Genomic DNA, 57,671 nt, shown 5'->3' with positions numbered 1-57,671 from the left:
ACCCTTTTGAAGGAGCTGTTAAGATTGGCACTTACCGAAGAAATTGTTAGCGTAGCATTGGATGGTTTTTTTGAAGGAACGGCGCAGGGGAACGACGGTCATGCCGAAGTTGATTGGGTGAAGATCGACGGTACAAATATTCAATTCAAAGTAACAGTTGTTCACAAGCAAACAAAACGTATTTTCAGAAGAAAGATAACAGTTTATAGTGTGACAACAGACGTTGAAGGCAACGTTGACGTCTTAAATCCCGACCCGGATAAATTAAGTTACACGGTAAAACTACCTTTCGGCGGCTCAATATCGGTCAGCTTAAAAGATGTCGTTGAAGTATTAGCTGGATTGGCTTAATCCTAAAAAAAAAAATAAGCCCTTCGGTTTTTAACCGTTGGGCTTATTTTTGTTTATCGTTATTTATTTTTTTGGTTTTGGCATTTCGTTATAAATGACGGTGAAGCGCCCCATTACGAAAACGGTTTGCTTTCGTCCGTCAGGCGATACATTTTCGGAAATAAATCGGACGTCCTTATTCGCTTTTAAATTCATTGATCGTCAGCCCCTTAAATAGATTTTTGACGTTACAGTTTTGAAATAGCGACATCCCCCCGTACCCCGTCCTATGGGCTTCGTCTACTAGTCGTTTTGAACTTCAAGTTTCAAAAAGAAAAAGGTTAATGTCTTTCAACGTCAACCCTTCGTCGTTCAATCGCGGTCAATCAATTCGGCAAGCTGTTCGAATGTCGGTTTACTGTAACGGTTCGTTACGGTTATGTCGCTATGTCCTAACAATTCGGCGACGGAAGTAATAGCCGCGCCTTTTTCGTTAACCAAGTCCGCGGCGAACGTATGTCTTAGCATATGCGGGTGAACGCCGTATGACTGTAACCGTTCCTGTACAATACGGACGCTTATACGTTGCTTATAATTTGACAGGAAGAGGGCGGGCGTGTCAGTTTCGATACCTCGTCGTTCTTCTATGTATCGCGCTATCCAGTACCGCGCCTTGGGCGATAGGGGAACACGGCGGGCTATGTTACCTTTGCCGTCGCGAACGTCTATATGTCCGCTTCTAGGCGTTATAACAACGTCGTCAATGTCTAACGCTACCAATTCCGATACACGAAGCCCTGCACGAACGAGAAGGTTCACAATCGCCACGTAACGGCTTGACGTCTTCTTTGTGCTTCCCGGACGTACTGACAGTTCCCCGGCTTCCACGTCGCGAAGAAGGGCGTTACGATCGATGCTGTTCAAAGACTTCGGCGCTATGTCTTTAAGTTTCGGCGTCTTGGGAATTGTTATGTCGTCGCAAATGTCGGAACGATCTATAAATTCAGCGTATGCCCTTAGGCCAGCGAAACGGGCGTTAAGCGTTGCGGCTGACTTCTTGCGACCTGTTCCGTCGGTTCCGTTTTTCATGGCGTCTAGGAAGGCGCTGACGTCGTGACGGGTAGGGGATTCAATATCGCCCCGGTTAGTTTCAAGCCATTCGGTGAAAAGCTTCAAGGTATGTATATAGTTCTTGACCGTCGCGGCGGATTTATTCGAATTAAGGTATTCGTTGAATAATTGTACGCGGCTTTTTCTCATTGTTAAGACCCCCGTAAACTTCATTTCGTAGCCTAATTATATCAAATTCCCGCGTATAATTCAAATTGTACGCGACTTTTATCTAAACAATACAAGGCGTTGAATGTCCGAAATGACAACGAGAAGACCCGCCGCAAAGATAGGGAGAAGCCTTGTCGTTATTGGGTATAAACGGTTTCAACTAGTGAAACAGTTTTCGATGACCCCGGACACGTTCCTTGCTCGGTGCGGATATTTTCGTTACCATGACGTCCGTGTCATTTCGTCCCTAACGATATAACCTGACGAATCCGAACGGCATTCAAACGCCCTGAACGCCTTCCTAACGCTTCCGTTTCGCCTTATCTAACAAAGGGGAAACCGCGGCATAGAACGAGCCTAATTCCGGTAAATGAAGGCCGTCGTATACGATAGGTTTCGCCTTCTTCGGTTTCCGTCGTGTCCAGTTATTCGCGCTGTCGATTATCGCCAAGGCTTGAACGTCTTCTTCGCCAAGGTCAAACGATTCACAATTGGCGTATTCAAGGCGAAGGGTTATCGGATTAGCCGCGTCTTCTTCCGCCCTAATAATTCCGTTAACTGTATACCCGACCTTTTCGGCGAATTGTCGTAATGTAAGACCGAAATGAAATGATTACGTAATGCGGCGACGCTATACCCCCGCATAACGGAACGGCTACCGTCGTAAGGTTTGTTTGCTTTAACGTTTCCCATATCGTATCCCATAATTGAACCCCCTTCGTAATTTTATCGTTTTTGTCGCCGAAGATCGGGAAGGGATAAACGCCCCTTTCGCTTCGCTTCGGTTCGTTGTCGGCGCTGACGCTTCGACCCTGTTGTTCTTTCAATTCATTCATATCGTTTGATTCTTTAACGTTGTGAAATAGTTTTATAGATATGCGATGTCAAGGCGAAGCCGCCGACCCGGTCACGTAAGGCGAAAGCCGTCGGGAACGGTATACCTTGACCTTATCCCCGATACCTTCAACGTTGAATAAAGCGAAAAGTAATTAAAGACTAAGAAGTGAAATCGACCTCGAAAACGCTGAAACCCTTGCGGCTCTAAGGCGGAAGGCACTTTTTTCTTGTTTCCAAAACTACCGATGTTCCGGCGATTTTGTTTCCAAAACTACCGATGTGTCCGAAAATGTCCACTTTGAAGTGGTCGATTTTGTATAGCAAATTACCGATGTTTCCGTTTTTTCACCGTTTCCGGGCTTCGGCTGCCTATACGAATCCAGACGAAAAAGGGCGACGGATTGACCCGCGCCCCTGACCGTTCTTATTCGCTATTTGCCGCGGACACTCGCGCTGCCTTGACTTTGAAAATGGAATGGATAGCGTCGTTGACTTCGCCCCGGCAACAAATCGACGGATTGACCATATAAAAGCGTGTCTTCCCGCGCGTAATGTCCACAAAAACAACTTCGTCGTTGACTTGCATTGTCCGAACCAACGTATAAAACGCCTTTTCCGTTACCCCGAACAATTCGGCAAGTTGCACCTTCGTGAACGCTTCAATCTTCGAGTCGTCTTCTTCGAAGGGGTTCGTGGCGACGATATTATTTTTCATGTGAAGGTATGGCAAGGTCTTCATAACGTAACCCAATTGTTTGACCTTCTTCGCCGACCTGACGACTTCATATGCCTTCCGAACGCCCATATCATAAGCCTTGACGACGCGCTTCCGGTTCCCTTGACGCCCGCGGAAAACGTATTCGTCGTTTATCATGTAACGACCTTCCGCGTCTTGGATAACAACCGAATACAATTCCATTGTCTTCATAAATTCCCCGAAGACCTTGCGCCCGACGTTAAGCGCCTTTTGAATATCCGCTTTCGTCATAGGTTCGTTTTTGCGCCCCTTAACCAATATGTTCGTATCATACGCGATATACGATTGTAGTACGAACAAATACCCAAGCTGTAACGGGTCGACTTCTGCGGTCAATCGTTGTAATGGTTCCATATTTGTAAACGTAAAATTCCCCCCTTCGGCGCGGCGGCGGTCGCGATCTGCCTTCGCTTCTTTCGATTCCCGGCGCGTAACTCTTACGCTATCCCCTACACGTAACTGATAGGTTATTTCCCTGACTACTTCGTTATGATCGTACATTTTACGATTCCCCCTTGACCTTATGTCGTTTCGAATCCGCCGTTGTGACGTCTGGACGGCGCTTCTATTTATCCAGTTGAACCAATCGGGGGATTAACAAGGACGAAAATCAACTTTTTTTACTTCGATACTTGTCATAACGTCCATCAGCCTAATTAACGAATAAGGTCGAAACGAAGAAGAAACGACGCCTACGAAATAAACGGGGGTGGAATATTTTGGACAACATTCGATTAAACGGAAAGACGCTGATCGTTATTCGGTCGATTCTTGGTCTAAGTCAAGAAGACATCGGAAGCCTGATCGGGCTTGCACGAAATTCTATTTCGCGGCTTGAAAACGGCGAAACGAAGAACATGAGCGCAACGAATACGCAAAAGGTTATCGAAGCGCTGAACCTGACGCCGCGCGAATTTGCCGCGGTGCAATCGGCAATAAGAACGGTCGAATCGAAGTTTGACCGAAATGCAACGCAACGGGGGGAATCGAAATGATACCGATACACGGAACGCCTTGGTTTACGCGCCGAACTTCGTTGAAGCGAATCAAAACGAAGATGAAGCTTGTCGGGCTTGGAATCGCCGAAGATACGAAAGGCGACGAAGGGCTTCTTTGGGCGAAGTACCCGGAAGCCACAACGATTATGAAAAGCGCCGAAGACCTGTTCGCGTTGGCGAAGGTCGTCGACGAAGGGCTTGACGGTTTGCTTGATAAATTGGGTCAATTCAAAAATAACGGGGGGAATTAACGATGAAATTTTTCAAGGATTTACTTGCCGCGCGGTTTCAATACGATGTAAGGGCGGTCGAACTGGACGACAAACGTAAGGAACTGGAAGCGCAACTTGACGAACTGAAACGTCAATACGCTGTCGGTATCGAAAAGGACGCGCTTGGAATCGCCGCCTTTACCGATGAAGTGAAAATTGAAAAGCAGATGGATAGCGTCCGGGCGGAAATCGCCAAGGTCGACGAAAAGATTAAGATTGTTCGAAACGGGAAACGTCAAGCCATGACGAGTCAAATCCCGTTCCTTCGTGAAACGCTAGAATTTCAACGCAAGGAAGTCGACGAAGAATGGGACGACGCTGTTAATGAAGTACAACGCGCGAAGGCGGAACTTCTTCTTTCGCTTATGGTGTTGGGGGACGTCGGGAAGAAAGGTCAAAAATTACTTGCCGAATTTACCGCGCTTATGGGCGAAGCTGACCCTGATTCCCGCGAAGCAAAGCACGGCATGACGTACACAAGTTACCGAAGCCGGGGGTCGCTGAAATTCGATTTTGGTCCTTATACCACCGAACTTAAAGACGTTCTTTCCGTACCTGGCGACATCGCAAGTAAGGCTTACGACGGCAACGTTCCGGGTTGGGTTTTACATTACGCCACAACTGGCGAAATCAAATTTTAGGGGGAATTACAATGCCAACGATCGACGAAGAAGTTATGAAAATGTTTGACGAAGCTTACGCCAAAACGGACGCCGTGCAAGCGCAACGGATTGCCCAAAAAAGGGCGCGGGAAGAAAAGATACAAGCACGACAACAAGAATCCGTAAACAATGCGTTGGAAGACGCCGTAAAAAACGGTTCCGCGAATGCGTATCAATTACTCGAATATGGCTTTCGTCAATCCGATAGCGACAAATAAATGATACTTTAACCCAACGCCGGGGGAAGTACCAAGGGCGCAAGAAATGACGACAAGGGTTCAACCGTTCGCCCGATCGGATTCACCTTCCAAGTCGTCGTTCCTTCAACGTTCCGTGGCGTTTCCCGGTCGCGGGTTATCAAATAAAAATCAACCAAACAAAAGGGGGAATTTTCAATGTTTAACAAAGTACCTGACATTTTAGGCGGGGTTTATGACGGTTCCATGCAACAAATTGAAACGGGAATTACGGCAACGAAATCAAGTCCAGTCTTTACGCAAGCGGGCGACGGATGTCAATATACCGTATGGATTCAATCGACGAAGTTCAGCGGGGCTAATACAACTTTACGCGTCAAATTCGAACATTCCGAAGATGGCGTAACCTTCAAAGAATTTATGTCGGTTCCTATCGACGGCGTTGGGATTATGCCCGCGCTTCCGTGGTGTCCGAAGGGCTTTATGCGTATGACGTATGAAGTCGGCGGCGCGGCGCCTGACGTCGATCTGTTTATTCGAATCCGATAATCTTGAAACTTGAAATTCAAAAATGAAGTGAAGGCGTCGGGCTACCCCGGCGTCTTTTTTCTTTTATCAAAGACGCGAAAGGGCGTGATGCAACGGGGGAATCGAAATGACAACCAAGGCGACAAACCACGAAGAACTAAGCGACTTAACCGGAATTATTATCGTCCAGTTATGCCGAACGCATGGGATAGCCAAGGGAAAGCTTGCAAGGTTTATCCGCGTGGATTATACAAGCGTCAACAATGCGTATTTCAACCATAACGAACGAATCCCGGCTTGGATGGAAAAGAAAATTCGCGAAAGGTTTGCACGTATCGGATTCAAATGGTAGGGGGTTCAATGATGGCGCGACAATTAAGCGAAGAAGAATTTCAAGAACGTGAAACCCTGCGCTGCCTGTTCGGATGGGGAAACCCGGAACCGGACTTTGACGGCGATCTTGGGCTTGCGGAATATTCGAAGGACTTGTTCGGGTTCGACGTCTTCGAACGATTCCCGAACGGCAAAGACCGCATGAATTTCGTTGTAAGTGACGAAGCGGCGGAATTGCGGGCGTTGGTGTCCGCGCAATCAGTGAAGGCATACGAAGAACGCCGCGCCAAAATGACCGAAGAAGAACGTCGGATTGACGATCTTGAAACGGAATTGCTTGTTCTTAAACTAATTCAAATTGACCGGGGTTTTAACGGTTAGGGGGTAACGGAATGTTCAACGAAACAGAAGAAAAAGCGATCGCCGAACTATCGAATCAGAACGGACGAAGCTTCGAACAAATCGCGGAAGCTTGCGGGATTACGTCGCGACAATTGTACCGGATTCGCCAAAAGCCCTCGATCAAGGCGGCGGTCAAAAAAGCGTCGGACGAAGCTTCTTCGGAACTTGTCACACTTGCCATGCCTGACATTACGCGGGCGATGGTAAAGAAGGCGTCGAACGGGGACGTCAAGGCAGCGCAATTGCTTTTCCAAATGCAAGGGCTGTTAATCGACCGAAAGGAAATCACGGCGACGACAACGACGACGGTAAGCAATTACGACGATCTGTCGAAGCAAGAAATCGCCGACCGTATGGCGGAAATTCAACAACGTAAGCTTGAAGCCGCCCGACCACGAACGATCATCGAAGTACCATCGTCGCATAGCGACAAGGATTATGGATTCAACTAAACGAATAGGAGTGCGAAGCAATTTTTGAAATCAAATAATCGTAAAGAAGGCGTCGGGGATTCGTTCCCGACGCTTCTTTTCTATCGAATTTTATACTAAAATTATCGATGGGGGAAAAATGATTAGTCATTAATTTACGTTCACTAGATTAACTGGTAGAATTAGAAATCAAAGTCCTTGCATTGGAGTGTACATATGCGAAAAAAACTACAAATTTTCATTTCATCTACTTTCAAAGATTTAATAGAAGAAAGACAAGCAGCGGTAGAAGCAATATTAAATGCAGGTCAAATACCTGCTGGTATGGAGTTGTTTAAGGCTGGAAACGAAACTCAATTGGACACCATAAAAAGATGGATTGATGAATCTGATATTTACCTGCTTATATTGGGTGGTCGATACGGGTCTATTGAACCTACTTCAGGTAAAAGTTATACCCAACTAGAGTATGAATATGCAGTAGAAAAAGGAATACCTCTGTTTTCTGTTATTATTAATGACATTGCATTAAACGATAAAATAGCAAGATTGAAGCAGGATGCACTAGAACGTGATAATCCTTCGTTATATAAAGAATTTATGACCCTTGTGACAAGTAAAATGTGCAGGTTCTTTGATGATACTAAGGATATAAAGTTAGCAATTCACGAAACGCTAGCAGATTTTCAAAGTAGGTTTTCATTTGCTGGTTGGATTTCAGGGAGGGATATACCTCACGTAGAAAGCCTGATTGCTGAGAACGCCGAGTTAAAAGCAAGGATAGCGAACCTACAGGCTAAGAAAGATGTACCAATACTTGATATTCGCCTTGAAGGCCGAAAAGGACTGAATGAGGATAGAGGGCATTTTACGTTTAATACCTTGGTATATAATTCAGGAACCATCGTTGCAAAGTACCTTACTTGTATTTGCACAATTATCGAAGGAAATTACGAAATTCAAAATACAATGTGGAATAAAAGAGAAGATAATAAATCTTGTCAATTTAGAGCCACTTCTGACATAGTTGTATATCCTGACTTGCCTTCGGAAGTAGGTTATATTGAATTTAAACCTATAGCGGATAATCATGACGATAAGATGGTTTTGTTATTTCAAATTCTAGCTGAAAACACGCCACAGAAACATATTAGGATAGAGGTCTTCCCTAAACAACTGGTGGGTTTATCCGACTCCAACGTAAAGCAATGATAATTTCGCATCGCTGACGTATCGCAAAAACGATAACGATTATTGGTTAATCGTCTTGTCAGAATGATGATTACAGGCAGGCAGAGTTGTCGTAGTATTAACAACGGTTGAACGGGTGAACATTCGATGAAGACGGTCGGATTAAAATTGTATTGAACGCTTAAAAGATAAATAGCATTGAACAAGACGGGCGAACGTGCTCGTCTTTTTTTGTATACATATCACGTCCCAAAGCCCGTTCCCCTTGCGACATAAGGCGTATCAAATTGAAGGGGTTGATCGCATTGACGACGCACCAAGAAAACTTCAAATCGGCACTAGAACAAGGCACGTTCTACTTCGGACGGGGCACGATTCTTTTCACATATGAAACGAAATGAATCAATCGACGACGATGCGAAGAAGGAAGCCGCCAGGCATGCCGCCCGTCCTTCGTTGTTCAACTAAAACGAACCCCCGCTTGCTGACCGTTGATCGTGACGGAAAGCTGCGGGGGATTAAAATATAGGTTCCTGATAGTAATGGACCACCTATTTAATCAAAAGGAAGATTTTTATGCAATTCAATAAATCGTGCTTCCCTGATAAGATTCGGTAATGCTGCTCTGCTACTATTATATACATGATTCAGGATATTTTTAACGTGTATATCAACGGTTTTACCCACTAACTCTCCTGCTAGTTCTTTAAAGTTACTTGCACAGGATGTGAATTGTAGACGGGAACGTACATCGCTATCGTACAGCAGATTAACAAAATCGAGCAGTTGGATTAGAGTAAACCTGTCGATCATTTCATTATAGTAATCTAGTGCACCACCAGAGACACCATGACCGTTTCCTATTCGGCACATTGTTACAACTTTTACATGTTTTTCGGAAACCGATTCAGGTACATCACCATTTTCTGGAATATATCTAATCAATGACCTGGCGTGTATAGGCTCATTATGGAAATTGTTCCAACCATTATGTGCTGTCCAAAGTGCGTCCAAGGCTTCGTTCATCTCAACAACAATCTGCTCACCGGGTAAAAAAGTCAGACCCTCAACTAGTGTAAGAAAATCATAGGCTAGCTGTTTTCGTGGCAGGTCGGCATTGGCGGATAGTATAGCATATTTTAATCCAATGTCATGTTTTGACGGCTTATTGCAGTATCTCCATAGAGAAGGAATGATTAAAGTAAGATTACCCCTAACATTTGAATGAAGATCAGGATCTATATACATGCCAAAAACAGTTCTAATGGTTGAAGCAATCAACTCCTCTGGGAGTTGTCTAATATTAGCAGTTATCGGCGGGACGTCAGCTTGTCTCAACTGATTTGTCCTTAAATTCTGAAGCAACCTTCTTACTTCTAATACAGGACCTTCGGGTTCTTTACCGAGCACCTCTCGTATACAGGTCTGAAGCCAGCTGGATAACTGAAGACCATCTAGGTCATTGTGATTGGGATGTGCAGCACTGGCATGATTACGCATGTCACGAATATAATCTAAATGTTTGAAACCAATATCCGTGATAATTCCCGTGTCTTTGCAGCCTTTAATTAATTCCCAATCGTCAAGTTTTGGCAAATCCGCATCTGATCTTATTGTCGCTCTCTTTTTAGGGTCACTAATTACACTCCCTAAAAAGTAATCCAAATCGAACCTTACCACTTTTTGTCGCAAGTTAATAACAGTTTCGTTCCATAAAAAGTTCAAAGCGGCATCAAACAAACCTGCCCCACAAGCAGCAATAAACTTTGAAATGTACAACGACTCGCCCTTAATCTCATGATTTAGGCGAGTTACAATAGCTGGAAGATTGTTTATGACGACCAACCGTTCCTCTGCTTCCACAAGAACGTTTTCAGTTGGCAGTCCTAAATGTTCGAGATATTGAGTGAGTCCTCTAGAGAAATTATCGACCTGACTTGAAATAGATACAATTTCTCCTCCATCAACAGATGGTACTATCCGTCTTTCTCTCATTTTCATTCCCCCTAATTAGCATGATAGGTTTGCTTAATATAAAATGAAGCAGGAATATTATAACATATTTTTGATATAAAAAAGACACCCGAAAGTCGAATGCCTAATCTAAGGTTTGTCTATATTCAATTACTTTCACACGCTGATAATACTTCAACGGAATGTAATTTAAGACGCATGTTAATGAAAGAAAAAATCTTCAAATAAGGCGCGTCACAAATATAATGATCGCCGCGACATAGGGATGCAACCAAAACGCGAAGGGATTGCGATCTTTGACGACGGCAACGAAGACGGCAAAGGAAATCAAGCTTCAATATAAAATCAGGACGGTTGATTGCCTATACACAATCATTCGTTACACCGACGGAACAAGCGTAATATTAGAATCAACAATTGCGGCGCCCCAATAAGCGGGCGTTTTTTATTGGACAAAATTACCGTGACAATGTTATCATCATATCAATGAGAACAAAACCACGCAAAGGGGATTCGATATGTATTCGTTAGATAGCATACAAGAAACGTCAAGCCGACCGTCGAAAGGGAAAATTAAAGCCGCCGCTTATTGCCGTGTATCGACGGGTTCCGAAGAACAGTTAACAAGCTTCACGAATCAAAAGGCTTTCTTTCAACGTGAAATTACGAAGAGTAAGGAATTTACTTTATTCAAAATTTACGCAGACCAAGGCATTTCGGGAACAAGCTTGAACCGCCGCGAAGAATTTACGCGGATGCTCATAGACGCGGGACTTGATGAAACGAAAATTAACAGTAAAAAGTCAATCTTCACCGCCAGTACCCGCAAGCCTTTGTTTAATCGGATTTTCGTTAAAAATACAAGCCGCTTCGCTCGGAACGTCTTGGTTATTGATGTTCTACGGGAACTATTGAAGAAAGGCGTATTTGTCCATTTTTTAGACTTTAATATTTTGTTTGACGGAATTGATAAAGAATTTATGCTTAATTCCTTCCTAAACTTCGCTCAGCAGGAATCTATTGACAAGTCGTCGAAGGTTAGTTTCGGGCATAAGGAAGGGATGCGAAAAGGCGTGGTTTTTACGACTGATAAAATTTATGGGTACAAGTACCATAAGGAAACAAACGAATTAACGATTGTTGAAGAAGAAGCGGCAGTTATTCGCAAGGTTTATGAAATGTACGCCAACGGCATGGGAATCCGCCGTATAATCAATGCGCTTGACGAGCAAGGCATAAAGACGCGTCAGGGCAAAAGGTTTGTTCCGCAAGCGATCAAGCGCATGTTAAGCCAAGAAAAGTATTACGGCGCCTTGGTACGCAACAAATACGATACGGGGACGGTATTCAGTAAGAAGACGCCCGTTGTTAATGACGAATCGGAATGGATAGTACATGAAAACCGCGTTCCCGCGATACTATCCCGCGAACTATACGATAAGGTGAATAAATTGCGCGGTTCAAAGGTTAATCACGTTAACCAAAAAGGCATTTATTACGGGACGTCAGAATTTGCGAGTAAAATCTATTGTTCGAAATGCGGCGGAACCTATACGCGGAACGTTGACCGTGGGCGGGCGTTCTTCAATTGCGGGACTAAGAAGCAAAAAGGAACAAATGCTTGCGACGCGATGAATATTAACGAATCTGCTATATACGAACAAATAGACGATCTAACCACAAACGGATTGATTACGGTATTTGTGCGCCAGAAGGACAAACATATATTGAAGCTTCGTAATCAAATCGACGCACTTAACAAACAAATTGACACGCCCGCCGTCGAACAATTGGAAGCGAAACAAACGGAACTTGCGGAGATCGAAGCAGAAGGCGAAATATTGCTTCGTAATGTAATGAAGGGTAAAGTACCGCAAGCCCTTTACGATAAGCTTACGGACGAGTTAGCGCAACGTAAGGACGTATTGCTTCGTGAAGTCGAAGAATTATCGCTTACTAATGAAGCAATTTTTGAAGAAGTCGAACGTATTGAAGATCGGATTCGTAATATTGAAGAGATGAATGTCAAAGACGACTATTCCCGCGAAGAAATATTGAAGCTGATCACGCGATTCGTCGTAACTTCCAAAGTCGTTGAATTTGTGACGAAGAAAGACAAGCGCAATTCGTCGCGGCGGGAAGCGGTCTTATCGTTTGAATTGGATGTATTCGACGAATTGGCGGGCATGTAATATTTTAGGAAGCACCTTCATTGAAAATGGGGATGTTTTTTTCTATTCGATTATGGAATTATTATTACTTGACAATGTTACACAAGGTGAAAATATTATGTTTGCCGGCGGCAGCGATGAGCATCGCGCGTTTGGCCTGATGCTGACCGATGACGTCTCCGTAATCGCCGGTATTATCCTGACTATCCAAGGCAGCAGTAGAACTGCTCTGATTATAGATGGGATCATTTGCGTGAATGACACGAATATGCTCCCAGCCTTCTTGTTTCTTTTTGTATAAATCCAGCTCATTCAAATGACTTAAAGCAAACAGCTCCATCCCAGATATCCAGCTTGCTTCCTTAACGTTTCCGATTGGCAGCAAGACACGTGTAAGCCCAAGTCGCTTTGCTTGTTCAAGCATCGCCAAAACGCCTGCTACCGGACGAACGCTGCCATTTAGTGAAAGCTCGCCCAATAGGATCGTATTCTCGAAGAGAGCAGCGCTAATTTGGCCGCTTGCCGTCAAAATGCCAGCAGCAATTGCTAAATCAAACGAGGTCCCCTCTTTACGCAGGTCAGCCGGAGCCAAATTAACCGTAATTCGGTCCATCGGAAAGGTGAAGCCGCTGTTTTTGAGCGCTGCCCTTACTCGCTCGACTGACTCGCGGACGGCAGGATCAGGCAGGCCGACGACGCTTATCTGCGGCAATCCGCTTGCAATATCTACCTCAACCGATATCCCTTTGCCGTCAACGCCATATACGCTTGCACTCTGAATTAGACTAAACAAGACAAAAAGCACCCCCAAAATGATGGATGAAGGTGCTTCCTTACGATTCCGTTCACAGATATGAATTTGCCAATATCATAGTGGAGGCCGCTTCTTGTTGTCAATGTTTAAAATGTTTCGGGTAAAGAAAAGGAGTTTGGGTCATACTAGATGGCGTAGTTCAAAGCACCGTCAAATGGCCGCCGCAAAAGGTTTCACTCATTTAATCTCAATTTGAGATGAAACCCATATCAAAAAAGCCGTATTAATTATGTATTAAAATAAGGTAACGGATGGGGAAAGGTGCTACAATAATAGAGGTTTGTGTACATATGACTGATTTCAGTCTGTGAAATGGAGGATTTCAACAATGAATATCCATGAGTATCAAGGGAAAGCGGTCCTTAAACAGTATGGTGTCGTCGTACCAGAAGGTAAAGTAGCCTTCTCCGTAGACGAAGCTGTTGAAGCGGCTAAAGCGCTCGGAACACCGGTAGTTGTCGTGAAAGCACAAATTCACGCAGGTGGCCGTGGTAAAGCGGGCGGAGTTAAAGTAGCAAAAAGTATCGACGAGGTACGCGCATACGCTAGCGAAATTTTAGGCAAAGTGCTCGTAACGCATCAAACTGGCCCAGAGGGCAAAGAAGTAAAACGTCTTCTGATCGAGCAAGGCTGCGACATCAAAAAAGAATATTATATCGGCGCCGTATTAGACCGCGGTACGGGTCGCGTCGTTATAATGGCTTCGGAAGAGGGCGGCACTGAGATTGAAGAAGTTGCTGAGCACTCCCCGGAGAAAATTTTCAAAGAGATCGTTGATCCAGCTGTCGGCTTGCAAGCTTTCCAAGCGCGCAAATTGGCTTATGCAATCAACATCCCAAATGAGCTTGTTAACAAAACGGTTAAGTTCATGATCTCGCTCTACACAGCTTTCGTAGAGAAAGACGCTTCCATTGCAGAAATCAATCCGCTTGTCGTAACTGGCGACGGACAAGTTATTGCGCTTGATGCGAAGCTTAACTTCGATTCCAACGCTCTTTACCGTCACAAAGATATCGTTGAGCTGCGCGACCTGGAAGAAGAAGACGCAAAAGAAATTGAAGCGTCCAAATTCGACCTTAGCTACATTGCACTTGACGGCAACATCGGTTGCTTGGTTAACGGTGCAGGTCTTGCGATGGCGACAATGGATATTATCAAATATTACGGCGGCGACCCTGCCAACTTCCTAGACGTAGGGGGCGGTGCTACAGCTGAGAAGGTAACGGAAGCGTTCAAAATCATTTTGTCCGATGAGAAGGTTAAAGGTATTTTCGTTAACATTTTCGGCGGCATCATGCGTTGCGACGTCATTGCTAATGGTGTTGTCGAAGCAGCGAAGCAAGTCGGTCTTGACCGTCCGCTCGTTGTTCGTCTAGAAGGTACGAACGTAGACCTCGGCAAAAACATTTTGAAAGAATCGGGATTGAACATCGTGGCTGCGGATTCCATGGCGGACGGCGCGCAGAAGATTGTCGCTCTCGTGAAATAAGATAACTTGCTGTGCGGCATTAGGCTGCATACGAATTCATTCAGGGGATGTGAGTTAAGAGTGAGCATTTTGGTCAATAAAGATACAAAAGTCATTACCCAAGGTATTACAGGCGCTACTGGCTTGTTCCATACCAAAGGCGGATTGGAATACGGCACGCAAATGGTAGGCGGCGTAACACCTGGCAAAGGTGGCACGAACGTTGACATTACACTTGATAACGGCACGCTCGTATCATTGCCTGTATTCAATACGGTTGCTGGGGCTAAAGCTGCTACTGGAGCTAACGCTTCGGTAATCTACGTTCCACCGGCATTCGCTGCCGATGCGATCATGGAAGCGGTTGACGCTGAATTGGATCTTGTCATCTGTATAACAGAAGGCATTCCAGTGCTTGATATGGTAAAAGTAAAACGTTACATGGACGGCAGCAAAACCGTTCTTATCGGACCTAACTGCCCAGGCGTTATTACGCCGGATGAGTGTAAAATCGGCATTATGCCTGGTTACATTCATACAGCTGGACATGTTGGCGTTATCTCTCGCTCAGGCACATTGACTTATGAAGCGGTTCATCAATTGACGACTCGCGGAATTGGACAATCATCTGCAGTAGGTATCGGCGGCGACCCTGTTAAAGGCTCCGAGTTTATCGATATCTTGAATCTCTTCAATGAAGATCCTGATACCTATGCGGTAATCATGATCGGTGAAATCGGCGGTACGGCAGAGGAAGAAGCTGCTGAGTGGATTAAAGCCAACATGAAAAAACCGGTTGTCGGCTTCATCGGCGGCGCGACAGCGCCTCCAGGCAAACGGATGGGACATGCAGGCGCAATCATTTCCGGCGGTAAAGGTACAGCTGCTGAAAAAATCGCAACGCTTGAAGCTTGCGGCATTAAAGTAGCTCCAACGCCATCTGAAATGGGTTCAACGCTTGTTAGCGTTCTTGAAGAGCAAGGCTTGCTAGAAAAATGCATTACGCGTAAATAATGAAATAGATCCAAACAAGGTAAGCAACCTTTCGACTACCCGATAACGGGAGTTGGAAGGTTGCTTTTTTTGTTGCCGGTCGCCATTATTTTAAGGGTTGACTTGCATTCTTATGCTGTGTAACGCACAATAGATAAGAATGCAAGCCACCCCTATTGAAGAAGGGGTTGGACGAGGATGGAACAAAATAACGATATTCGCAGGCAAATGATTATGGCTTTGCATGAGATTCCCGGCATTGGATGGCATGCTATTCAGAAGGCCGTCCGGCATCAATTTTGGAATATGCCATTATGGAGTATAGAGGATTTACTTGCGATTGGCTTGCATCGCGGCCAAGCAAACGCTGCGGCGGAGCGTTATGCTGAGCAGTCATGGATGCTTGCAGAGGACCGGGCTGAAGCAGTAACTAGATTGAACGCAGTTGCGCTAACGCCCTATGATTTGGCATATCCAGCTATTTTAAGGGAAATTGCTCAGCCGCCTTGGGTCTTATATGCAAAAGGCAGGTTAGAGCTGCTGCAGCGACCCGCCATTGCGATTGTTGGAACGAGAGTGCCAACCGCATACGGCAGGCATTCGGCGGCTGCGCTTGCACAGGAGCTATCCTCCGAGGGCTTGACTGTCGTAAGCGGCTTAGCGAGAGGGATAGATAGCAAAGCTCATGAAGCTGCACTCTACGAAGCGGGAGGGACGATTGCTGTCCTTCCGACACCGATTGATAAGTGTTACCCGCCAGAGAATCTCTCTTTATTTCACAAAATCGCGGAGCATGGGTTGTTGGTCTCGGAAACCCCGATCGGTACTCCGCTGCATCCTGGTCAGTTCCCTCAGCGCAATCGGATTATCGCCGCCTTATCTGTCGGAACTGTTGTCGTGGAAGGCGCAACAAAGAGCGGCTCGCTTATAACCGCTCAGCATGCATCTGACATGTCGCGTGAGCTGTTCGCCATACCAGGTCCGATCTCATCGCCTAAGAGCGAGGGTCCAAATGAACTAATTAAGCGCGGCGAAGCTAAGCTGATAAGCAGCGCATATGACATTATCGATGAGCTGAAGTGGCTGCCAGCTGCATTAGAAGCTTACAAGGATGCAGAGAAAACAAGTGATCCCAAACAGAAGGAAGATGGCGCTCGACTAACACTGGAAGAGAGCAAATTGATCGCTTTTTTGAGAGATCAGCCATTATCTATCAATGAATTGCATGAGCTTTCGGCCATTCCGTTTGGACATTTGAACGCACTTCTGCTAAATTTATGTATAAAACGCAAAATTGAATTGCAGCCCGGATCAATATATATTGCTTTATAGCTTGCAATGGAGAGAGGAGGCGCCTTATATGGCAGATTCTTTAGTTATCGTCGAATCACCCGCAAAAGCCAAAACGATTGGCAAATATCTAGGCAGCAAATATATCGTTAAAGCTTCCATGGGTCATATTCGCGATTTGCCCAAAAGCCAGATCGGCGTCGAGGTTGATAATGATTTTAATCCAAAATACATAACGATACGCGGCAAAGGCAGCATCCTTAAGGAATTGAAGGATGCCAGCAAAAAAGTGAAACATGTCTTTCTAGCAGCCGATCCGGATCGCGAAGGAGAAGCGATTGCTTGGCATTTGGCACATTACTTGGAGCTGGATGAAACCGATACCTGCCGCGTAGTATTTAATGAGATAACGAAGCAAGCGGTTAAGGATGCTTTTAAAACGCCGCGCAAAATTAATATGGATCTTGTCAACGCACAGCAGGCGAGACGTATTTTGGATCGTTTGGTCGGTTACAAAATTAGCCCGCTGCTATGGAAAAAAGTGAAAAAGGGCTTGTCAGCCGGCAGGGTCCAGTCGGTTGCGGTTAAGCTTATTATTGATCGTGAAAATGAGATCGATGCCTTCGTGCCTGAAGAATACTGGTCGATCACTGCGAAGCTGAGTCATTCCGGAATCCCATTTGATGCTAAATATTATTCTATTAATGGAGAGAAGCGCGAGCTTGGCAAGGAAGCGGAAGTTCAGGAAGTACTCGCCGCGATGAAGGGCAGCCAATTTACCGTATCTGAAGTGAGAGAGAAGGAGCGCCTGCGCAATCCTGCGCCGCCGTTCATCACAAGCTCGCTTCAGCAGGAAGCGGCAAGGAAGCTCGGCTTCCGCGCTTCTAAGACGATGTCTGTCGCACAGCAGCTATACGAAGGCGTGGAGCTTGGCAAAGAAGGAACCGTTGGTTTAATTACTTATATGAGAACGGACTCCACTCGTATATCGCCAATTGCGCAAGAGGAAGCAAAGGAATACATTACGGAAAAGTATGGTGCGCCATTCGTGCCTGAACAGCCGCGCGTTTATACGAAGAAAAACAGCAACGCGCAGGATGCGCATGAAGCGATCCGTCCAACATCCATTTTGCGTGATCCCGAAACGATGAAGCCTTTTCTCAGCCGCGATCAGTTTCGTTTATACAAGCTTGTATGGGAACGCTTTGTATCGAGCCAGATGCAATCTGCGGTTCTGGATACGATGACAGTTGATTTGCAAGCTGGCGAGACGGTGTTTAGAGCTACCGGTTCTAAAGTGAAGTTTGCAGGCTTCATGAAGGTATACGTAGAAGGCAATGATGACGGCACGGTTGAAGAGCATAAGTTTTTGCCTCCGCTCGCTGCGGGCGATGAGATCAGCTCGGAATCCGTTGATCCGAAGCAGCATTTCACACAGCCGCCGCCGCGGTTTACAGAGGCTCGGCTTGTGAAGACGCTTGAGGAGCTCGGTATAGGGCGTCCAAGTACGTACGCGCCTACGCTCGAGACGATTCAGAAGCGCGGTTATATTGCGATGGAAGAGAAGAAATTTATGCCCACGGAGCTTGGCGATCTCGTCATCCAGCTTATGGAGGAATTTTTCCCTGAAATTCTCGATGCCGAATTTACAGCCAACATGGAAGGCAACCTTGACCATGTGGAGGAAGGCACCGAGGACTGGGTAAAGGTTCTTGCTAATTTCTATGAATCATTCGAGAAGCGGCTGGAAGTAGCCGAGGATGAGATGAAGGAAATTGAGATACAAGATGAAGTTTCTGATGAGCTATGTGAGAAATGCGGACGTCACTTGGTCTACAAAATGGGGCGCTTCGGTAAATTTCTAGCATGCTCAGGCTTTCCGGAGTGCCGCAATACGAAGCCGATCGTCAAGGACATCGGCGTAACTTGCCCGAAATGCGCCGAAGGCAAGATCATTGAGCGTCGGAGCAAGAAAGGCCGTATATTCTACGGCTGCGATCAATATCCTGGATGCGATTACGTATCGTGGGACAAACCAACGAATAAGCCTTGTCCGCAATGCGATTCCAAGTTCGTAGAGAAGCGCAATCGCAGCGGAGTGAAGCTGCTCTGCCCGACTTGCGACTATTCCGAAGAGGTTCTGGACGAAGATGAGCAAGGTACGGATACCGATTAATAAGTCATGTGATGTATTTAAAACGACATGACACAAGCATCGAGCATTAACTGCCTGCAAACGAAACGAATGATAACGCCGTACTCGTCCTCCCTCCAACAGGGAGGACACCGTTGTTAAACGGGCAGTTAAATCACTTTAAACCCTCCTAAACGATAGGAGGGTTTAACCAACGTTTATATGTTGCTGCCGTCGTATTTGATTATAATTGCGCAATTGGGATTTAGAGCTTTGACAAAAAAGCTAACAAATGATGAAACATGTCAACAATGGTTTTATTTCTAAATGACTATACAAACCGCGTATTACGAGGTTTTCGATGTATAAAGAGAATGATATTTTGAAAGGATTGAATACATTTTGTCACAACCACAAAAAGTAACCGTCATCGGAGCTGGACTAGCAGGAAGCGAGGCGGCTTGGCAAATTGCATCGCAGGGAGTGTCCGTCATATTATATGAAATGCGTCCAGTCACGAAAACACCTGCACATCATACCAATCAATTTGCTGAGCTCGTCTGCAGCAACAGCCTGAGAGCAAACGGACTTGCCAATGCCGTAGGCGTCCTAAAGGAAGAAATGCGCCAGCTGGATTCGCTTATTTTGAGCTGCGCCGACTTGCATGCTGTTCCAGCAGGCGGAGCGCTTGCCGTTGACCGCGACGGATTCTCGGGAGAGGTTACGCGCAGACTGCATGAACACCCGTTGGTTGAGGTTCGCAATGAGGAAGTTACGGAAATTCCGAAGGATGGTATCGTTGTCATTGCAACTGGTCCACTAACGGCACCCGGCTTATCCTCCCAAATTCAAGAGCTGCTTGGCGAGGAGTATTTTTATTTCTATGATGCTGCCGCTCCGATCGTTGAAAAAGATTCAATCGATATGAATAAGGTTTATTTAGCTTCCAGGTATGACAAAGGGGAAGCAGCCTATTTGAACTGTCCGATGACAGAAGAGGAATTTGAAATTTTCCATGAGGCGCTGACGACAGCTGAGAAAGCTGAAGTTAAAGATTTTGAGAAGGAAGTTTACTTTGAGGGCTGCATGCCAATTGAAGTAATGGCAAGCAGAGGCAAGCAGACGGTGCTGTTCGGACCAATGAAGCCTGTAGGCCTAGTTAATCCGCATACTGGCAAGCTGCCGCATGCGGTTATTCAGCTTCGCCAAGATAACGCCGCAGGTACTTTATATAATTTGGTCGGCTTCCAAACTCACCTGAAGTGGGGCGAGCAGAAGCGTGTATTCTCGCTAATTCCAGGACTTGAGAACGCGGAGTTTGTCCGGTTCGGTGTGATGCATCGAAATACCTTTATCAATTCGCCGCGTCTGCTTAAGCCGACGTACCAGCTTAACAATCGCGACACCCTGTTCTTCGCGGGTCAAATGACTGGGGTTGAAGGCTATGTGGAATCGGCGGCATCTGGATTAATCGCTGGTATTAATGCTGCTAAGCTAGCCCGCGGCCTTGAGCCGGCAGTTCTGCCCGAGCATACAACGCTTGGAAGTATGGCTAACTATATTACGACTGCAGATTTTAAGCATTTTCAGCCGATGAATGCTAATTTTGGTTTGTTCCCGCCGCTGGAGAAGAAGATTCGCAGCAAGAAAGAAAAGAACGAAATGATTGCAAATCGGGCGCTTGAAGGCATTGAGCAATTTAAACGGGAACATTTGCAATAGTATTTCGTAATGATGACATGGCATTCTATTTTCAATATGGAACCTTGAGGAGGCAACGCAATGGAAATGCAATTTCACGCAACGACTATTTGTGCAGTTCGGCATGAAGGGAAAGGCGCGATTGCCGGAGACGGACAGGTAACTTTCGGGAACAGCATGGTCATGAAAAATACAGCGAAAAAAGTGAGAAGGCTTTACCGTGGTCAAGTTGTCGCAGGCTTTGCAGGCTCGGTTGCAGACGCTATCACTTTGTTCGAGAAATTTGAGGCAAAGCTGGAGGAGCATCATGGCAATTTGCAGCGTTCAGCTGTTGAGCTTGCTAAGGAATGGCGCTCGGATCGCGTGCTGCGCAGGCTAGAGGCTATGATGCTGGTGATGGACAAAACCGGATTGCTGCTTATTTCGGGCAATGGCGAGATTATCGAGCCTGATGATGGCATTTTAGCGATTGGCTCGGGCGGCAGCTTCGCATTGTCGGCTGCTAGAGCGCTAAAGCGCCATGCGCCTCAGATGGGTGCAAAGGATATTGCGCGTTCGTCGCTAGAGATCGCTTCTGAAATATGCGTCTTCACGAATAGTAATATTATCGTAGAAGAAATCGAATAAATTTAAATGTGCAATAAATTGACATGTGCTGCTTTGCTTGGAATAGATGAATTTGCTTCGGAAAGTCATAGCGAAGAATAGATATCGGAGGGATTTTATAATGGGAAATGATGCACTGACGCCGCGTCAGATCGTAGCGGAGCTTGATAAATATATCGTTGGACAAAAGCCGGCTAAACGTTCAGTAGCCATTGCTCTTCGCAATCGTTACCGTAGAAGTTTGCTCGATGAAACGCTGCGCGATGAAATCGTTCCGAAAAATATTTTAATGATTGGACCAACCGGAGTCGGTAAGACGGAAATCGCTCGCCGTTTGGCGAAGCTGGTCAAAGCCCCTTTTGTAAAGCTAGAAGCGACAAAATTTACGGAAGTAGGCTATGTCGGCCGCGATGTTGAATCGATGGTTCGCGACCTGATTGAAACGTCGATACGTATGGTAAAAACCGAAAAAACAGAAAAGGTTAAAGATCGCGCCGAGAAGCTCGCTAACGAGCGGATCGTAGCTTTGCTGGCACCTTCTGCTGCGAAGGCCAAGTCCTCCAAAAATCCATTTGAGATGCTCTTTGGCAATCAACAGCAAGCGGATGAACCGAAGGAAGCGCCTGAGGTGGAGAATGAGCTCTACCAAAAACGATCACAACTCAAAGAGCAGCTGGCCGCAGGCAAGCTTGAAAATGAAGTGATCGAGATCGAGGTTGAGGATTCCTCTCCGAATATGATGGATATGCTATCCGGCCAGGGACCTGAGGGCATGGGTATGAATATGCAGGAGCTAATCGGACAGCTTATGCCGAAGAAGCCTAAGAAACGCAAGCTGCCAATTAAGGAAGCGCGCAAGGTGTTGACGCAAGAGGAAGCGAATAAGCTGATCGACATGGATGATGTTATATCGGAATCGATAACGCGAGCTGAACAATCAGGCATTATTTTCATAGATGAGATTGATAAGATCGCGAGCCCTTCACGCGGTTCAGGCCCGGATGTTTCCAGAGAGGGCGTTCAACGGGATATATTGCCAATCGTTGAGGGTTCAACGGTCATGACGAAGTATGGCCCTGTCAAAACGGATTATGTGCTGTTTATTGCTGCAGGGGCATTCCATGTCGCGAAGCCTTCTGATCTGATTCCAGAGCTTCAGGGACGGTTCCCTATTCGGGTCGAGTTGACGAGCCTAAGCTTGGATGATTTTGTAAGCATATTGAAGGAGCCTAAAAATGCTTTAACGAAGCAATATGCTGCGCTGCTTGAGACAGAGGGCATTCAAATCGAGTTTTCGGATGAAGCGATTCACGAGCTGGCATCAATCGCGGCTGACGTAAACCGGAATACCGAAAATATTGGCGCACGCCGACTGCATACGATTTTGGAGAAGCTGCTGGAGGATCTTTCGTTCGAAGCGCCTGAGCTGTCACTCGAGAAAATGACGATTACACCGGAATATGTACGGGAAAAGCTGGGAAGCATTGCACAAAATCGCGATTTGAGTCAATATATACTGTAGTTGTTATGAGTTTTGGGAGGCAATAGAATGACTTTACTTACAAAGACAAGAACGCTAAACCGATTGCTGCAACGTGCTGCCGGCAAAGCGCTCAGCTTCAGGGAAATGGCAGAAGTGCTATGCACAACGATACAGACAAATGTGTTTGTCGTTAGTCGCAGAGGGAAAATACTTGGCTGTTCTGCTGTTGATGCATATGACCATGATTTTATGCGAACGTTATCGGCAGATGAGCTTCGTTTTCCGCAGGAGAGCAATGTCCGTTTTCTTGATATGCAAGAATCCATGACAAATGTCAGGCCTGATCCTGGCATCTATGAAACATTCCCTAGGCTCGGCGATCAAGAAATTATGACGGTCGTGCCAATCATCGGCGGGGGGGATCGTCTAGGAACTTTGGTGCTGACCCGCTTGTCAGGCACATTCGATGATGATGATCTTATTTTGGCTGAATATGGTTCTACGATTGTTGGCATGGAGATTTTGCGCGAGCGGACAGAGGAAATTGAGCAGGAGGTTCGCAGCCGTGCTGTCGTTGCCGTTGCGGTCGGATCTTTGTCGTTTAGTGAACTCGAGGCAGTGGAGCATATCTTTGAAGAGCTGGATGGTAAGGAAGGCCTGCTTGTCGCATCAAAAATCGCGGACAGAGCAGGCATAACACGTTCAGTTATTGTAAACGCGCTTCGCAAGCTGGAAAGTGCTGGAGTAATCGAGACTAGATCATTAGGGATGAAAGGCACATACATTAAAATCTTAAATCACCAACTGTTACAGGAATTGGATAAATTCAAGTCCTAATTATAGGACATTAAGACCATATTTGCCCTATCTTCTTACAAAGATAGGGCTTTTTTCTTATTGTTATATTTTAGGAAATTGTTGAATATTATCTTGTCGGCAAAAATCGACACAACCATCTCATTTTTTTAATTATTTACTGTCGAACAAAGAAGGATTGAGGATTAATCTGTTGAATACGTTATGAAGATCTTCTATGTGAAAGTGGTGAAACTACGTGAATTTGTTGAATGGCGCTGCATTTGGAAGAATGGAAGGTGCGCTTCAAGCAGCTGAAATGCGTCAGCGCGTCATTTCTAACAATGTGGCCAACGGTGATACGCCGCATTTCAAACGGTCTGAGGTTGTGTTTGAGGAATTATTAGAACAATCGATGGGAAATCCGCAAGGACAATTGGTCGGCAAGCAAACGAATCAAAGGCATATTCCGATCGGATCAGGATCTTCTAATCTACCTATACCCAAACTTATTACCGATGAAACAACTTCGATGAACAACAATGAAAATAATGTTGATATCGACCGTGAAATGTCTTTGCTAGCCAAAAATCAATTAAGTTATAACTTGTATATCCAACAAATTAATCATGACTTTAGAATGATGCGCACAGCGATTGAAGGGAGATTCTAAAAGGTGAAGTTGTCAACAGGATTTGATATTAGTGCTTCCGCCTTATCGGCACAGCGTCTTAGAATGGATGTCATTTCTTCTAATATCGCTAATGCGGAAACGACACGCGGCAGTTTCGTAAACGGACAATTTCAGCCCTATAAACGGAAAATGGTCGTAATGGAGCCTATACAGCAGTCATTCTCAAGTGTGCTCTCTCAGCAATTGAGCGGTAACTCAGCTTCACAGGGCGTTAAGGTTTCGAGAATTAAGGAAGATCAATCGCCGAATAAGCTGATTTATAATCCGACACATCCTGATGCTGATGCTAATGGCTATGTAAATATGCCTAATGTGGATGTTACGAAGGAAATGGTGGATATGATTGCGGCGACGCGTTCTTATGAAGCGAACGTAACAGCTCTGAATGCAACCAAATCCATGTTCATAAAGGCGCTCGAAATAGGGAAATAATTAGGTGTAAACATCATTTGAAGTATTGGAGGAATAATGTTGATTCAATCGATGTCGCTCGGTCCAGTTCAGCCTGTCAAACTCATTGAAACTCAATCGATTCAAGAAGCGACTCCGGCGCAATTAACACAATCTTTTGGACAGTTTTTGCAAACGGCTATTGATAATGTAAGCAATCAAGAGCAAGGCGTACATAAGCTCAATGACAAATACCTGATGGGTCAAGTGGATGTTACGAAGGTTCTGATTGCTTCCGAGCAATCGCAGCTCAGCTTGCAGCTTACCTCACAAATCCGCAACAAAGTAGTCGAGGCTTATCAGGAAATGATGCGGATGCAAATTTAATACAACTTTTGACCTAGCATAGTATTTGGGTGAGGTGACAATGTGAACGAGAGAATCGCCCAATTTAGAGGCAGGCTTACTCAATTTTGGGGCCATATGGGCAGAAAACAAAAAATATGGCTGGGGGCATCCATTAGTGGAATTTTGTTAACAATTATTTTGTTGACAATCGTATTTACGAGAACAGAATACGAGATTGCTTTTCAAAATTTGGACACAACCGATGCAGCAGCCATAATGACTTACTTAGACAGTAGCGGAATTCCTTATCAGCTTAGCGACAATGGAAAAAGCATTTCAGTTCCCAGCACGGAGGCATCGCGAATAAAGGTCGATGTAGGTTCACAAGGGCTGGTTCAGAACGGATCAATAGGTTTTGAAGCTTTCAATTCAAGCTCCAGCCAGTTTGGAACGACTGAAAATGAATTCAATGTAAAATATTTGAATGCGTTGAATGGCGAAATTCAGCAGCTGTTAAGTGCGATGCAGGGGGTAGAAAGCTCTAAGGTTCTTATTAATTTACCAGAAGAGAGCGTGTTTCTATCAGCAGAGGAAGCAGAGCAGGCTTCAGCTTCTATCATGATGAAATTCATGTCGGGCTATCGACCTAGTCAAAAAGAAATCGATGGTTATTATAACCTAGTTAAAACGGCAGTTCCTAATTTAGCCATTAAGGACATCACGATTTCTAGCCCTCAAGGTGAACTTACATATTCTGAAGTGGATGGCGGTTTAGCTAATAGCGCTGATGCTGTAGAATCGCAATTCATCATTCAACGGAAATATGAAACAGAGCTTAAGAAAAACATACAGCAATTTCTTGGACCAATCGTTGGTGCAGACAATCTAGTTATTCAAATATCCAGCAGCATGAACTTCGACAAGAAGACATCGCAAGAATCAGTTGTGAAGCCGTTAGACAACAACAACAATAACGGAATAGTTATAAGCGAACAAATTGATAGCAGTACATCAACGGGAGGCGCTGGTGACGCTGGCGGTGTTGCAGGTACTGGGGAGACTGATGTACCAGGATATACAGATGGTTCAGCAGCGCAAGGGACTTCGGAAACAAATTCACAAATTCGGAATTATGAAGTAACTCGAATAAACAATAATATCGTTTCGGGCCCGTTTGTTCTTAAAGACCTATCTATTAGTATCGGCATTGAGCAAACAGAAATGAATGATGAAGCTAGCAGAACAGCAATTATGACTTATTTGACAGCTTTGGTGAGAGCACAACTCGCAGATTCCGGTCAAGATGTAAATGATGACGCGTTAATGGCCAAAAAGGTTGCATTGATTGCTAGAACATTTTCTGGCAGCAGCGAGGCTAATCAAGCTAGCGTACTATCTATGCCTTGGTTAATCGGTATCGGTGTCGCTGCTCTTGCAATAATTGGCGGATTAATTTATGTAATAGCGGCCCGCAGACGCAAGAAAGAAGCTGAAGAAGAAATTGAATTGGCTGCTCCTGCAAAAGTAGAATTCCCTACGCTTGATTTGGAAAGTGTCAGTAATGAAAGTCAAGCACGTAAAAATCTTGAAACACTCGCCAAACGCAAACCGGATGAGTTCGTTAATCTTCTTCGCACATGGCTTGTGGATGAATAGAGGTGGTTTCATTGTCAAAATCAATGCAAGGCTTGTCAGGTCGTCAAAAAGCAGCTATTTTGCTCATAACGCTTGGACCTGAAGTATCGGCACAAATATTCAAGCATTTACGCGATGAAGAAATTGAGCAGCTAACGCTTGAAATCGCGAACGTCCGTAAAGTGGACAGTCAGGACCGCGAAACGATACTAAGTGAGTTTCATCAAATTTGCTTGGCTCAAGAGTATATCACGCAAGGCGGTATTTCGTACGCTAAAGATATTTTGGAAAAAGCACTTGGCGAATCAAAAGCGCTTGAAGTCATTAATCGACTAACGGCTACCTTGCAGGTAAGACCATTCGATTTTGCTAGAAAAGCAGAGCCTACACAAATATTGAACTTTATTCAAAATGAGAATTCGCAGACGATCGCATTGGTTTTATCGTATTTGCAATCCGAGCAATCCTCGCATATTCTTTCCTCGCTTCCGCAGGAGAAGCAGGCAGAGGTCGCAAGGCGTATTGCGCTCATGGATAGCACTTCGCCAGAAGTTATCTCTCAGGTTGAGCGTGTTCTAGAGCAAAAGCTATCCGCTACCGTTACACAGGATTACACGAATGCCGGCGGTATCGATTCAATCGTACAAATTTTAAATGGTGTCGATCGCGGAACAGAGCGAACCATTCTCGACGCGCTTGAAATTCAAGATCCAGAGCTAGCAGAAGAAATCAAGAAGCGTATGTTCGTATTCGAGGATATTGTCAACATCGACAACCGCTCGATTCAACGAATCATTCGGGATATCGAGAATGCAGATCTTCAGCTTGCGCTCAAAGTGGCGAGCGAAGAGGTTCGAGAAGCGATATTCCGCAATATGTCGAAGCGTATGGCCGAGACCTTCAAGGAAGAAATGGAGTTCATGGGTCCAGTACGCCTTCGCGACGTGGAAGAAGCGCAAACTCGTATCGTTGCTACTATTCGCAGACTAGAAGAGTCAGGAGAAATCATCATCGCCCGCGGTGGAGGAGACGATATCATTGTCTAATTTGATAAAATCTTCGAGCGTGATTACTCTTGAACAGTTAAAGCAGCTTGAATTGCTGCATCAACGGAATCTAGAAATCGGCGAACCGCAAGAACAGGAAGCGGATATCGAATCTGTTCCGGATGAAGAGACAATCTCCTTAAGAGATCAGATTTTGAATGATGCTCAGCTCTACGCAGAAGAACGTCTTCGCGAGGCAGCACAGGAAAGCGAAAGGCTTCTGGCTGAAACGCAGCAGCAAATCGAAGTTTGGTGGCTGCAAAAGCGTACCGATGACGAAGCAGCCTCCGAAGCCTCGAGGCAAACCGGTTATGAGCTTGGTTATGCGGAAGGTGCAGCAAGCTCAGAAACGGAAATGCGCGAAATTTGGGAGCAGAAGCTCACTGAAGCATCGGATGTGCTAAAAACTGCGTTCCAAATGAGAGAACAAATCATTCAGGAAGCTGAACCCTTTCTTGTGGAATTAAGCTGTGCGATCGCCGAGAAGATTATTGGGCAGCAGCTTACGTTAGCTCCTGAGATGGCGATTGAATTAATTCGCAAATCATTGTCTCGCCGTAGAGAGCAGGGAGTCATCACGCTCTGCGTCGCTCCTGGCCAGCTCGCTTTCGTACAAGCTGCAAGGGAAGAACTTCATTTCGCAATCGATTCACAAGCGGAATTGCAAATTTTGCCTGACTCGACGGTGAGAGATAACGGCTGTGTCATTCGTTCTTCATTTGGCAGCATTGACGCTCGCATCGATACGCAGCTTGCTGAGATTAAACGTGAGTTAATCCATCTTGCTCATCATAGCGGCGAAGAGCGAGGTCACTACAATGATAGTGAATAACTTGGATGTGCTGAAATATATTGAGCATCTGCAGCCACTTGATCCGGTACGAATAAACGGAAAAGTTACGCAGGTAATCGGTCTAACGGTCGAATCGGAGGGGCCGGATGCGAGCATTGGAGACGTATGCTTCATCTATCCATCCAAAGGCGCGAAGCCGATCAAAGCTGAAGTCGTCGGATTTCGAGATAACAAGGTTATCTTGATGCCGTTAGGCGATCTTCACGCGATAAGCCCTGGCTGCGATGTCGTTGGTACGGGCAAGCCACTAACGGTGCAAGTCGGGTCAGAGCTGCTTGGAAAAGTGCTCGACGGCTTAGGCAATCCGCTCGACGGTTCTTTTTTGCCAAGCCGCATGCCTCATTATTCAACACATAATGAACCAAGCAATCCGCTCATGCGTCCGCGAGTCGTTGAACCGCTAGGGATTGGCGTTAGAGCTATCGACGGTCTACTAACCGTAGGTCGCGGCCAGCGTGTAGGCATCTTCGCAGGCTCCGGCGTTGGAAAGAGTACGCTGCTAGGCATGATTGCTCGGAACACATCTGCTGATGTCAACGTTATCGCCTTAATCGGCGAGCGCGGACGCGAAGTGCTGGAATTTATCGAGAAGGACCTCGGTCCTGAAGGCTTAGCGCGTTCGGTCGTTATCGTCGCTACTTCCGACCAGCCAGCCTTAATTCGTATGAAAGGCGCGTTGATTGCGACATCTATCGCTGAATATTTTCGCGATCGCGGCCTGAACGTCATGTTGATGATGGATTCGGTGACGCGGTATGCGATGGCGCTGCGTGAAGTTGGACTCGCGATCGGCGAGCCGCCTGCTACACGCGGCTATACGCCTTCTGTATTCGCAGCGCTGCCTAAGCTGCTTGAAAGAGCAGGAACAGGACCTACAGGCTCGATAACAGCGTTCTACACCGTGCTCGTTGATGGCGATGACATGAATGAGCCGATCGCGGACGCTGTCCGCGGAATACTGGATGGTCATATCGTTTTGAGCCGTCAACTCGCACATAAAGGACATTTTCCGGCAATCGATGTACTTGCATCTGTCAGTCGCGTTATGAAAGAAATCGTGACTGAAGAGCAGCAGGATGCCGCCAATGAATTGAAGAAAATGCTTGCTATCTATAAAGATTCGGAAGACTTAATCAATATAGGGGCGTACCAGCGAGGATCGAATGCAGAAATTGATAAGGCGCTGCAATTTATTGAACCCATTCAGAGCTTTACGAAGCAGAAGACCAATGAAAAGGTAAGCTTAGAGGAAGCACAAAATCGTTTAATTACCGATTTTTATAGGAGTTGAATCGATAGATGGCATCGTTTAGGTATTCATTTCAGAAGGTCATAGATTTGAAATCGAGTGAGAAGACTCAAGCAGAATGGTTGCTGTCAACGGCAATTGGCGCTTTAGCTGCAGAGGAGCTGTCGCTAGAGGAGCTGCGTGCGAAGCAGCAGGAATGGGAAGTGAAGCTTCAAGAAGCTTCAAGTATAGCCGTTCCTCTATCAGAGCTGCAGCTCATACAGCAATACTTGGACTATTTAGTAGCTTGTATTACGAGCAAGTTGAAAGATGTATTGCATGCACAGAAGGCGGTTGAGCAAAGCAGGCTTAGACTTTCCGATAAGATGAAGGATGAGAAGGTATGGCTTAAAGCTAAGGATCATGCGCGTGACCGGTTCCAGTATGCGATGCAAATTAAAGAGCAGAACGAATTGGATGAGATGGCAAGCGTCCGTTTCATGATACCAACCCCATAAAATGATGCGATATACCGGCTAGAGGGAGTGAGTGGAATTGGCGGGTACGGAAAATGAAAAGCAAGGCTACAGCACACTTGAACGAATTATGTTTTTGATGACGCCGATTTTATTCGCAATCGTTTTGCTCGGCGTATTGTATACCTTGTTCAATATTGACTTTCGCAATAAAATGCTGGAAACCGGAAATTCTATCCCATTCCTTAAAGACGTGCTTCCGGAGCCAAAGATTGCAGGCGGAGCGTTAAATGATGATGATTTGAGAACAGCAAACATGTCTGCGAAAATTGCGGATTTGCAAGCTCAACTTACTGCGATTGAAAGCGAGCTAGCAGCTGCGAATCAAACGAAGACGATGCTGGAGCAAGAGGTAAAAGTTCTAGAGAGCGATAATACGCAGCTCAAGAGCTCTAATGATGATCAATTTCTTGAGGATGAGCAGTACCAGTCAAAAATTCAAGAGTTAGCGAGCATGTTTTCCAAAATTTCGCCAAGCAAAGCAGCACCTATTTTGCAAAGCATGACTTTGGATGAAATGGTGCTGGTGTTTGCGAATATGCGAGCTGACGACAGAGTTCGCATTCTGGAGAAAATGAATCCGCAGACGGCTGCTGATGCAGCGATGAAGCTAAAGGATAATGTGAAGGCCAAGGATCTGCAAATTGCAGCACTGCAAGCGAAGCTGGATGCACAGAAGACGCCGCAAAAGGCGCAGGCTTCCTCTGTCCTTGATCAAGAGCAGCTTAGCGCGACATTTACAGCTATGGACCCTAAAAGCGCAGCTGAATTGTTGGTCAAAATGGTCGACGTGAGTCCTAGTAAAGTGCTTCGCATTTTAAATGCGGTTGACGACGCGAGCAGATCAACGATTTTAGCCGAAATGTCAGCTCTTAATAAAGCGATCACAGCACAGCTGGTATCGAAGTTGATGCCTGGGAGTTAATGGCTCTGATCAAGTGTCTATTTAAGCCCCCCTATATTGAAAGGAGGTGAGAAAAATGGAAATGATAGTATCTCAAGTCGCATCTACCCAGCAACAGGCACAATCGACTGCAAGTGGACAAGCAAGCAAAAGTGCAGGCGGAGTTGAATTCCAAAAGACGTTAGTGCAACAAATTAACAGTGAAGCCGCTAGCGGCACTGGAAATACACAGGGTGTTCAACTTGTTGCGAATGTACAAAAGGAAGGAACGGTTGAAGCGGAGATAGCTGCGGCTGCACCTGCTATATCCGATCTGATGTCAATCATTGATGGATTGCTTGCTCAGCTTGAAGCTCCGGCAACAGAAGACGGTGAAGCGCGAGAAGTAGATGAGCAGCAGTTGAAGCAGCTTGAGGCCGTACTAGATCAGATGAATGCACTGCTTGCGCTTTTAGGAATTCCAGTGCCAGTTATTCAGCAAACCAATAACCAATTGCAGGCTGAAAATGGAACCCTATCTGTTCAAGAGTCTGCTGTAAATGTTTCTAATGTGAAGTCAAACCTTCAGGACACATTGCTTCAATTGCAGTCGATGCTTCAGCAAGGAACAACAAAGATGATTCAACAGCAAGAGCCTACCGTGCTAATAGCGGAGCAGCTTAAAGCGTTAACAGCGATTTTGGAAGGCGAACCGGTGGATACGAATAAGCCTCAGACGAAATCGATTGCCTTCACACAACAACTGTTTACACAGCAAAATGCTCCACAAGCTGAGGTTAGCACGCTGCTTCAGCGTTTATCGCAGCAGTCTGTTCATCCAGCATTATTATCTACGGCTGTACAAAGCACCGAACAGGCAGTCGAAGCAGAAATCGCGATTTCACCAATCGAGCCGAACGCACAGCTGCAGCTCGTCGCAAGTCAATCGGAAACACTTCGTGGACTTGCACCGCTTGCCGCTAATGCAGCAGCTACATCATTTGTTGTTGCGGACGATTTTGCCAAGTCCATGACAGGAATGATCGTGCAGAAATTTGACCTGACGACAGTGAACGGTGTATCAGAAGCTAAAATCATGCTTTTTCCTGAACATCTAGGTCAAGTGGATGTTCGAATTACGATGCAAAATGGCTTGTTGACGGCAATCTTCCAAACGGATACAGCTATGGCCAAGGATATGCTGGACAATCAGATGGCACAGCTTCGATCTGCTCTACAAGCACAAGGCTTAATGGTTGATAAGCTAGAAGTATCGCAGGGTCAGTCGACAGCGCAGCTTTCTCAGCAGCATCAAGGCCAAGGAAGCAGAGAGCAGCAATCTTCCAGCCGACATGCTTTTACCGGCGATGAAGGTGCAGGCGAAGCCCAATTCGAAACCGAATTGATTGAACAAGCCACTATTCAAGGTCTTGGGTTCGGTAGAGGAATAAATGTTAAGGCCTAGCTGAACGATATGATCGCTAAAGAGGATGGAGGTGATCGGGAATGTCAGACAGCATGTCTACTCGCGTAGTTTGGCCGAATTACAGTCAAGCGAACGTGCAAGCGGCAGCAAGCAAAAAGGATTCTGGAACATTAGGCAAGGATCAATTTCTGAGCATCCTAGTTACGCAGCTGCGGAATCAGGATCCCATGCAGCCGCTGCAGGACAAAGATTTTATTGCGCAAATGGCACAGTTTACATCGGTAGAGCAGCTTATGAACATGGCGACCGAGTTAACCTTAATGCGACAGAGTATAGGTTCCGCTTCCACCATGATCGGAAAGACGATTGAATGGAACGAGTACAACGAAGCCGGGGAAGTAACTACCGCAAGCGGAGTTGTCAATTCCATTATTTCGAAGGAAGGCAAACTATATGCAAGGGTAAGCGGCGCGGAAATAGCTCTTGATTATGTCACATCGATTTCGGAGACAAATGGCGATCATACGCAGCCAGACGAATCGGTCGACAAATCTTCTGAAACAGCGAATGCTGAGGAGGAGGTTGAGGTCTAGTGAATGACGGCGTGAGAATCGGGCATATTTTTCCGGTTAAGTCCACACCTCTACAGCCAAGCAAAGCAGCAGTTAGCCGTGCTTCGCAGCCAACACCATTTCAAGAAATGCTTGATGCGAAGGTGCTTAAGTTCAGCCATCACGCTGAGGTGCGCATGCAGCAGAGAGGCATTAAGCTGCAGCCGGAATCTTTGACGAAAATTATGAATGCTGTTGAAGAGGCGGCATCAAAAGGCGCGCAGGACTCATTAATTGTTTTTCGAGATATAGCAATGATCGTAAACGTGCCAAGCCGTACGGTTGTAACGGCAATGGATGGCGGGCAAATGAGGAGCAATGTATTTACGCAAATAGACAGTGCTATTATTTTATCGTAAGGCTGGACCTATCAGGAAGCCTTAAGCTGTGGACCGAATGAAGCAGCTTTATGATAGTGCGTACATCCTTTTCAAGCCAAATGAGTCTAATCCATATTCCAGGAGGAATAACAAACAATGCTAAGATCGATGTATTCGGGCGTATCCGGTATGCGAGGCTTTCAAACAAAGCTTGACGTAATTGGTAACAATATTGCGAACGTCAACACGGTTGGTTTCAAAGCTGGCCGCGTCATGTTCAAAGATATCTTAAGCCAGACGGTGGCGGGTGTTACTGCGCCTGAAGATGGCGTGCGCGGCGGTGTAAACGCGAAGCAAATCGGTTTAGGCGTGTCCATCGGTTCCATCGATACGGTACATACCGCAGGCAGTGCAATGACGACGAACCAACCGACGGATCTTCGAATCGATGGCGATGGCTTCTTTGTAGTAAGAGCCAATGAGGAATCAGAAATGCTTCTTACGCGCGCGGGCAATTTTACTCTGGATGCGAATAGACAGCTCGTTACAGGCGATGGTTACTTTGTTCTAAGCGCTGACCAAGCGCCGATCGTGCTTGATGAAGCGATCACTGCTTTCTCCATCGGACAGGATGGAACCATTATGGGGGTTACTGCTGATGGAACGGAACCTGTTGCGCAGCTTGGCGTTGCCAAGGTCGTAAACCCAAGTGGACTTGAGAAGCTTGGCGGCAATATGTATCGTGTGACGGCTAATGCTAACCCCGACGCTTCCATTGAAGACTTTTTGACCTTCGCTGGTGACCCGGAGCTAGGCACGGGCGCTATCATTGCGGGTCAACTTGAAATGTCTAACGTTGACTTAACGGCTGAGTTTACGGAAATGATCGTTGCGCAGCGCGGCTTCCAAGCCAATTCACGTATCATTACGACTTCTGATGAAATATTGCAAGAGGTTGTTAACTTAAAACGATAGGTAAGTCATAATGAGCGGGAGGCTTCATGCCTCCCCTAGGTGTGAGGGGGTAACTGATGATTACCGTAACACGTTTGAATGGAACAAAAGTCACGATTAATGCATTGCTCATTGAATTGATTGAAGAATCTGCTGATACGGTTATTGCGCTTACGACAGGAAAAAAGCTGGTAGTCAAAGAAAAGACAGCTGAACTGTTGCTGCTTAATCAACAGTATCTTCGAACAATAGGCCTCATTGCGGCGGCCCAGAAGAGTGAACAAACGGAGGGTCCCTCAACATGAAAAAAATGCTTCCTTGGCTAATAACGATTTTATTATCCATAACGTTAATCGCAGTTGTTGCCATTATTTTATTTAAGTCCTTTTTTACTGATCCGAAGGAAACGGCGACAGAAACCAAAACAATCGAGGTTAAAGTGCTTTCGGCAGATGAGCGGGTGGAGGTTACATCCGAATTAAAAGATTTCAGAAGAAACCTAAAAGATCCCGAATATGTTGTGGTTCTAAGCTTCGCATTCCAGCTTGACAGCAAGAAAACAAAGGAAGAATTCGACAAGCTGCTCGAAATTGAAGTTCGACCTATCATTAACCGTACATTAGCGGATATGACTGCTGCAGAGTTTCAAGGCTCGCAAGGCGAGGATGCGCTTGAATCGAAGCTCCTTAACCTAATTACTCCTATTATTCCGAAAGGTAAATTGGTAAAGGTTGAAATCACCAACTTCCTAATTACCGAGCTTTAACTGACTACGCAGACATTCCTCGAAGGAGGTGAGATATTTGGTTGATGTTTTATCGCAAAATGAAATTGATGCGCTGCTAGCTGCATTGGACTCCGGTGAAATGGATGCAGAGGATTTAAAAAAGGAAGAGATAACGCGTAAAGTCAGTTTATATGATTTCAAACGCGCCGTTCGCTTCTCCAAGGATCATATTAGAAGCTTGACTCGGATCCATGAAAATTTTGCGCGATATTTGACAACCTATTTCTCAGCGCAACTTCGCACTTTTGTTCAAATAAATGTCGTGCAGGTCGAGCAATTGCCTTATGACGAATTTATACGTTCGATTCCTAAGATGACAATCTTGAACATATTTGAAGCGGAGCCGCTGGAAGGTCGAATGGTGCTTGAGGTACATCCAAACGTAGCATACGCTATGCTGGATCGAATGTTAGGCGGACAAGGCATTGCGCCTTCCAAGATTAACAATTTAACGGAGATCGAAACGATCATTATGGAGCGTATCTTTAGCCGAACATTCGAAAGCCTGCAGGAAGCATGGAGAACAATTATTGATATCTCTCCAAGGCTTGAAGCCCTTGAGACGAATCCTCAGTTTATGCAAATCGTTTCTCCGAATGAGACGATTGCGCTTATCTCATTCAGCACTAAGATAGGCGATACAACAGGCATGATTAACTTATGTATTCCGCATGTTGTTATCGAGCCGATCATGTCAAGACTTTCTGTTCATCATTGGTTTGTTTCGCAGAAGAAAGCACGTGCGCCTGAAGAGGTTGAAATTTTGGAGCAGCGCGTAAACAAAGCGAAGCTGCCTATCGTAGCAGAGCTTGGCGAATCTGCGATTACAATAAAAGAGTTCTTAGGGCTGAATATTGGCGATGTGATCTCCTTGAATAAGTCAGTCGATGATGGGCTGAAAATTAAAGTTGGAGAGAAGCTTAAATTCATTGGCAGTCCAGGCTCCGTTAAAGGACGACTGGCTGTACAAGTTGATGAGATCGTCAGCGAAGGAGTGGAAGAAGATTATGACGAGTAAGGACTATTTGTCGCAAGAGGAAATTGATGCATTGCTTCGTCAATCCTCCAATGAGCCGGAGCCTGCGCAGTCCTCTGAGGGTGGAGCTCAGCTTGCAGACTTCTTAAACGAAATGGAACAGTCTGCACTCGGCGAAATTGGAAATATCACCTTTGGCAGCGCCGCAACAGCATTGTCAACGCTGCTTGGCAAGAAAGTAGATATTACGACGCCGCAAGTTACCATTGTAAAGAAAGATGAGCTCCCTGACATTTTCCCTAAGCCGCATGTAGCGGTTAGCGTGCAGTATGTCGATGGCTTTCAAGGCATTAACTCCCTCGTCATTAAGACGAAGGATGCACAAATCATAGCTGATCTCATGCTAGGCGGCGACGGTAACAACATTACGGTTGAAGCGCTGAATGAAATCCATATTAGTGCTGTACAAGAAGCAATGAATCAAATGATGGGTTCTTCCGCTACTTCTATGTCGACGATCTTTAATAGATTTGTAAATATATCGCCGCCGGGAATTGATATTTTGGACGTAAACAAAGGCGATGGCATGGAGCATTTGCCGCCGGTGGATTTGTTTATTAAGATTTCATTCCGGTTGACGATTGGCGATTTAATCGATTCGACGATTATGCAGCTGCTCCCAATCCCATTTGCAAAGCAAATGGTTGATATTTTGATGGGGGTAGTAGAGGAAGAACCTGCACAGCCAGCTGCTCTGGCTTCGCCAGCGCCTCCTGCAGCGTCCGCAGCACAGCAAGCTACAGCAATGCAGGAAACGGCAGCGACGGCTCAGATGAGCGCTGCACCGCCGCAGATGCATATGGCACCGCCAATGCAGCAAATGCCGCCTATGCAGTATCAAACGCCAGCCGCTGGCTACGACATGCCGATGCAGCCGCCTGGACCGCATACATATGGCCATTCAGCAAATCGAAACGTAAACGTGCAGCCTGTGCAATTTGCTAATTTTGGAAATGCACCTTTTAATCTGCCAGATGAAACAAACCTCAATTTACTTCTCGACATACCGCTTAAGGTCACGGTAGAATTAGGAAGAACCCAAAAGCAGATAAAGGATATTTTGGAGCTGTCGCAAGGCTCGATTATCGAGTTGGACAAGCTTGCTGGCGAGCCAGTGGACATCCTTGTAAACAACAAGCTAATAGCAAAAGGCGAGGTTGTTGTCATCGATGAAAACTTTGGTGTTCGCGTTACCGATATCGTAAGCCAATGGGACCGCATTCAAAAATTACAATAGTATCCTAGGAGGATAAAAAGATGGCAAACCGCATTCTAATCGTAGACGACGCAGCTTTCATGCGCATGATGATTCGAGACATTTTATCAAAGAACGGCTACGAAGTCGTCGGTGAAGCCCCAGATGGCGCTCAGGCGGTTGAGAAGTACAAGGAATTGAAACCTGATTTGACAACGATGGATATTACGATGCCAGAGATGGACGGAATCTCCGCACTGAAGGAAATCAAAAAGCTTGATAGCAACGCAAAAGTAATTATGTGTTCAGCAATGGGTCAGCAAGCAATGGTAATTGATGCGATTCAAGCAGGCGCAAAGGACTTCATCGTCAAACCGTTCCAAGCTGATCGCGTTATTGAAGCGATTAAGAAAACGCTCGGATAACGGTAGGACATTATGCTTAACATACCTTCGCGCATTTCAATGGTGTCTGCTCTTGAGATGGCGATATGGCCTCGTTTTGCGGCTGCTGCTGCAATTGACGGCAGCAGCGCAAATCAAGATGAACAGATGGTTTTTACCGGATCAAAGGATCTAGCGGGCAGCTTGGTTTGGGTGATCATCTCGCTTGCCATCGTTATCGTGCTGATAATTATCGTTATAAAATGGCTGTCTCAGCGCAACCGTACGTGGGGAACGAATCGATCGCTTCGTTCACTCGGCGGAATTGCGCTAGGACAAAACAACTCGCTTCAAGTCGTTGAAATTGCTGGTCGAATTTACATCGTTGGCGTTGGAGAGAACATTACTCTACTCGATAAGCTTGATGATCCAGAGCAAGCTGAGTCCCTTATCTCGGCGCTTGAGCGCCAGCAAGAGTCAGTCTGGTCAAAGGATGCAATCTCTCAATTGCTTAGCAAACTAAAAAACCGAAATGAGAAAGCAAGTCCCGAGCCGTCAAACGAGCAATGGAACAAGGAATCTTCTTTTTCGGATTTGTTGCAAAGCAAGCTAAGCAAGCAAGCGGACCGCAAGCAACAACTTGAATCGTTGTTACAAGACTCAAAAACAAATGAACGGTTGATCGATGATGAAAAATAAATGGTGGTTATCAATCGTTGCTGTACAGCTGCTTGCGCTACTCTTACATAATCAAGCATTTGCGGAACCGTTGCCCGACGTATCCATCAATATTGGCGACGGTGGCGGCGAAACGTCCGGTACTAGCGCTATATCCATTCTTCTATTAATAACAGTACTAAGCATCGCGCCAGCGATTATGGTTCTTATGACCAGCTTTACTCGTATCGTTATCGTCCTTGGCTTTGTAAGAACATCACTCGGAACGCAGCAAATGCCTCCCAATCAAGTGCTAATAGGACTTGCGATGTTTTTAACCTTTTTCATCATGGCTCCGACATTCTCGCAAGTAAATGAGGTTGCGCTTCAGCCTTATTTAAAAGGTCAAATCTCGCAAACTGAAGCCTTTAAAGAAGCATCCGTGCCAATGAAGAAGTTTATGTTCTCTCATACGAGAGAAAAGGACTTGATGCTCTTCATGAATTACACCAAAACGGAGAAGCCGGCTTCATTCGAGGAGATTCCGATTACGGTATTAATACCTGCTTATGCAATAAGCGAGCTCAAAACTGCGTTTCAAATGGGCTTCATGATCTTTATTCCGTTTCTAGTCATCGATATGATCGTTGCAAGCACTTTGATGGCGATGGGGATGATGATGCTTCCTCCCGTTATGATATCGTTACCGTTTAAATTGCTTTTGTTTGTTTTAGTTGATGGATGGTATTTAATTGTTAAATCATTATTGTTAAGCTTCAACACGTGATACTTGCAGGGAGGGACGTTCGATGAGTACTGATTTCATAATCGGATTGGCCGGCGAGGCCGTATTCGTGGTTTTGAAAGCCAGTGCGCCAATGCTCGTTCTTGCTTTGGTTGTAGGGTTAATTGTCAGCATATTTCAAGCAACAACACAGATTCAGGAGCAGACGCTTGCTTTTGTTCCGAAAATTGTAGCGGTCTTCGTGTCCATCATTGTTTTTGGCCCATGGATTCTAAATACGGTTATCGACTTCACTTACAATCTGCTGAACAATCTTCATAATTACATCGGTTAGGTTGTGAGTGGATGAACGCGATCGTACAAGGTTTTCCTATTTTTTTGTTAATCTTTTGTCGAATTACAGCGTTTTTCGTCGTTGCGCCTGTCTTTTCTTCGCGAGGCGTGCCGAATGTATTTAAGATTGGGCTTGGCTCATTCATCTCATTTACTGTTTTCTTGACGTATGGGATGAATCAGACGATCGTACCGGATGCAGAGTATGTGCTTGTTCTGCTGCGAGAAATATTGGTCGGCGTACTGATGGGTTATGTGGTCTATTTGTTTTTTACTGTCGTACAAACCGCTGGCGCATTTATGGATTTGCAGGTTGGTTTTGCAATGGCTAACATCGTAGACCCTCACACAGGTACGTCAGCCCCATTGCTAGGCAATTTCAAGTACATGCTGATTATCGTCATTTTTCTAATGATGAACGGCCATCATTTTATGTTGACTGCGCTTATGGATAGCTACAAATGGATGCCTTTGTCAAACGAACTTTTCAGCAAATTAATGAGCGGCAGCGTGACCGACTTTTTGACGAGAACCGTAGGCAACACCTTTTTACTGGCTATTCAAATAGCGTCACCATTAATCGTTGCCATGTTTTTGACGGATGTTGGATTAGGTTTCTTGACCAAAACAGCCCCTCAATACAATGTGTTTGTAATCGGTATCCCGCTTAAGCTGATCATTGGCATGTTTTTGCTCATTTTGTTAATGCCAAGTCTTGCTGGCATATTCGAAAGATTGTTTTCCATCATGTTTGATGCTTTGGAGCAGTTATTCGGAATCGTGCAAGGACCGCCGCCTGAGGGACAATAGGAGGATGCTGCCCATGCGTAATTACCGACTAAAGCTTGATCTTCAGCTTTTCAGTCAGGAGAAGACCGAGGAAGCAACTCCGAAGAAAAAGGACGAAGCTAGGAAGAAAGGTCAAATTGCTAGATCCTCTGACCTACCCGGTTCATTAATCATGCTGTTTACATTTATGGGATTCATCATGCTGGGCGGATTTTTTAAAAAGCATACTATGATGCTGTTTGGAAATCTGTTTGAAGATTGGTTGCTGATGGAGCTGACGACCGAAAACGTGATGTCGCTTTTTACCGATGTAACCATTCAATTACTGCTCATTTTGATGCCGATATTTGCAATAGCCATGGTCATTGGGATTCTAGGGAACATCATCCAATTTGGTTTTTTGCTCACCGGCGAACCTCTTCAAATGAAATTAAGCAAGCTCAACCCAATTAATGGCTTTAAACAAATTTTTTCCGCAAAAACGATCGTTGAATTTCTGAAAAGCGTACTGAAGTTGCTTATTATAGGCGTTCTTGTTTATATGGCCATTTCAAAAGAGTGGGACCGCATATTGGTGTTAGCAAGCTTGCCTGTCCAGCAGATCTTTAGCTTTACAGCTGGTTTGACGGTTAGATTAGGCATTGAAATTGGTGCGGTGCTTACTGTACTCGCATTTGCAGATTTTTTCTATCAACGTTTTGAGCATAACAAAAGTCTCAGAATGTCCAAGCAAGATATAAAGGATGAACACAAGAAATCGGAGGGTGATCCGATCATCAAAGGCAGAATTCGTGAGCGCCAGCGCAGAATGGCCATGCAGCGAATGATGCAGGAGGTTCCTAACGCAGATGTCATCATCACCAACCCTACACACTTTGCTATCGCATTGAAATATGATGCGACGAAGATGGAGGCGCCAAAAATAATTGCCAAAGGCATGGATCATGTCGCGCTTCGCATTAGAGAAATAGCCAAAGAGAACGGCGTTGTTACTATGGAAAATAAACCACTGGCCAGAGCGCTTTATGAACGTGCTGAGATAGGGGATGTTATTCCTCCAGACCTGTTCCAAGCTGTGGCCGAGGTGCTCGCATACGTATATAAGATGAAGGGCCGAGTAAAATCATCATAACGCTACGAGAGGAGACGGCATCATGAAAGCAAAGGACTTTGTAGTACTATTTGGCGTAATTGGTATTGTGCTCATGATGATTATCCCGATCCCAGTCCTATTACTAGATATTCTAATTATTTTAAACATTTCGATAGCCCTGATGATTTTGCTAATCGCTATGAATACGAAGGAAGCGCTGGACTTCTCTATTTTTCCGGCCATTCTATTAATAACCACACTATTTCGTCTCGCACTGAACGTTTCTACAACAAGAAATATTTTATCGCATGCTGAAGCAGGGGAAGTCGTTGCTACATTCGGCAGCTGGGTTGGCGGAGGGCAAATCGCAATCGGATTTATCGTCTTCCTCATCCTTGTCGTCGTACAATTTATCGTAATTACGAAAGGCTCCGAGCGGGTGGCAGAGGTCGCAGCAAGATTTACGCTAGACGCGATGCCCGGCAAGCAAATGAGTATTGATGCGGATTTGAACGCTGGCTTGATCAATGAGCAGCAAGCGAAAGATCGCCGGTCCAAAATTGAGCGGGAAGCTGATTTCTACGGCGCCATGGATGGTGCCAGTAAATTTGTAAAAGGCGATGCGATTGCCTCGATCATTATTCTAGTGATCAACTTGGTCGGCGGTTTCATAATCGGGATGGCCATTCATGATTTGAGTTTTGGCGAATCGTTATCAACCTTCTCCATTCTTACGATCGGTGACGGTCTCGTCAGCCAAATTCCAGCTTTGCTTATTTCAACAGCTGCGGGACTTATCGTAACAAGGGCGGCATCGGACGGCAATTTGGCCGAGGATGTTACTGCGCAATTGTTCAAATACCCTAAGTTGTTATTTATCGCCGCTGGAACGATCGCTTTGCTAGGTCTTACGCCGATCGGTCCAATTCGGACTTGGCCATTCGCCATCATGCTTGCATTCGGCGGCTGGTATATGCAGAAGGCGATTCATAAGCAGCAGGAGCAAGAGGAAATGATGGTTGAGGAGCAGCAGATTGAAGAGGTTCGAAGTCCCGAGAGTGTTATCAGCCTCTTGCAGGTTGATCCGATCGAGTTCGAATTTGGCTACGGGTTAATCCCGCTTGCCGATACACAGCAGGGCGGAGACTTGCTGGATAGGATCATTATGATACGCAGGCAGTGCGCTTTGGAGCTAGGACTTGTTGTCCCTGTCATTCGGATCAGGGATAATATCCAGCTTAAACCAAATGAGTATGTGATTAAAATAAAAGGAAACACCGTTGCTCGCGGCGACTTGCTGCTCAATCACTATCTGGCAATGAGTCCAGGGTTCGAGGACGATTCTGTCGTCGGTATTGAAACGACAGAGCCAGCCTTTGGATTGCCAGCCATTTGGATTGATGAGCAGATGAAGGAACGTGCAGAGCTGTCAGGGTATACGGTCGTTGATCCGCCGTCTGTCGTTGCCACTCATTTAACGGAAATTATAAAACGTCACGCGCATGAGCTCATTGGCAGGCAAGAAACGAAGCAGCTTGTGGAAAATGTCAAAGAATCATATCCAGTTCTTGTTGATGAATTAATTCCTTCTATTCTAAGCATCGGCGATGTACAGAAAGTACTAGCCAAGCTGCTTCGAGAGAAAGTGTCCATTCGAGATCTTGTTACGATTTTTGAAGCATTGGCTGATCATGGAAATTATACGAAGGATTCGGATATTTTGACCGAGTATGTACGTCAATCCTTATCAAGACAAATTACGCAGCAGTTTTCTTCTGGCGGCGATACGTTAAAAGTTATCACGGTGGGACCGCAGCTTGAGAAAAAAATTGCAGAATCTGTTCAGCAATCCGATCAAGGAAGCTATATCGCATTAGATCCGATATCTACGCAGCAGATCTACCAGAAGCTAACCGAGCATGTCAACCGACAAATTCAGTCCGGTCAACAGCCTGTCGTTCTCGCATCGCCCACTATCCGTATGTATTTAAGACAAATTGTGGAGAGAACGATGCAAGATTTGCCGGTGCTTTCTTACAGTGAGCTTGAACCTAACATAGAAGTTCAAAGCGTCGGGGTGGTGAACCTATGAGAGTAAAACGTTATGTCGTCAATGCATTGCCCGAAGCTGTATCCATGATTCGCAGCGAGCTTGGGAAAGATGCCGTTATTTTGAATACGAAGGAAATTAAAGTTGGCGGGTTTATGGGAATGTTTCGCAAGAAGAAGATGGAGGTTATAGCCGCTATCGAGTCGAATCAAGCGAATATCCCTTCACCCCAGCAGCGAACAGCTAATCCTCAAGTAGATGCGGCGGTTGAACAGATCTTGCAAACGGTTCAGCGTACGGCTACTGCTGTCATGGAACCGCCTGCTGCGGTCACTGTGAAAGAATCAGATAATAGAAAAGAACGTGAACAGTACATTATTGACGAAATACGCGACCTACGAGAATACATGGTCAAGCTATCGAAGCAGCAAAGCAGCCATCGTGGGATGTCCGAGCATTTAATCCAGCTTAAGGAGCATTTGATCGATCAGGAAATGGACCCGTTATGGATCGAGCGGTTGCTGCAGTTAATGGTAGAGAAACAGCTTGAGGAAAATAGCGAATACAGCAAAGAGCTGGTTTGGGAGCATGCGGCAGCGCAGATTGAAGAGTGGCTGCAGCCTTACAGCGGAAGTGGAATCAGCAGTCAAGCACGAGTCGTACATTTTGTAGGACCGACCGGTGTTGGCAAGACGACCACGATTGCGAAGCTGGCTGCGGAGCAAACGATAAAAAAGGGCCGCAAGGTTGGATTTATTACTTCTGATACGTACCGGATTGCGGCTGTTGATCAGCTTAGAACGTATGCCACCATACTGAACGTACCGCTTGAGGTTGTATTCTCGCAAATGGATCTCACTCGTGCTTTTAAGCAGCTTGCCGAGCAGGAACTGATCTATATGGATACAGCCGGACGGAATTTTCGCAGCGAGCTGCATGTCTCGGAAGTAAATAGCTTGCTTCAAACCTCTGAGCCTAGCGAAACGGTACTCGTGCTTAGTCTGACCGGCAAAACTCGCGATATGGCAGCTGTTGCGGATCATTTCAGCAAATATGGCGTTCGAAAAGTGTTGTTTACTAAATTAGATGAAACGTCGGTGTTTGGAGCGATCTTCAATCTGATTATGAACTTTGAATTGCTGCCTACATATATGGCAAGCGGACAGACCGTACCAGATGATATTGAGTTGTTTCAAATTGATGTTTACATTAAGAAGCTCCTCGGGAGCAATGGCCCATGATGGATCAAGCAGAAGCATTGCGTAATTTAGTTAAACAGCAGGAACTTCAAGACGAAGGCCGAACGACCCGTGTTGTGACAGTCACCAGCGGGAAGGGAGGCGTTGGGAAATCGAATTTCAGCTTAAACTTTGCCTTATCGCTTCAGCGGCTTGGCAAAAAAGTGCTCGTATTCGATGCTGATATCGGCATGGCTAACATCGATGTGCTTATGGGCATTACATCAACCTACAATTTATATCATTTGCTTAAGCAGGAGAAGACGATTTGGGAAATCGTCCAGGAAGGTCCCGAGGGGCTGAACTTTATCGCTGGCGGCTCAGGCTTTCGCGACCTGATGGATTTATCGGATGAGCAGCTCGATCGCTTCGAGGTGGAAATAAGCAAGCTTCATGGAAAGTATGACGTTATCTTATTTGATACGGGTGCCGGGCTTTCCAAGGAAACGGTAAAGTTTATAACCGCAGCTCAAGAAACTATCGTGGTCACAACGCCAGAGCCAACGTCAATTACCGATGCTTATGCTTTGATTAAGATGGTTAAAGCGATGAATGTGAACGTTCATTTCAAATTAATCGTCAATCGCGCCATGGATCCCCGCGAAGGAAAGCAAACGGCTGATAAGATCACCATGGTAGCACAACGGTTTCTTCAATCAGATCTGCCGCATTTAGGCATTTTGCCGGATGACCCTAACGTCTCTAAAGCGGTAAAGCGCCAGGTACCATTTACGGTCGCTTACCCGGGAAGCGAAGCATCGGTAGCCATTGATCGGATAGCGAAGCATTTTCTCGAAATACCACAGAGCTCTACAGAAAGCGGCGGAGTCAAAGGATTTTTGCAAAAAATGTTCAGACTCTCAAGATAATCCTTTGGAAGTGAGGAGGAAATAGAATGGCTCCTTATCGCATACTTGTTGTTGACGATTCCGGTTTTATGCGAAAAATTATTAGTGATCTAATCATCCAGGACCCGCAATTTACGATCGTAGCTACTGCCCAAAATGGTCAAGAAGCAATTGAGGCGGTTCGTGAATGGAAGCCGGATGCTGTTACCTTAGATTTGGAAATGCCTCTAATGAACGGAATTGAAGCGCTGCAAATCATCATGAGGGACAATCCAACACCAGTCATTATGCTCTCGGGAATTAGTGAAGACAATACGAGAGAAACGATCAAGGCTTTGCAATTTGGTGCTTTCGACTTTATTAGAAAGCCATCAAGCGCCATATCGAATGACATTCATCAGGTTGGTGATTTTTTACTTGAAAAATTGCGGATTGCCGTTCAAACGAAGCGCTATCAGCCGATTATTGCCATTAGTGAGAAGCAAGATGTAATTGAGGATAATCTTGTTCTACGAGAGCAAGTAATAGAGTCAAAAAGGATTAAGCCTTCACAACAAGAGGAGCCGCAAGCATCACCGCCGCCTACTCCAATCAAGGATCGGAGCAAACCGATTTTTCCGAAAATGGAGCACAAGAAGCAGCAGTTGGAGCAAGCGGCACCCCCTTTACATACAAAACTAAAAAGCTCGAAGCCTGAGGTTGCGGCGCCTAGCAAAATCAAACCGACGATTGCAGCGCGCAAAACCGTACTTAAAGAAACACAGGTTGTTGCTAAGCCGCTTCAAATAAAGACACCCTCTATTAGAAAGGAAAGGGCTGGAAGCCCGGTCGCAGCAATCAAACATATAGTAGCTATCGGTACTTCAACAGGAGGCCCGAGAGCGCTCCATGAGGTTATAACATCATTGCCAAGAGATTTCCCAGCACCAGTGCTTATCGTCCAGCATATGCCTCCAAAATTTACGAAGTCGCTAGCTCAGCGACTGGATAGCTTTAGTGAACTGCAAGTGGTTGAAGCAGAGCAGGGTGAGAGAGTATCTGTAGGAGTCGTTTATATTGCGCCTGGCGGTTACCATATGGAGCTTGCCAAGGATGCTTCCGGTTATTCGATCTTACTGACAGAGCAGCCGCCTCGCAACGGCCATCGTCCATCCGTCGATGTATTGTTTGAATCGTTTGCTTCGTTTCGAGAGCTGAAGCGGCACGCTGTCATCATGACGGGCATGGGTAGCGATGGCGCGAAGGGCATGAAGCTGCTTCAAGGCAGCGGTATCGAAACAACAATCGCGGAAGCAGAAGAAACCTGCGTCGTGTACGGGATGCCGAGATCTGCGATTGAGGCTGGCTGTGTAAATAAAGTATTGCCGCTGCAGCTCATTGCCTCGCAACTTGTGCAGGCAGTACTGAAATAAATAGGCTAGAATCGCTTAAACATTCTAATAGGAGGTGCTAGTAAATGGATATGAATGCCTATTTATCGATGTTTATCGATGAATCTAATGATCACCTGCAGTCGCTGAATGAAAATTTGCTTCGGCTTGAAAGCGAGCCAGAGGAGCTTAGTATCGTTCAAAATATATTTCGTTCAGCTCATACGCTGAAAGGGATGTCAGCGACTATGGGCTTTGAGGATTTGGCGGCGTTAACGCATGAAATGGAAAACGTGCTGGATCTTGTTCGCAATAACAAGCTGAAAATGGACAGCTTTATTTTTGACACCTTATTTAAAGGATTAGACGCTCTTGAAGCTATGGTTCAGGATATTGTAGGCGGAGGTACAGGTAAAGCTGACGTCACCTCAATCGTTGTATCCTTGCAAACGATTCTAAAGAGCGATTATAGCGCTAGCAGCGCATCTGCAGCACCAACAGTTGCTGCAAACGCAGCAGGTGCTTCATCTTCAAGCGTATCAGGGGCGATGCTGCTTGATGAGTTCCAATCCTCCATTTTGCTTCAATCGATCGAGTCCGGGCTTAGCGTTTATCACATTCAGATCGCGATCCGAGATAATTGCTTGTTGAAAGCAGTACGCGCCTATATGGTATTTGATTTGCTGGAACGCAGCGGTGAGGTTATTAAATCCGATCCTCCTGCCCAAGATATCGAGCAGGATAAATTCGATTTCTCCTTCACCGTGTTTACGATTTCTCAGTTGACGCAGGAAGACCTTCAATCGCAGCTTATAAACATATCCGAAATTGAAACGGCAACCGTAACGTTGCTCGATGCTGAGTCGTTAGCTGTACTCAGTCAATCAAACGCTGCTGCGGCGGTAGAAGTTGCCGATGCTGCCCTGGCTGCACCGATCGTCACGGAACAACCAGCACAAGAAGGAGCTGGAAAAAGCCAAGCGCCTGCAGCGAAGGCTGCGACTGCAGCACCTGCAAATGTAGCAAGAACGATACGGGTTGACATTGAGAGATTGGATACGCTAATGAACCTATTTAGCGAATTGCTCATTGACCGGGTAAGACTTGAACAGCTATCCAGTGAAATTAAGCGCAATGATTTGACGGAGACGGTCGAGCATATGGCACGTGTCAGCTCAGACTTGCAAAGTATCGTGCTGAAGCTGCGGATGGTTCCTGTAGATTCGGTATTCAACCGTTTCCCGCGTATGATTAGAGATTTAGCTAAATCGCTAGACAAAAAAATCGATCTAGTCATTACCGGAGCAGACACAGAGCTTGATCGTACCGTTATTGATGAGATTGGCGATCCGCTGGTACACTTGCTGCGCAACTCGGTTGACCATGGAATTGAGACCGTTGAAGAGCGAATTGCTGCCGGCAAGCCGGAAACGGGAACGATTTTCTTGCGTGCCTTCCATAGCGGAAATCATGTATTCATCGAGGTAGAAGAGGATGGCCGTGGCATCCACCACGAGCGAGTCCTAAAAACAGCCATTAAAAATGGCGTAGTTACAGAAGAGCAAGCAAAGCTGCTTTCACCTGACGAAATTAATATGCTCATATTTGCAGCCGGCTTTAGCACTGCTGACAAGATCTCGGATATTTCGGGAAGAGGCGTCGGCCTTGACGTCGTGCGATCCAAAATTACATCGTTAGGCGGAAACGTAACGATTGACTCCGCATTTGGCAGAGGCACTAAGTTTTCCGTTCAACTGCCGCTTACTCTTTCTATTATTTCGGCGATGCTTATTAAGCTGGGCTCTGAGAAATATGCAATTCCATTAACGTCTATCGTAGAAACCGGCATCATCAGCAAGGAAAATATTTTACATGTTCACGGCAACAAAATGATTGAGTTTAGAAACACCATCATTCCGCTCGTATCGCTTAGCAATGTGCTTGATTCCCCGGATTTTGATGAGAATCAAGAGCAGGAAACTGAAATTGTTGTTGTACGCAAAGGCGAGAAATGGGCTGCTGTTATGGTTGACGAATTTATCGGCCAAAGCGAAATCGTCCTAAAATCGTTAGGCAAATATTTAACCAATATCGAAGCGATCTCTGGCGCAACGATACTGGGCGATGGCTATGTCGCATTGATTATTGATCCGAATGCACTAATCAAATAAGGGGGTTTTTACGATGGGAGAAGAATTAAAGGTTATCGTGTTCGCTCTTGGCAACGAAGAGTACGGAATTGAAGTAGATAAGGTACGCACGATCGAAAGATTATCTCCGATTACACGCGTCCCAAAAACAGCTGCGTTTATTAAAGGGGTTATTAATTTGCGGGGTGTGGTCGTTCCAGTGATCGACCTTCGAGGCCGCTTTAACCTTTCAGAGACGACAGCAAGCGAAAATTCCAGAATCATTGTAGTAGCTGTGGCTGACATTGAGGTTGGTTTTATCGTTGATTCTGCAAATGATGTGATTGATATTGATACCGATTCGATCGATTTGCCGCCGGAGATTGTTGGAGGCATTAAAGCTAAATACTTAAGAGGCATTGCAAAGCTTGGTGAAGGTCGACTTCTCATCATGCTGAATTTGTCTGAGGTGTTGAACAAGAGCGAGATCATTCAGCTAGAGCAGCTAGAGGTATAACGAGTGAGCCTATTCAACCGATTGGAAGCATTTGAGCTTGATGTATTAAAAGAAGTCGGCAATATAGGAGCAGGAAACGCTGCGACTGCACTATCACGCTTGTTGGACAAACCTGTAGATATGGCTGTGCCAAAAGTAAGCTTACTGCCCTTTGAAGAGATTGCGGAGCGTGTTGGCGGTTCCGAGCAAATCGTTATTGCCGTCTTTCTTAGGGTGGAAGGCGAAGCGCCTGGCAATATGTTTTTCATTATTGAGGAAGTAGCTGCTAAGCGAATTTTGCGGCAGCTGCTGGCGATGAATATAGAAGAGCAAGAGAGCTATTCAGAGATGGAGCTGTCAGCGCTTTGCGAGATCGGCAACATTTTGGCAGGCTCATACTTGTCTTCGCTAGCTGACTTTACTCATTTATCGATGGCACCATCCGTCCCAGCTATAGCTGTAGATATGGCAGGAGCCGTTCTGAGCTATGGACTCATGCAATACGGAGAGATGGGAGACTCGGCCCTACTTATTGAAACGACATTTTTGGAAGATTGTCAATCGCTTGAAGGACATTTTTTCCTGATACCTGACCCAGAGTCGTTTGAAAAAATATTTAGGGCTTTGGGAGTCGTTATTGAATGATACAACAAAACTTGGTCAAAGTAGGCATGGCTGATTTAAATATTGCAACAGATGGAGCGATACTCAAAACGACCGGCTTAGGATCTTGTGTTGGGCTCACGCTGTACGACCCTATCCGAAAAATAGCCGGTATGGCACATGTCATGCTGCCGTCTTCAGAGATTGCCCGCGAGACCAAAATGAACCTGGCTAAATATGCAGATACAGCTATCCCCGAGCTGCTTGAGAGGATGATCGCAGCCGGTGCTTACGTTGAGAGAATGAAAGCAAAGATGGCAGGCGGAGCACAAATGTTTGCCATGTCCAGTCATACCGATTCATTAAGAATTGGTCCCCGAAACGTAGATTCCTGTACGGAAATGCTGCTAAAGTTTAAGATCCCGATTATTTCAAAGGATACTGGCGGCAGCTTTGGACGCACGATAGAGTTTGACAGTGGAAGTGGAATGTTATCGATAAGAAGCGTGCAGTTTGGTACAAAGGAGATTTGATATGCTAGGAACATGGCGATGGAATGTCGTATTTGGAATTTTCGGCACCGTGCTTACGGTAGCTTTCTCAATCGGAAATAATCCGATTTCAGTAATGCTGCTTAGAAGTATGTATGCTTTCATCGCTTTTTTTGTTCTTGCGTATGGAGTACGTGCAATATTAGCATACATTCTTCAGCCTCCTACTCTAGTAGGCGAGCAGATCGAAGACGATGAGAGCAAGGGCAGCCAACTAGACATGCATACGCCTGATGAGTCAGCAGATATTAACCAATTGTTAAAATCACAGCTGCAGGATGGTGCGGCGAAATCCTCTGCGAATGAACAATCTAATGAAGCAACTGGATTTCGGCCGTTAAATCCTCCTCAATTGTTATCTACAAAAAATACACAGCCTGAAGAATTGGTTAAAGCCATTCGTCACCTGACAGGAGAGTGAGTCGATGATTGAGCAGAAAACCCCTCATCTGACAAACTTGCAGATGTGGCAAGCCTGGAGAGAACAAGGCGATTTGGAAGCAAAGAAGAAGCTGATCGAGCAATATTTACCTCTTGTTGATTATGTCACGAACCGAATGGCAATTGGACTGCCAAAAAACGTTATCAAGGATGATCTTGCAAGCAATGGTGTTATGGGACTGATTGATGCCATTGAAAAATTCGATTATTGCCGCGGCTTGCAATTCGAAACCTATGCATCTTGGCGTATTCGCGGTGCTATTATAGATGGATTGCGGCAGGGAGATTGGGTTCCTCGTTCCGTAAGGGAGAAAGCGAAGCGAGTGGAAGAGGCCTATCAGCATTTGGAACAGCAATATTTGCGTACCGTCACAGATGCTGAGATTAGCCGCTACCTGGAAGTGTCGGAGAAAGAATTTACGAATATGCTTCAAGATATTGCCGTAACTACAATATGCTCGTTGGAAGATCCGATTCGGGAAGAGGAATCGGAGACGAGAATGTCATTGCTAGTCGATGATAAGGCTAAAAATCCGGATCATAAAGTACATGAGTTTTATTTGAAGGAATCGTTGGTTAAAGGGATTGAACGTCTTACCGAAAAGGAACGTACGGTCGTTTCATTGTTTTACTACGAGGAACTATCATTAAGTGAAATTGCTGAAGTAATGTCATTATCACCTTCGAGAATATCCCAGCTCCACTCAAAAGCCATTTTGCGCTTGAGGGGAGTGTTGGCTAAGCATAAAGATCAACTCATGCAGCATTAGGAAGGAGGGAAAAAGGTGGAAAATTTACAATTAGAATCATACCTAAGCATACAGACATCAACCGATCAGATGTCTGCCTTCTTGTCATTTACAAGAATAACGGATGAGTTCGGATGCAGCGGTGAAGACCTGGAGCGTTTCGTTCGCAGCAAAGGGGTCGTTTATGGCTTGCGAGTTGAAATTCTAGATCAAATTGCAAAAAACCCACTCGCATTCTATAAGGATCAAACATTGATTGCACAAGGCGATTCGCCTTTACCGGGCAAGGATGGCTTCATTCAACTTGTTTATGATATGGAAAAAAGAAACAGCGTTCCAGCGGAGCTTAAGGATGGGAAGGTCGACTTCAAAGAAGTCGTTCAGCTAAAAAATGTTAAGCGTGGTCAATTGATTGCAGAGCGCTTTGATCCATATCCAGGTCCATCCGGCAAAACGGTCAAAGGGGAAGAAATTCCTTCAAAGCTTGGCAAGCATGTCAGATTTAAAGTCGGCAAAAATGTCGTCCTTAATGATGATCAAACAGCTATGTATTCAGCCATTGACGGTCTTATTTCGCTTACGGATAAAGATAAGATCAATGTGTTCCCTGTATATGAAGTGAATGGCGACGTTGATTACAGCATCGGAAATATTGATTTCGTAGGAACTGTCGTCATTAGAGGAAATGTGCTTAGCGGCTTTAGAGTGAGGGCATCTGGCGATATTCGAGTAATCGGCGGCGTCGAAGGGGCAGAAATCGAATCAGAGGGCTCCGTAGAAATAACAGGCGGAATTTTAGGAAGCAATAAAGGCTTCGTTAAGGCTGGACAAAATGTACGCATCTCATTTATTCAAGAAGGCAATGTCATCGCCGGCGAAGAAGTGCTTGTCTCTCAGAGCATTATGCACTCGCAAGTAAAGGCAGGAAAGAATGTCATTTGCTCCGGTGCTAAAGGTTTAATCGTTGGAGGTCTCGTTCAGGCGGGCGAACTAGTTAGTGCGCGAACGATAGGCAATTCCATGTCAACCGCTACAACCATCGAGGTAGGCGTCAAGCCCGAGTATCGCGTAGAGATGCTTGAGCTTAGAAGCAGGCTTAAGCAAAATATGGAAAATCTAGACAAAACAGAAAAAGCGCTGACTATATTGGATCAACTGGCTGCAACAGGTCATCTGTCTCCGGAGAAGATGGCACTTCGCATTAAGTTGACATCAACGAAACGTCAAACACTTCTTGAGAATGATCAAACGAAGCTTCGGATTCTTGAGATTGAAAAATCGCTTGAGGATACTGACCGTTCGAGAATCGACGTCAGCAATATCGTTTTTGGCGGTACAAAAATTGTAATCGGCCGCTACACCAGATTCGTTAAGGATTCTTCGCAGCGAGTATCTTTCCGGTATTCGGAGGGGGATATCGTGTTAGTTCCTTTTACAAGGTAACTAAGTACAAAGTACAAATGTATGACGCAAGGGGTGAGCGATAATGACGTTCAAATCTCTAGATTTGCAAATGTCTGTTCCACGCACGCAAGAATTCAGCGGCATGCATGGACAAGCTATTCATAAACCTGTAGCGGATCAGAATATGCTGGCAGCTCAAACATCGAAAGAAACAGTGCTTGCAAGAGGCAAAAATACGGCAATAGAGCATACGAGCGGTCTAAACGTTCGCAGCGACAATGAGGGTCATCAGGATCAAGGCAATCAGCAAGCAAAGCGTAAGCGATCAGAAAAAACCGACGATGCGGAAAGCATGCAAGAGCAGTCTCCTGCTCATCCATATAAAGGGCATAAATTAGATATTAAGCTTTAAAATAAAGGCAAACATTAGAAAGGCAGGCTATGAACGATGCAGCCATACTTGCAATATATTGTATTACTCGGAGCGGTTGTCATTGTTGGCGCCTTTGTAATGCCTAGGAAGAAGCAGGAGCCTTCCCTTCCTTCACAAACGATGCAGAACATGGAAACCGCGTTGGAGCAGTTCATGGAGAACATGGAGAAGGATAATGAAGAGCTTGTTGATTTGGTTAGAAGAGCACAGCAGGAGTCTAAGGTTGATGCGGAGCGTAAGGAGCATAGGATTGAAGAACTAGAGAAAAAGTGCGAGCAGCTTGCAGCTCAACTGCAAAACACGCCTTCTAGTTCTTCAGCAATAACGCTTCAGACTGCTCCTACCCAGCCTATTTCGAATGATGCAGCTATAAAGGAAGGTTCGATAAATAAGCTTCCAGAACCACCAGTAGAGACCGCTCCTCAAACGAATACTATTCATTCCAGATATTCGGAGCTGTTTGTTTTATATCAACAAGGAAAATCGATTGAAATGATCTCCAAAAAGCTTGGCATGAATAAAGGCGAGGTACAGCTCATTATTCAGCTCGCCAAGCAGGAGGAAGCCGCGCATGCTTAAAAACCGTGTATTTCTGATCGGTCTCGGAGCAGGAATCATTTTAGGCGCTTTATTATTCCAGTTGATGCTCTCTGGTGAACAAAGCAGGCAAAAGCTAGGCCAAATCGGTGCTGAATCAAGCGAGAAGGTCTACACACAAGTAGAGGTAGACGCTTTGTTAAAGGCTGAGCGTGACTCGTTCAACCTTGACCAAGAAGCGAAGACGGGGATCAAGGAGCAGGCGGAGCCGCCTGTGACTAATACGGAGCCAGCAAAGGAGAAGCCGCCAGCGGAGAAGCCTGCTGCGTCTGAAGCTGCTCCTACGTCTGCCGTAAAACCGGTGGAGAAGCAAGCCGCAGAAAATCATGTTATACGGATCGAAGTGGGATTTGGATTATCTAAAACAGCAGAGCTGCTTGCTGAGAATCGTATTATAGATGACAAAGCAGCATTTGTCAGTCAGATGAAAAAGTCAAAAAAACTGGTTCGCGCCGGTTATTTTTTGTTCCAAGAAAAGATGACGGTTGCTAATGCAATCGCCGTCGTTACGGGCGAACCGTTATCGAGAAAAGAAGCAGATGCGATCACATCCAGCAATAAAGCTGGCTAATCTATCTTTACTGAATCGATTGTTGCACGTGATATGTATTTATGGTATATTAATTCACGGTGTTAAAAACGCACGCAGGTCAATTTTGCCAAACGGTGCTTCCGCCCGGCGGAAGTTTTGGTGAAAGATGCGACTAGCGGAGGAGCACTAAAAAACCATTACAGGAGGTGTTGAAGAAATGGCGGTTATTTCCATGAAACAGCTACTAGAAGCTGGGGTACACTTCGGTCATCAGACTCGTCGTTGGAACCCGAAGATGGATCGTTATATCTTCACAGAAAGAAACGGGATTTACATTATCGATTTGCAAAAAACGGTTAAGAAAGTTGACGAAGCATACAACTTTGTTAAATCGATTGCTGCAGACGGCGGCACTATGCTGTTCGTAGGTACAAAAAAACAAGCTCAAGATTCCGTGAAAGAAGAAGCAGAACGTTGCGGCAACTTCTACATCAACCAACGTTGGCTCGGCGGTACTCTTACTAACTTCCAAACGATTCAAAAGCGTATCGATCGCTTGAAACAGCTTGAGAAGTGGGAAGAGGACGGCACTTTCGAAGTTCTTCCGAAGAAAGAAGTTATCATTCTTCGCAAAGAGAAAGACCGTTTGGAAAAATTCCTTGGCGGTATCAAAGGAATGAAAGGTTTGCCAAGCGCGTTGTTCATCATTGACCCACGCAAAGAGCGTATTGCTGTTGCAGAAGCTCGCAAACTTGGTATCCCAATCGTTGGTATCGTTGATACGAACTGTGATCCAGACGAAATCGACTATGTAATTCCAGGTAACGATGATGCAATTCGTGCCGTTAAATTGTTGACGTCGAAAATGGCTGATGCAATCGTTGAAGCTAACCAAGGCGAACAAACAACGGCTTAATTTAGAGGCTTTAGTTAGTCAACAAAGGGTGGTCAGATGGTGATAAACCTCTCACTGCCCTTTTTTCGAATGTAAATCATTAAAACAAATATTAATTATTTGCGAAGCTACATAGACTTCGTGAAACCTATAGGAGGGCTTACAATGGCAGTTAGTGCTAGCGCGGTAAAAGAACTACGGGAAAGAACTGGAGCTGGAATGCTTGATTGCAAGAAAGCTTTGGACGAAACAAACAATGACGTTGAAAAAGCAATTGCAGTACTTCGTGAAAAAGGTTTGGCGGCTGCAGCTAACAAAGCAGGACGTATTGCAACTGAAGGTGTAGTTGAATCGTACATTCACGCAGGCGGCCGTATCGGCGTTATCGTTGAAGTTAACTGCGAAACAGACTTCGTTGCAAAAACAGATCAATTCCGTGAGTTTGCAAGAGACGTTGCTATGCAAATCGCAGCAGCTAACCCTAAATTTGTTAGCCGCGAAGAGGTTTCTTCCGAAGAGCTTGAAAAAGAGCGCGAAATTTTGAAAGCTCAAGCACTTAACGAAGGCAAACCGGAAAAAATCGTTGAGAAAATGGTTGAAGGCCGTATCTCGAAGTACTACGAAGAGTTCTGTCTTCTTGAGCAATCGTTCATTAAAGACCCTGACAAAACGATCTCTACTTTGCTTAACGAGAAAATTAGCAAAATCGGTGAAAACATTTCCATCCGTCGCTTCGTTCGTTATGAGCTTGGTGAAGGTCTAGAGAAAAAAGTTGACAACTTCGTTGAAGAAGTAATGGCACAAGTTAAACATTAATCCGAACGCACAGGCGGGGCGGGGCGTCCGCCCCGCCTGCTTGTATGATTAGAACATATTTGAGGGACCTCATCAAATGAGGTGCATGATGGAGGTATTAACGTTGAAGCAGCCTGTGTATAAACGTATCGTTCTGAAAGTTAGCGGTGAATCATTGTCTGGACAGGAAGGTTATGGCATTGAAGCAACAGTCATATCTTCGATAGCTGATCAGGTAAAAGAAGTTGTTGCACTTGGCATAGAGGTTGCAATTGTCGTCGGCGGCGGCAACATTTGGCGCGGTATTGCCGGTTCTGCAAAGGGGATCGACCGTGCAACAGCCGATTACATGGGTATGCTTGCTACATTGATGAATTCACTCGCACTTCAAGATGCATTGGAGCAAATCGATGTGCCAACTCGCGTTCAAACATCAATCGCGATGCAGCAAATCGCTGAGCCGTACATCAGACGTCGTGCCATTCGTCATTTGGAGAAAGGCCGTGTCGTCATTTTTGCAGCTGGAACTGGAAATCCGTTCTTCTCAACCGATACGACAGCAGCACTGCGTGCAGCTGAGATCGAAGCAGAAGTGATACTAATGGCGAAAAATAAAGTGGATGGCGTCTATTCCGCTGATCCATTTAAGGATAATACGGCAGAAAAATTTGAGGAGCTTACTTACCTCGATATGTTAAACCGCAATTTAGGTGTAATGGATTCAACAGCAGCCTCACTTTGCATGGACAATAATATTCCGCTTATCGTATTTGCAATTACGGAGAAAGGGAATATTAAACGCGTCGTCCTGGGTGAGAAAATCGGAACGATAGTGAGAGGAAGTGCAAAATAATGCCACAAGAGCTGAAGAAAAACGCAGAAGAACGTATGGAAAAAGCGATCTCCGCGCTTAAGCGCGATTTGTCGTCGCTGCGCGCTGGCAAAGCGAA

At 45.5% G+C, this 57,671-nt stretch carries 65 protein-coding genes and 1 pseudogene (1 of these 66 cut by a window edge); 60 read left to right on the top strand and 6 right to left on the bottom strand.

Annotated elements, in window-relative coordinates:
• Positions 1-24 precede the first annotated feature (24 nt).
• Positions 25-351, top strand: coding sequence for a hypothetical protein (locus AC2TDN_RS06025; RefSeq protein ID WP_484687312.1), 327 nt, complete (start codon positions 25-27; stop codon positions 349-351).
• A gap of 63 nt (positions 352-414) precedes the next feature.
• Here AC2TDN_RS06025 and AC2TDN_RS06020 read toward each other — a convergent pair whose 3' ends face one another.
• From AC2TDN_RS06020 to AC2TDN_RS06005, 4 genes are all read right to left on the bottom strand, one after another.
• Entirely contained in the window at positions 415-546 is a 132-nt protein-coding gene (locus tag AC2TDN_RS06020) for a hypothetical protein (protein WP_484687311.1), read from the bottom strand.
• A gap of 156 nt (positions 547-702) precedes the next feature.
• The gene (locus tag AC2TDN_RS06015) at positions 703-1,590 is read right to left on the bottom strand and encodes a tyrosine-type recombinase/integrase (RefSeq protein WP_484687310.1); all 888 of its coding nucleotides are present in this window, start codon (positions 1,588-1,590) and stop codon (positions 703-705) included.
• 575 nt (positions 1,591-2,165) lie between these two features.
• A complete protein-coding gene (locus tag AC2TDN_RS06010) occupies positions 2,166-2,447 on the bottom strand; it encodes a hypothetical protein (RefSeq protein WP_484687309.1) in 282 nt (93 codons plus the stop codon).
• A gap of 425 nt (positions 2,448-2,872) precedes the next feature.
• Positions 2,873-3,706, bottom strand: coding sequence for a hypothetical protein (locus tag AC2TDN_RS06005; protein WP_484687308.1), 834 nt, complete (start codon positions 3,704-3,706; stop codon positions 2,873-2,875).
• 197 nt (positions 3,707-3,903) lie between these two features.
• Between AC2TDN_RS06005 and AC2TDN_RS06000 the strand changes: the two are divergent.
• The 9 genes and pseudogenes from AC2TDN_RS06000 to AC2TDN_RS05960 all read left to right on the top strand — a co-directional run.
• A pseudogene (locus AC2TDN_RS06000) lies at positions 3,904-4,200 on the top strand (helix-turn-helix domain-containing protein); the annotation flags it as partial.
• Positions 4,197-4,454 carry a hypothetical protein gene (locus tag AC2TDN_RS05995; protein ID WP_484687307.1) on the top strand — a complete coding sequence of 86 codons (258 nt, stop codon included), beginning with the start codon at positions 4,197-4,199 and terminating at the stop codon, positions 4,452-4,454. The pseudogene AC2TDN_RS06000 and the gene AC2TDN_RS05995, both read left to right, overlap by 4 nt.
• Positions 4,455-4,456: 2 nt before the next feature.
• On the top strand, positions 4,457-5,116 hold the full coding sequence (locus tag AC2TDN_RS05990; RefSeq protein WP_484687306.1) for a zinc ribbon domain-containing protein: 660 nt from the start codon (positions 4,457-4,459) through the stop codon (positions 5,114-5,116).
• 11 nt (positions 5,117-5,127) lie between these two features.
• Positions 5,128-5,355 (top strand): hypothetical protein, encoded by a 228-nt coding sequence (locus AC2TDN_RS05985; protein WP_484687305.1) that lies wholly within the window; start codon positions 5,128-5,130, stop codon positions 5,353-5,355.
• A 177-nt stretch (positions 5,356-5,532) separates the two neighbouring features.
• Complete coding sequence (locus AC2TDN_RS05980; protein ID WP_484687304.1) at positions 5,533-5,883, top strand: hypothetical protein; 351 nt, start codon at positions 5,533-5,535, stop codon at positions 5,881-5,883.
• Positions 5,884-5,989: 106 nt separating this feature from the next.
• On the top strand, positions 5,990-6,214 hold the full coding sequence (locus AC2TDN_RS05975; RefSeq protein WP_484687303.1) for a hypothetical protein: 225 nt from the start codon (positions 5,990-5,992) through the stop codon (positions 6,212-6,214).
• A gap of 8 nt (positions 6,215-6,222) precedes the next feature.
• Positions 6,223-6,576: a hypothetical protein gene (locus AC2TDN_RS05970; protein WP_484687302.1), complete on the top strand. Its 354-nt coding sequence runs from the start codon at positions 6,223-6,225 to the stop codon at positions 6,574-6,576.
• An 11-nt stretch (positions 6,577-6,587) separates the two neighbouring features.
• Entirely contained in the window at positions 6,588-7,049 is a 462-nt protein-coding gene (locus tag AC2TDN_RS05965) for a phBC6A51 family helix-turn-helix protein (RefSeq protein ID WP_484687301.1), read from the top strand.
• Between the two features lie 195 nt (positions 7,050-7,244).
• Positions 7,245-8,240, top strand: coding sequence for a DUF4062 domain-containing protein (locus tag AC2TDN_RS05960; protein ID WP_484687300.1), 996 nt, complete (start codon positions 7,245-7,247; stop codon positions 8,238-8,240).
• A gap of 534 nt (positions 8,241-8,774) precedes the next feature.
• Here the strand turns inward: AC2TDN_RS05960 and AC2TDN_RS05955 are convergent.
• A complete protein-coding gene (locus AC2TDN_RS05955; protein WP_484687299.1) occupies positions 8,775-10,214 on the bottom strand; it encodes a hypothetical protein in 1,440 nt (479 codons plus the stop codon).
• Positions 10,215-10,711: 497 nt separating this feature from the next.
• Here AC2TDN_RS05955 and AC2TDN_RS05950 point away from each other — a divergent pair, with 497 nt between their 5' ends.
• A complete protein-coding gene (locus AC2TDN_RS05950) occupies positions 10,712-12,385 on the top strand; it encodes a recombinase family protein (protein ID WP_484687298.1) in 1,674 nt (557 codons plus the stop codon).
• A 64-nt stretch (positions 12,386-12,449) separates the two neighbouring features.
• Here the strand turns inward: AC2TDN_RS05950 and AC2TDN_RS05945 are convergent, their stop codons facing one another.
• Positions 12,450-13,157, bottom strand: coding sequence for a magnesium chelatase domain-containing protein (locus tag AC2TDN_RS05945; protein ID WP_484687297.1), 708 nt, complete (start codon positions 13,155-13,157; stop codon positions 12,450-12,452).
• A gap of 349 nt (positions 13,158-13,506) precedes the next feature.
• Here AC2TDN_RS05945 and sucC point away from each other — a divergent pair, with 349 nt between their 5' ends.
• From sucC to frr, 49 genes are all read left to right on the top strand, one after another.
• Entirely contained in the window at positions 13,507-14,667 is a 1,161-nt protein-coding gene (gene sucC, locus AC2TDN_RS05940; RefSeq protein ID WP_482065557.1) for an ADP-forming succinate--CoA ligase subunit beta, read from the top strand.
• Positions 14,668-14,727: 60 nt separating this feature from the next.
• On the top strand, positions 14,728-15,660 hold the full coding sequence (sucD, locus tag AC2TDN_RS05935; protein WP_482065556.1) for a succinate--CoA ligase subunit alpha: 933 nt from the start codon (positions 14,728-14,730) through the stop codon (positions 15,658-15,660).
• Between the two features lie 177 nt (positions 15,661-15,837).
• Positions 15,838-16,971, top strand: a complete 1,134-nt coding sequence (dprA, locus tag AC2TDN_RS05930) for a DNA-processing protein DprA (RefSeq protein WP_484687296.1) — start codon at positions 15,838-15,840, stop codon at positions 16,969-16,971.
• Positions 16,972-16,999: 28 nt separating this feature from the next.
• Positions 17,000-19,105, top strand: coding sequence for a type I DNA topoisomerase (topA, locus tag AC2TDN_RS05925; RefSeq protein ID WP_484687295.1), 2,106 nt, complete (start codon positions 17,000-17,002; stop codon positions 19,103-19,105).
• Positions 19,106-19,465: 360 nt separating this feature from the next.
• The gene (gene trmFO / locus AC2TDN_RS05920; RefSeq protein ID WP_484687294.1) at positions 19,466-20,785 is read left to right on the top strand and encodes an FADH(2)-oxidizing methylenetetrahydrofolate--tRNA-(uracil(54)-C(5))-methyltransferase TrmFO; all 1,320 of its coding nucleotides are present in this window, start codon (positions 19,466-19,468) and stop codon (positions 20,783-20,785) included.
• Between the two features lie 60 nt (positions 20,786-20,845).
• Positions 20,846-21,391, top strand: a complete 546-nt coding sequence (gene hslV, locus AC2TDN_RS05915) for an ATP-dependent protease subunit HslV (RefSeq protein WP_482065552.1) — start codon at positions 20,846-20,848, stop codon at positions 21,389-21,391.
• Between the two features lie 100 nt (positions 21,392-21,491).
• Positions 21,492-22,892 (top strand): ATP-dependent protease ATPase subunit HslU, encoded by a 1,401-nt coding sequence (hslU, locus tag AC2TDN_RS05910; RefSeq protein ID WP_482065551.1) that lies wholly within the window; start codon positions 21,492-21,494, stop codon positions 22,890-22,892.
• 27 nt (positions 22,893-22,919) lie between these two features.
• Positions 22,920-23,690: a GTP-sensing pleiotropic transcriptional regulator CodY gene (codY, locus tag AC2TDN_RS05905; RefSeq protein WP_482065550.1), complete on the top strand. Its 771-nt coding sequence runs from the start codon at positions 22,920-22,922 to the stop codon at positions 23,688-23,690.
• 217 nt (positions 23,691-23,907) lie between these two features.
• The gene (flgB, locus tag AC2TDN_RS05900; RefSeq protein ID WP_482065549.1) at positions 23,908-24,321 is read left to right on the top strand and encodes a flagellar basal body rod protein FlgB; all 414 of its coding nucleotides are present in this window, start codon (positions 23,908-23,910) and stop codon (positions 24,319-24,321) included.
• 3 nt (positions 24,322-24,324) lie between these two features.
• Positions 24,325-24,774, top strand: a complete 450-nt coding sequence (gene flgC, locus AC2TDN_RS05895; protein WP_484687293.1) for a flagellar basal body rod protein FlgC — start codon at positions 24,325-24,327, stop codon at positions 24,772-24,774.
• Positions 24,775-24,813: 39 nt separating this feature from the next.
• A complete protein-coding gene (gene fliE / locus AC2TDN_RS05890) occupies positions 24,814-25,119 on the top strand; it encodes a flagellar hook-basal body complex protein FliE (protein WP_484687384.1) in 306 nt (101 codons plus the stop codon).
• Positions 25,120-25,161: 42 nt separating this feature from the next.
• The gene (fliF, locus tag AC2TDN_RS05885) at positions 25,162-26,736 is read left to right on the top strand and encodes a flagellar basal-body MS-ring/collar protein FliF (protein ID WP_482065547.1); all 1,575 of its coding nucleotides are present in this window, start codon (positions 25,162-25,164) and stop codon (positions 26,734-26,736) included.
• Positions 26,737-26,759: 23 nt separating this feature from the next.
• Positions 26,760-27,761 (top strand): flagellar motor switch protein FliG, encoded by a 1,002-nt coding sequence (gene fliG, locus AC2TDN_RS05880; protein WP_482065661.1) that lies wholly within the window; start codon positions 26,760-26,762, stop codon positions 27,759-27,761.
• A complete protein-coding gene (locus AC2TDN_RS05875; protein WP_482065546.1) occupies positions 27,754-28,593 on the top strand; it encodes a FliH/SctL family protein in 840 nt (279 codons plus the stop codon). The genes fliG and AC2TDN_RS05875 overlap by 8 nt, the downstream gene beginning before the upstream one ends.
• A complete protein-coding gene (gene fliI, locus AC2TDN_RS05870) occupies positions 28,580-29,905 on the top strand; it encodes a flagellar protein export ATPase FliI (RefSeq protein ID WP_482065545.1) in 1,326 nt (441 codons plus the stop codon). Before AC2TDN_RS05875 ends, fliI begins: the two co-directional genes overlap by 14 nt.
• 8 nt (positions 29,906-29,913) lie before the next feature.
• Positions 29,914-30,360: a flagellar export protein FliJ gene (gene fliJ, locus AC2TDN_RS05865; protein ID WP_482065544.1), complete on the top strand. Its 447-nt coding sequence runs from the start codon at positions 29,914-29,916 to the stop codon at positions 30,358-30,360.
• Positions 30,361-30,397: 37 nt separating this feature from the next.
• The gene (locus tag AC2TDN_RS05860; protein WP_484687292.1) at positions 30,398-31,303 is read left to right on the top strand and encodes a magnesium transporter MgtE N-terminal domain-containing protein; all 906 of its coding nucleotides are present in this window, start codon (positions 30,398-30,400) and stop codon (positions 31,301-31,303) included.
• Positions 31,304-31,358: 55 nt separating this feature from the next.
• Positions 31,359-32,726: a flagellar hook-length control protein FliK gene (locus AC2TDN_RS05855; protein WP_484687291.1), complete on the top strand. Its 1,368-nt coding sequence runs from the start codon at positions 31,359-31,361 to the stop codon at positions 32,724-32,726.
• Between the two features lie 41 nt (positions 32,727-32,767).
• Complete coding sequence (locus AC2TDN_RS05850) at positions 32,768-33,280, top strand: flagellar hook capping FlgD N-terminal domain-containing protein (RefSeq protein WP_482065541.1); 513 nt, start codon at positions 32,768-32,770, stop codon at positions 33,278-33,280.
• The gene (locus tag AC2TDN_RS05845; protein WP_482065540.1) at positions 33,280-33,657 is read left to right on the top strand and encodes a TIGR02530 family flagellar biosynthesis protein; all 378 of its coding nucleotides are present in this window, start codon (positions 33,280-33,282) and stop codon (positions 33,655-33,657) included. The genes AC2TDN_RS05850 and AC2TDN_RS05845 overlap by 1 nt, the downstream gene beginning before the upstream one ends.
• 117 nt (positions 33,658-33,774) lie before the next feature.
• The gene (flgG, locus tag AC2TDN_RS05840) at positions 33,775-34,593 is read left to right on the top strand and encodes a flagellar basal body rod protein FlgG (protein WP_482065539.1); all 819 of its coding nucleotides are present in this window, start codon (positions 33,775-33,777) and stop codon (positions 34,591-34,593) included.
• A 56-nt stretch (positions 34,594-34,649) separates the two neighbouring features.
• Positions 34,650-34,877: a flagellar FlbD family protein gene (locus tag AC2TDN_RS05835; protein ID WP_482065538.1), complete on the top strand. Its 228-nt coding sequence runs from the start codon at positions 34,650-34,652 to the stop codon at positions 34,875-34,877.
• On the top strand, positions 34,874-35,338 hold the full coding sequence (locus AC2TDN_RS05830) for a flagellar basal body-associated FliL family protein (RefSeq protein ID WP_482065537.1): 465 nt from the start codon (positions 34,874-34,876) through the stop codon (positions 35,336-35,338). Before AC2TDN_RS05835 ends, AC2TDN_RS05830 begins: the two co-directional genes overlap by 4 nt.
• Positions 35,339-35,375: 37 nt before the next feature.
• Entirely contained in the window at positions 35,376-36,377 is a 1,002-nt protein-coding gene (fliM, locus tag AC2TDN_RS05825; protein ID WP_482065536.1) for a flagellar motor switch protein FliM, read from the top strand.
• Positions 36,367-37,632, top strand: a complete 1,266-nt coding sequence (fliY, locus tag AC2TDN_RS05820) for a flagellar motor switch phosphatase FliY (protein WP_482065535.1) — start codon at positions 36,367-36,369, stop codon at positions 37,630-37,632. The genes fliM and fliY overlap by 11 nt, the downstream gene beginning before the upstream one ends.
• Positions 37,633-37,652: 20 nt before the next feature.
• Positions 37,653-38,015 carry a response regulator gene (locus AC2TDN_RS05815; protein WP_056637129.1) on the top strand — a complete coding sequence of 121 codons (363 nt, stop codon included), beginning with the start codon at positions 37,653-37,655 and terminating at the stop codon, positions 38,013-38,015.
• A gap of 12 nt (positions 38,016-38,027) precedes the next feature.
• Positions 38,028-38,672, top strand: coding sequence for a flagellar biosynthetic protein FliO (locus tag AC2TDN_RS05810; protein WP_484687290.1), 645 nt, complete (start codon positions 38,028-38,030; stop codon positions 38,670-38,672).
• On the top strand, positions 38,662-39,417 hold the full coding sequence (gene fliP, locus AC2TDN_RS05805; protein WP_484687383.1) for a flagellar type III secretion system pore protein FliP: 756 nt from the start codon (positions 38,662-38,664) through the stop codon (positions 39,415-39,417). Before AC2TDN_RS05810 ends, fliP begins: the two co-directional genes overlap by 11 nt.
• Before the next feature lie 22 nt (positions 39,418-39,439).
• Positions 39,440-39,709 (top strand): flagellar biosynthesis protein FliQ, encoded by a 270-nt coding sequence (gene fliQ / locus AC2TDN_RS05800; RefSeq protein WP_424765780.1) that lies wholly within the window; start codon positions 39,440-39,442, stop codon positions 39,707-39,709.
• A gap of 11 nt (positions 39,710-39,720) precedes the next feature.
• Positions 39,721-40,518, top strand: a complete 798-nt coding sequence (gene fliR / locus AC2TDN_RS05795) for a flagellar biosynthetic protein FliR (RefSeq protein WP_482065533.1) — start codon at positions 39,721-39,723, stop codon at positions 40,516-40,518.
• 13 nt (positions 40,519-40,531) lie between these two features.
• On the top strand, positions 40,532-41,629 hold the full coding sequence (gene flhB, locus AC2TDN_RS05790; RefSeq protein WP_484687382.1) for a flagellar biosynthesis protein FlhB: 1,098 nt from the start codon (positions 40,532-40,534) through the stop codon (positions 41,627-41,629).
• A gap of 22 nt (positions 41,630-41,651) precedes the next feature.
• Complete coding sequence (flhA, locus tag AC2TDN_RS05785; protein ID WP_484687289.1) at positions 41,652-43,682, top strand: flagellar biosynthesis protein FlhA; 2,031 nt, start codon at positions 41,652-41,654, stop codon at positions 43,680-43,682.
• Positions 43,679-44,881, top strand: coding sequence for a flagellar biosynthesis GTPase FlhF (flhF, locus tag AC2TDN_RS05780; protein ID WP_484687288.1), 1,203 nt, complete (start codon positions 43,679-43,681; stop codon positions 44,879-44,881). The genes flhA and flhF overlap by 4 nt, the downstream gene beginning before the upstream one ends.
• Positions 44,878-45,747, top strand: coding sequence for a MinD/ParA family protein (locus tag AC2TDN_RS05775; protein WP_484687287.1), 870 nt, complete (start codon positions 44,878-44,880; stop codon positions 45,745-45,747). Before flhF ends, AC2TDN_RS05775 begins: the two co-directional genes overlap by 4 nt.
• Before the next feature lie 26 nt (positions 45,748-45,773).
• Entirely contained in the window at positions 45,774-47,138 is a 1,365-nt protein-coding gene (locus AC2TDN_RS05770) for a protein-glutamate methylesterase/protein-glutamine glutaminase (RefSeq protein ID WP_484687286.1), read from the top strand.
• 44 nt (positions 47,139-47,182) lie between these two features.
• Positions 47,183-49,267, top strand: coding sequence for a chemotaxis protein CheA (locus AC2TDN_RS05765; protein WP_484687285.1), 2,085 nt, complete (start codon positions 47,183-47,185; stop codon positions 49,265-49,267).
• A gap of 13 nt (positions 49,268-49,280) precedes the next feature.
• Entirely contained in the window at positions 49,281-49,742 is a 462-nt protein-coding gene (locus AC2TDN_RS05760; RefSeq protein ID WP_482065526.1) for a chemotaxis protein CheW, read from the top strand.
• Positions 49,743-49,745: 3 nt separating this feature from the next.
• Complete coding sequence (locus tag AC2TDN_RS05755; protein WP_482065525.1) at positions 49,746-50,366, top strand: chemotaxis protein CheC; 621 nt, start codon at positions 49,746-49,748, stop codon at positions 50,364-50,366.
• Positions 50,363-50,857 carry a chemotaxis protein CheD gene (locus AC2TDN_RS05750; RefSeq protein ID WP_482065524.1) on the top strand — a complete coding sequence of 165 codons (495 nt, stop codon included), beginning with the start codon at positions 50,363-50,365 and terminating at the stop codon, positions 50,855-50,857. The genes AC2TDN_RS05755 and AC2TDN_RS05750 overlap by 4 nt, the downstream gene beginning before the upstream one ends.
• Before the next feature lies 1 nt (position 50,858).
• On the top strand, positions 50,859-51,296 hold the full coding sequence (locus AC2TDN_RS05745; protein WP_482065523.1) for a hypothetical protein: 438 nt from the start codon (positions 50,859-50,861) through the stop codon (positions 51,294-51,296).
• A 4-nt stretch (positions 51,297-51,300) separates the two neighbouring features.
• Complete coding sequence (locus AC2TDN_RS05740; protein ID WP_482065522.1) at positions 51,301-52,086, top strand: FliA/WhiG family RNA polymerase sigma factor; 786 nt, start codon at positions 51,301-51,303, stop codon at positions 52,084-52,086.
• A gap of 15 nt (positions 52,087-52,101) precedes the next feature.
• Positions 52,102-53,508, top strand: coding sequence for a DUF342 domain-containing protein (locus AC2TDN_RS05735; RefSeq protein WP_484687284.1), 1,407 nt, complete (start codon positions 52,102-52,104; stop codon positions 53,506-53,508).
• A 43-nt stretch (positions 53,509-53,551) separates the two neighbouring features.
• Entirely contained in the window at positions 53,552-53,881 is a 330-nt protein-coding gene (locus tag AC2TDN_RS05730; protein WP_482065520.1) for a hypothetical protein, read from the top strand.
• A gap of 36 nt (positions 53,882-53,917) precedes the next feature.
• Positions 53,918-54,481 carry a DUF6115 domain-containing protein gene (locus AC2TDN_RS05725; RefSeq protein WP_484687283.1) on the top strand — a complete coding sequence of 188 codons (564 nt, stop codon included), beginning with the start codon at positions 53,918-53,920 and terminating at the stop codon, positions 54,479-54,481.
• Positions 54,474-55,070 carry a hypothetical protein gene (locus tag AC2TDN_RS05720; protein WP_484687282.1) on the top strand — a complete coding sequence of 199 codons (597 nt, stop codon included), beginning with the start codon at positions 54,474-54,476 and terminating at the stop codon, positions 55,068-55,070. The genes AC2TDN_RS05725 and AC2TDN_RS05720 overlap by 8 nt, the downstream gene beginning before the upstream one ends.
• A 178-nt stretch (positions 55,071-55,248) precedes the next feature.
• Positions 55,249-55,947, top strand: coding sequence for a 30S ribosomal protein S2 (gene rpsB, locus AC2TDN_RS05715; RefSeq protein WP_053375748.1), 699 nt, complete (start codon positions 55,249-55,251; stop codon positions 55,945-55,947).
• Between the two features lie 144 nt (positions 55,948-56,091).
• Positions 56,092-56,742, top strand: coding sequence for a translation elongation factor Ts (gene tsf / locus AC2TDN_RS05710; RefSeq protein WP_054028956.1), 651 nt, complete (start codon positions 56,092-56,094; stop codon positions 56,740-56,742).
• A 103-nt stretch (positions 56,743-56,845) separates the two neighbouring features.
• Entirely contained in the window at positions 56,846-57,574 is a 729-nt protein-coding gene (pyrH, locus tag AC2TDN_RS05705) for a UMP kinase (protein ID WP_482065517.1), read from the top strand.
• Positions 57,574-57,671, top strand: the start of a protein-coding gene (gene frr / locus AC2TDN_RS05700) for a ribosome recycling factor (RefSeq protein WP_484687281.1). It continues 457 nt past the right edge of the window; 98 of the gene's 555 nt are visible here — the first part of the coding sequence; its start codon is at positions 57,574-57,576; its stop codon lies off the right edge, out of view. The genes pyrH and frr overlap by 1 nt, the downstream gene beginning before the upstream one ends.

It is taken from the genome of Paenibacillus sp. Y660 (genome assembly GCF_057221575.1).
This window is presented reverse-complemented; position numbering and strand designations above follow the sequence as displayed.

Bases quoted from the DNA above. Each gene is read 5' to 3' on its own strand.
- AC2TDN_RS06020 (WP_484687311.1), bottom strand. From the start codon at position 546: ATGAATTTAAAAGCGAATAAGGACGTCCGATTTATTTCCGAAAATGTA.
- AC2TDN_RS06015 (WP_484687310.1), bottom strand. From the start codon at position 1,590: ATGAGAAAAAGCCGCGTACAATTATTCAACGAATACCTTAATTCGAAT.
- AC2TDN_RS06010 (WP_484687309.1), bottom strand. From the start codon at position 2,447: ATGAATGAATTGAAAGAACAACAGGGTCGAAGCGTCAGCGCCGACAAC.
- AC2TDN_RS06005 (WP_484687308.1), bottom strand. From the start codon at position 3,706: ATGTACGATCATAACGAAGTAGTCAGGGAAATAACCTATCAGTTACGT.
- AC2TDN_RS05995 (WP_484687307.1), top strand. From the start codon at position 4,197: ATGATACCGATACACGGAACGCCTTGGTTTACGCGCCGAACTTCGTTG.
- AC2TDN_RS05990 (WP_484687306.1), top strand. From the start codon at position 4,457: ATGAAATTTTTCAAGGATTTACTTGCCGCGCGGTTTCAATACGATGTA.
- AC2TDN_RS05985 (WP_484687305.1), top strand. From the start codon at position 5,128: ATGCCAACGATCGACGAAGAAGTTATGAAAATGTTTGACGAAGCTTAC.
- AC2TDN_RS05980 (WP_484687304.1), top strand. From the start codon at position 5,533: ATGTTTAACAAAGTACCTGACATTTTAGGCGGGGTTTATGACGGTTCC.
- AC2TDN_RS05975 (WP_484687303.1), top strand. From the start codon at position 5,990: ATGACAACCAAGGCGACAAACCACGAAGAACTAAGCGACTTAACCGGA.
- AC2TDN_RS05970 (WP_484687302.1), top strand. From the start codon at position 6,223: ATGATGGCGCGACAATTAAGCGAAGAAGAATTTCAAGAACGTGAAACC.
- AC2TDN_RS05965 (WP_484687301.1), top strand. From the start codon at position 6,588: ATGTTCAACGAAACAGAAGAAAAAGCGATCGCCGAACTATCGAATCAG.
- AC2TDN_RS05960 (WP_484687300.1), top strand. From the start codon at position 7,245: ATGCGAAAAAAACTACAAATTTTCATTTCATCTACTTTCAAAGATTTA.
- AC2TDN_RS05955 (WP_484687299.1), bottom strand. From the start codon at position 10,214: ATGAGAGAAAGACGGATAGTACCATCTGTTGATGGAGGAGAAATTGTA.
- AC2TDN_RS05950 (WP_484687298.1), top strand. From the start codon at position 10,712: ATGTATTCGTTAGATAGCATACAAGAAACGTCAAGCCGACCGTCGAAA.
- sucC (WP_482065557.1), top strand. From the start codon at position 13,507: ATGAATATCCATGAGTATCAAGGGAAAGCGGTCCTTAAACAGTATGGT.
- dprA (WP_484687296.1), top strand. From the start codon at position 15,838: ATGGAACAAAATAACGATATTCGCAGGCAAATGATTATGGCTTTGCAT.
- topA (WP_484687295.1), top strand. From the start codon at position 17,000: ATGGCAGATTCTTTAGTTATCGTCGAATCACCCGCAAAAGCCAAAACG.
- hslV (WP_482065552.1), top strand. From the start codon at position 20,846: ATGGAAATGCAATTTCACGCAACGACTATTTGTGCAGTTCGGCATGAA.
- hslU (WP_482065551.1), top strand. From the start codon at position 21,492: ATGGGAAATGATGCACTGACGCCGCGTCAGATCGTAGCGGAGCTTGAT.
- codY (WP_482065550.1), top strand. From the start codon at position 22,920: ATGACTTTACTTACAAAGACAAGAACGCTAAACCGATTGCTGCAACGT.
- fliG (WP_482065661.1), top strand. From the start codon at position 26,760: ATGCAAGGCTTGTCAGGTCGTCAAAAAGCAGCTATTTTGCTCATAACG.
- fliI (WP_482065545.1), top strand. From the start codon at position 28,580: ATGATAGTGAATAACTTGGATGTGCTGAAATATATTGAGCATCTGCAG.
- fliJ (WP_482065544.1), top strand. From the start codon at position 29,914: ATGGCATCGTTTAGGTATTCATTTCAGAAGGTCATAGATTTGAAATCG.
- AC2TDN_RS05855 (WP_484687291.1), top strand. From the start codon at position 31,359: ATGGAAATGATAGTATCTCAAGTCGCATCTACCCAGCAACAGGCACAA.
- AC2TDN_RS05850 (WP_482065541.1), top strand. From the start codon at position 32,768: ATGTCAGACAGCATGTCTACTCGCGTAGTTTGGCCGAATTACAGTCAA.
- flgG (WP_482065539.1), top strand. From the start codon at position 33,775: ATGCTAAGATCGATGTATTCGGGCGTATCCGGTATGCGAGGCTTTCAA.
- AC2TDN_RS05835 (WP_482065538.1), top strand. From the start codon at position 34,650: ATGATTACCGTAACACGTTTGAATGGAACAAAAGTCACGATTAATGCA.
- AC2TDN_RS05830 (WP_482065537.1), top strand. From the start codon at position 34,874: ATGAAAAAAATGCTTCCTTGGCTAATAACGATTTTATTATCCATAACG.
- fliY (WP_482065535.1), top strand. From the start codon at position 36,367: ATGACGAGTAAGGACTATTTGTCGCAAGAGGAAATTGATGCATTGCTT.
- AC2TDN_RS05815 (WP_056637129.1), top strand. From the start codon at position 37,653: ATGGCAAACCGCATTCTAATCGTAGACGACGCAGCTTTCATGCGCATG.
- AC2TDN_RS05810 (WP_484687290.1), top strand. From the start codon at position 38,028: ATGCTTAACATACCTTCGCGCATTTCAATGGTGTCTGCTCTTGAGATG.
- fliP (WP_484687383.1), top strand. From the start codon at position 38,662: ATGAAAAATAAATGGTGGTTATCAATCGTTGCTGTACAGCTGCTTGCG.
- fliQ (WP_424765780.1), top strand. From the start codon at position 39,440: ATGAGTACTGATTTCATAATCGGATTGGCCGGCGAGGCCGTATTCGTG.
- fliR (WP_482065533.1), top strand. From the start codon at position 39,721: ATGAACGCGATCGTACAAGGTTTTCCTATTTTTTTGTTAATCTTTTGT.
- flhB (WP_484687382.1), top strand. From the start codon at position 40,532: ATGCGTAATTACCGACTAAAGCTTGATCTTCAGCTTTTCAGTCAGGAG.
- flhA (WP_484687289.1), top strand. From the start codon at position 41,652: ATGAAAGCAAAGGACTTTGTAGTACTATTTGGCGTAATTGGTATTGTG.
- flhF (WP_484687288.1), top strand. From the start codon at position 43,679: ATGAGAGTAAAACGTTATGTCGTCAATGCATTGCCCGAAGCTGTATCC.
- AC2TDN_RS05775 (WP_484687287.1), top strand. From the start codon at position 44,878: ATGATGGATCAAGCAGAAGCATTGCGTAATTTAGTTAAACAGCAGGAA.
- AC2TDN_RS05770 (WP_484687286.1), top strand. From the start codon at position 45,774: ATGGCTCCTTATCGCATACTTGTTGTTGACGATTCCGGTTTTATGCGA.
- AC2TDN_RS05765 (WP_484687285.1), top strand. From the start codon at position 47,183: ATGGATATGAATGCCTATTTATCGATGTTTATCGATGAATCTAATGAT.
- AC2TDN_RS05760 (WP_482065526.1), top strand. From the start codon at position 49,281: ATGGGAGAAGAATTAAAGGTTATCGTGTTCGCTCTTGGCAACGAAGAG.
- AC2TDN_RS05750 (WP_482065524.1), top strand. From the start codon at position 50,363: ATGATACAACAAAACTTGGTCAAAGTAGGCATGGCTGATTTAAATATT.
- AC2TDN_RS05745 (WP_482065523.1), top strand. From the start codon at position 50,859: ATGCTAGGAACATGGCGATGGAATGTCGTATTTGGAATTTTCGGCACC.
- AC2TDN_RS05740 (WP_482065522.1), top strand. From the start codon at position 51,301: ATGATTGAGCAGAAAACCCCTCATCTGACAAACTTGCAGATGTGGCAA.
- AC2TDN_RS05730 (WP_482065520.1), top strand. From the start codon at position 53,552: ATGACGTTCAAATCTCTAGATTTGCAAATGTCTGTTCCACGCACGCAA.
- AC2TDN_RS05725 (WP_484687283.1), top strand. From the start codon at position 53,918: ATGCAGCCATACTTGCAATATATTGTATTACTCGGAGCGGTTGTCATT.
- AC2TDN_RS05720 (WP_484687282.1), top strand. From the start codon at position 54,474: ATGCTTAAAAACCGTGTATTTCTGATCGGTCTCGGAGCAGGAATCATT.
- rpsB (WP_053375748.1), top strand. From the start codon at position 55,249: ATGGCGGTTATTTCCATGAAACAGCTACTAGAAGCTGGGGTACACTTC.
- tsf (WP_054028956.1), top strand. From the start codon at position 56,092: ATGGCAGTTAGTGCTAGCGCGGTAAAAGAACTACGGGAAAGAACTGGA.